The sequence below is a fragment of the Emticicia sp. C21 genome, assembly GCF_003418935.1.
Taxonomy (GTDB): domain Bacteria; phylum Bacteroidota; class Bacteroidia; order Cytophagales; family Spirosomataceae; genus Emticicia.
In genome coordinates this window covers 1-57,671 of the sequence record NZ_QVMT01000002.1, presented here as the reverse complement: position 1 = coordinate 57,671, position 57,671 = coordinate 1, and the positions used below count along the sequence as shown (strand labels likewise).

Genomic DNA, 57,671 nt, shown 5'->3' with positions numbered 1-57,671 from the left:
CATTCAAGTATAGCTATAAAAAAACCGAATCTTTCTACTCGCTTATCTTATTAGCGCAAGCCGCTTTGATGGGCGTTTTTATGGCAAAAGATATTTTCTTATTCTATTTCTTCTACGAAGTTGCCCTAATTCCTGTGTATTTCTTAGCAGCTATCTGGGGAGGAGTAAATGCACCAAGAATTACTTTCAAAATGTTTGTTTATACCATGTTTGGAAGTTTGTTCATGTTAGTGGCCGTTGTATATTTATACATCAAAGCATCTACGGCTAATATTCAGGAGCTATATACTGCGGCTAAATTCCTTTCGCCTACCAGTCAGAATTTACTATTCTGGGCTTTCTTTATAGCCTTTGCTATCAAAATGCCTGTATTACCATTCCATACCTGGCAACCGGATACTTATAGCGAGTCGCCAACTGCCGCTACGATGTTATTATCTGGTTTATTGTCGAAAATGGGGGTTTATGGATTAATCCGAATCTTATTACCATTGGCTCCGATAGGTTTGTCAAACTATGGCATGATAGCGATGGTTCTCTCAATAATCGGTTTGATTTATGGTTCTGTAATCGCTATTCAACAGAATAATATCAAACGTCTGATTGCTTATTCTTCATTTGCTCATATGGGCTTAATGGCAGCAGGGGTACTATCTGGCACATTAAGTGGTATCCAGGGTGCTTTATTACAAATGGTAGCGCATGGTATCAATGCAGTAGGTTTATTTTTCATTGTAAAAATTATGTACGACCGCACCAATACAAGAGATTTAAACTCTCTGGGCGGTATTACCCAAAATACTCCGGCACTTAGTATTTATTTCATGATTATCATGTTGGGCAGCGTAGCCTTGCCTTTAACCAATGGTTTTGTAGGAGAGTTTTTATTGCTGAAAGGCGTATTTGATAAAAATGCGTGGCTAGGTGGCATAGCTGGATTAACCATTATCCTGGGTGCTGTATATATGCTACGCATGATGCAACGCTCTATGTTTGGCGAACGTAATGCCGTTACATCTGAATTCAGCGATGTGAAAGGTACAGAAATTGCCGTTTTATTACCTATCGCTGCCGTAGTTTTATTGATGGGTATTTTCCCTAATGTGTTTTTGAAAATTACTGAACCTGCGGTTAATAGTTTATTACAACTGATTCATCCTTAATTTACAGTTCGTTCCCGACAGTAGCGAACTGATAATGCTCAATAGATATTATGTATCCAATACTCGTACTTTCTATTACCGGAATTATTACTCTTTTCTTAGGTTTTCTTAAATCTAAGAAAGTTTTACTTCCTGCTACCTTATTTTTTGTAACACTTGCCTTTTTTGCCAATCTGTACGACTGGAACAAACCGGGCTTGTACTTCAACAATATGTTGCAGGTCAATAACTTTACTATCCTGTTATCAGCTGTTATTCTGCTTTCTGCGTTTTTGATTATTGCATTAACAAAGGGTTTTATTGACGATGAACATGCACAACCAGCAGAGTATTTTGCGATCCTGCAGTTTTCGTTGGTAGGAGCAATTATGATGACAGGGTTCCAGAACCTGATTATGCTTTTTATCGGTGTTGAGATTCTTTCTGTTTCGATGTATGTACTGACCGGCAGTGATAAACGTAATCTGAGAGGAAATGAAGCCGCTCTTAAATATTTCTTAATGGGGTCATTTGCTACAGGTATTATGTTGTTTGGTATTGCTATGTTATATGGTGCCAATTACTCTTTCAATATTGATGCAGCCCGTACTGTAGTAACGCAAATGGTATCAACACAACACTCTTCAGTGTATTTATATGTGGGTGTTACTTTCTTATTAATTGGCTTATTGTTTAAAGTATCTGCGGCGCCATTCCACTTCTGGACTCCAGACGTATATGAGGGTGCTCCGACAATCTTTACAACTTTCATGTCAACTATTGTAAAGACAGCTGGATTTGCCGCTATTTATCGCATATTAGAAGTATCATTCTCACCTATTTATAGTTTCTGGTGGGTAATGGTAATTATCATGACAGTATTAAGCTTAATTATCAGCAATGTTACGGCAGTATCGCAAGGAAGCTTCAAACGTATGTTGGCGTTTTCGAGTGTATCGCATGCCGGATATATGTTGATGGCAGTAGTGGGTTTAAGCAATAAATCAGATGATTCAATCGTATTTTATTCATTGGCCTATTCTTTGGCTACCATCAGCGCCTTTGGTGTATTGATGGCAGTATCGAAAGAAAAACTGGTCGATGGAAGACCAGACGAAAGTATAGCAGTATTAAACGGTCTATCTAAAAGAAATCCTTTTCTAGCTTTCATTTTAGCAATATCAATGCTTTCATTAGCAGGTATTCCTTTAACAGCAGGTTTCTGGGGTAAATTTTATGTATTTTCAGATGCTGCTTTCAGAGGACATATCTGGTTATTGGTAGTAGCTATTTTGATGTCGGCAGTAGGTATCTATTATTATTTCAAACCGATTATTGCTGCTTACATGAGAGAAAGCGAGGGCGAAGCAATCAGTTTAACGCCTTTTTATAAGATAATTCTCGGAATCACTACTTTCGGTTCTATTCTGCTTGGACTTTTCCCTGACTTATTGCGTAGCCTGATGTGATAAAAAGTGTATTTATAAATCATACAATCTTGTTAAAAATATTAGAAAAAATAAAAAGTAAGGAATTAAGAAGCTTTATTTCTTTTTTTCTTACTGCTATATTAGGAGCCGGCACAAACTTTATCACACAAATCCCCTATAAATCTCTTTTTCTCTATTTGGGCTTTGCAGATAAGCCCGCATTTAATCTAAGCGTTTCAGCTGGTTATCTCACGGCAACTGTAGTGAGTTTTATTCCTGCTAAAGTTTTTGCTTTTTCTGCCAAAGAATCGGGTAATACCCGCCGCGAATCTGTTAAGTTTTTAATCATTGCCTTAGTAGCCTGGGGCATACAGGTAGGAATCTCCTCTCTTACTTTCGACCACGTGGCAAACAAATACTTCTCTCAATACTCTCTCTTTGTACGCGAAAAAGGTTCTCACGTTGTAGGAATGGGGTTTAGCTTCCTGGCTAATTACTTTGGACATAAGTTTCTTACTTTCAGAAGTACGGGCATTTATGATAAAATAAAGACCCGTAATCCTCGCTAAAATTGGACATAATCAAGATATTATTGTTTTCTTAAGACATATTTAAGGTGATTTTAAAAAAAATTTAAGAAACACTTGCTTCATATCTTAAAATAAACTTAAATTTGCAGTGCGTTTCAAACCTTAAAAACATCATAAAGAAATGAAAAAAGTATTTGCAATCTTATTCGTAGCTGGTATGGCTTCTCTAGCCGCTTGTACATCTAAAACTGAAGGTTCTGCTGATTCTACAACTGTAGATACAACTGCTACTTCAGTTATGGCTCCAGCTGATACAACTGTAACAACTGATACTACAGCTGTTGCTGATACTACTAAGAAATAATTCTTAATCAGGTATTATAAGAGTCTTATTCGTTAATAACGGATAAGGCTTTTTTATTTTATGACCTTTATTTATCACCAATACAAAAAAAGGTATCAGCGTTTAATCATCTGATACCTTAATTTTTATTTAAACTATACGAATAGTATTTTAGAAATTATCGCTCCATCTGTAGGCTTCAATTAGCTTCTTCTCTCCCTCCAGGCCTTTGTAGGCATTTCCATGTTCCATACCTAAGATAAATTCCTGATTTTTTGCCTTGGACTTATCATGAATATGTTTGAATAGGCTTCTGTAATTGACCTCTCCAGTAGTTGGTTCATTACGGCCCGGCTCATCCCCTATCTGGAAATAAGCGATTTCGTCCCAACACCAGTCCATATTTTGTGTTATACGGCCTTCGTTGCGTTGCATATGCCACATATCAAACAGAATCTTGCACGATGGGCTGTTAACAGCCTTACAAATCATAAAAGTCTGGTCTGAATTGCGTAAGAATAAATCCGGTGTATCGCTTAATGGCTCTAATACCATTGTCAGGTTATGTGGCTCTAATATATCACAGGCACGGCGTAGCGCATCTATTACATTGGCGGTCTGGATACCAATCGGTAATCTTCTTTCATAGAAACCCGGCACTACTGTTGCCCATCTGGCATTCACACGTTTGGCTACCTCTACAGAAGTACGACAGGTTTTAAGAAAATTCTCTAGAAACTCTTTCTTTCCGGTTGCTAATGAGGTTTTCCAGTTGTCTCCACCGTCAATCACAAACACCCCCATTTTCATATTCAATTTAGTCAGAGTCTCACCAATCTTTTTCTGCTCATCTACCGGGCGCCCTAGCATGCCATTATCTTCTAATGCCATAAAACCATTATCGGCCATGAATTTTAACTGGTCTACAAGGTCTTTTCCGGCAGAGTTTTCAAACATACCAAAGTGAGGCGCATATAAGAGTTTGAACTTATTGGCTGCAGTGGCTTTAGGCGTACCTGTTTGTGTTTCTGATGCCAAAGCAGCACCTACAGGTAAAGCAGAAGCACCGGCTACCATAGCACTCTTTGAAAGAAAGTTTCTACGATTCATTTATAATAAATTAAGGGGTTGATTGATGGCAACAAATTACGAAAATATTGTCAATGAAGCGTCACTTATGCACAAAATCTGGACTTCTTAATACAAGAAATCCAGATTTTCGGTTTTAATTTCTTCTGTTTCAAGCTCCAGAAATTCTTCCCAGAAAGGGTTTTCAGGAAGTGGAGCTTTAACTAGAATAGGCTCTTTCTTAACCGGATGAATAAAATACAAACGGCGGGCATGAAGATTAATATTACCCTCAGGATTAAGTCTTGGATAGCCATATTTCACATCACCTCTGATAGGACAACCCATACTAGCCAACTGCACCCTTATTTGATGAGGACGGCCGGTGACAGGGTTTACTTCCAGTAAATGGTAGTGATTGATTTCGCCGATATAGCGGTAATTTAATTCGGCTTTTTGTGAGCCTTTTACTTCTGTGTCAAAGGCTTTAACCGTGTTCTTCTCTTCGTTTTTAACTAGCCAGTGGGTTAGTTTACCACTTTTCTTCTCAGGCTTTTTACCTACTACTGCCCAATAGGTTTTCTGAACGTCTCTTCTACGGAAAAGTTCATTCATCCGTTCAAGTGCTTTTGAAGTACGGGCAAAAACAACTATACCGCTCACGGGACGGTCGAGGCGATGCACTGTTCCTAAAAATACATCGCCCGGTTTATTATATTTTACTTTGATGTAGTCTTTTACGTAGTCTGATAAAGTCTTATCTCCTGTAGCATCGCCTTGTACTAAAACTCCTGCTGCTTTATTGACAATAATGATGTGATTGTCTTCGTAAAGAACATAAAAAGGCTGTTTCATATCTTTATAATTTACTGCAAAGATACTCAACTTTTCTGGGTTTAACTATAAAACTGTGAGAGATAGCCTTCTAAAGCTCCAATTAAGCTACTGCAAGCGTATTCTGACGCACGGCTTCCAGTCTTCTGCGAGAGATAAGAATCTCTGTACCATCTTTCAAAACCACAGTCTTATGGTCGAAATTAAGATTGGCAATGAAGTTGACATTCACAATGCAAGATCTGTTTACTCTGATAAATGAATGAGGCAGAATAGTGTCATACATTTTCAGGGTATAAGACATCACTTTTTGTTTTCCGCCGTTCAGAATAAAGGTGGTATAATTAATATTTGCTTCTAACCTGACAATGTTTTCTGAGGCTTTGAAAAGAAGCTTGGTGTGTGTTCTGTGAGGTTTTCTGATTTTAGTTTCCATGTCTGTAGTTGTTAATATTATGACACAAAATTGACTGATAATCAGGAGTTTCTAAAATATATGCGGCTGAATACGCGAAAACGGTTACTGAAAGGTAGGAAATTAAAACTGAATGGTTTCAGGGCACCAGAAAGTTAGTTTCCACTACATATTCTGTATAGTCATTCGGGTTCACTTTTACCACAATGCTGTCTTTCAGATAAGGTGTCGGATTAAACCAGATATTGTCGCTATGGAAGATATACACCTTATTATCAACAGGCGATTTATAAGTGCTACGGATAATATAAGGGCATTCGTTATTAACACTCACACTATAGTTCTTATATACATCATCTACATGAGCCGTAACGGTAATCCCCCACTCACGCAGATATTTCTTTTGATTGAGCGAAAGTAATTCTTTACCTAAACCGATATACCCTATCAACCCAAACACTACAAAAAATGAACCCAGAAGAATGGCCACAAACCAGGCATCCATTCCACCAGTGGTTGATTTATCAGGATTATCAGGTGAATAATAAATAGGCACTTTTTCGCCATAATTCAATGCGTCTGTCCAGCTTTGTTTTTCCAGCCAATAAATGTGTGGATTCTGCCGCTTATCAAAATACACGAGCTTATAACGGGTATGTCCTTTATTATCTGTAAAGCTACCCTCAACTATTGCTGTTGTCTTTACGCCCTCATGCAGAAGTTTATGCGCGTTTTTATAATTGATATAAGCCACTATACCCATAATAGTTGCCACAAGCGAGAAGATTCCGAAGAATACGAGATAGAAATTATTTTTGATCATTTGAGTGCTAAGAAAAAGAGTTTAACTAAACTGGCTACAAATAGTACTGCTATAGTAAAACTTATACCCATAATATATAATGCGCCTACCCCAGGCCCACCAACTGTATGAGAAGCGGCACAATAAGCAAATACAAAATGACTACCTATAATTGAAGCAACAATAATTCGTAAGAGAAGATAGCCCTTAGGAGCCACAGGAATATAGTATATACTCATGCAAGCTGCTACCATAAGCAAAGGCAACCAATAAGCCATACTTTCCAGGGTGTCGTTGTATTTGCCCTGAATGCTTATATTATACTTCCCGAAATATTTTATTCCTACAGCGGATATGAACCAGATAAATTCCGGCCCAAGCAAGTATCTTAACGATTTCATAAAAGCTTATTTAGTTTTATAATGATAAAGTTTTTCAACACTTATTTCATTCATTATATCCTGTTCAGTGGTTTTTACTAAATAACCATCCTTATCAAATTCATTTCTGTATTTCAGATAACTCATCGTATCACCCTGAACGCTTCTGCTTAGCGATTGAATCATTACATTTTTACTTACTTTACCTAGTTGTTTATTGGTAAAAAACTCATCAACACTTGTAAAGACATTCAATGCAATTTTATTCTCTTTGGTAGTATCGTACTGATATGAAACCTCCATATCTAGCTTATCTCCGATTAAGTACCGGGTACGAACCAGATTCTCAGCCTGATAGATATGCTCGGTGATATTGTCTTTATTGGTAACGAAATTCTTCGTAAGAACCTTTACCAGAAAGCCTTGAGCATTGTAGGTATAAGTAGTTTCATAGATTTTCCCAATGGCGCTTTCTGTATAAGTTGAGGCCACTATTCTCCCATTTTTATCCAAAGCATACGCCTGTTCTGAGATTACCGCGCCTTTATCGTTTACCCACTTTCTTTTAATAAGGTCTTTTGTAAAGGTATAGAAAGCCGTATCGGAGATACTATTAAACTTTATCAGATTTCCCGTAGCATCATACACGAAATTCTTTTGCGCTAGTTCGTCTTCTGGGTAGGTGATTTTCGTCAGTGGCTTAAGAATTTCGGATGTTGTTTCTTGTGCTTCAACTTTTTTATCAGCAGAAACCTTTTCGTTTTTTATGCAGGCTTTTAAGACTATGCTTAGTAATAAAATGGCAATTTTAGTTTTCATGGTTGTTTTTACATTTTTCTGTTAAAAAAGTATTTCTATGAACCTTTGTTTTAGTCTTCAATAAAGTGATTCTGATACTTGCCTTCGCTTAAGGCTTTATTAAATGCATCTCCTATTTCATGAATCATCGGTATATAGGCTTCTGATTCTGGCGCATATATATTTTTCATAAATATTAGTTGTCTGTCATCTTTTCTATACCAAACAGCCAGTTTCAACCCGTTTACCATTATATTCAGTTCGTCAGTACTATATTCATCTCCCGGCTTAATGGTATCTGCTGATAGATTATAGCGCTTTAGTATAAAATCTATCAATGTTTTTTGAATCTCAGGTTTTGCGTAATTAATCTCATATACTTTGCCCTCATCTTCATAGGCTCCCTGCCAATATGGTTGCTTTGTCAGCTTTTTTAGTTGAAGGGTATATACCCCATTTTGCTCAATCCACTCAAAATAAGTTTCAAACCAGGTTCTATTAATATAGAATTGGTTTTTCAGACGCGTATTGATTTTGCTGAATGGCACAGTATAGCCCTTATCCCTTTCATAATTATATACCACTATGGCATTCTCATATTTTGGTTCATCATTGGTATTATAGGTAGCGAAGTCTCCTGTAAAAGCTATCCATTTTTTATCTGGCGAAAAAGCTATGGCTCCGGCATCATTATAAAAACTGTAATTATCAACCAGATTATTATTCTTGTTCATCACATACTTCTTCAAAGTGGGTATGTGTAATACCGTATGCTGATTCACCAGCAAGTAATCTCCACCTTTTAAACTGTCTACTTTGCCATCTCCGTCCTGGTCATTAGCCATAAAAACTTTGAATGACTTAGCAGGTTGACCTTTGTCAGGGTCTAAAAACTGCAGGCTTGCAAAATCGTAGCCTTGTTCATCTAATGGTTTTACTACAACACTACCATTCTCTTCTCTGATTAAATAAAGGCTTTGGCTACCAGCAATCAGGGTTGGTGTAGGCGCGTCAGCCAGAATATATACCCGCCATATATGCGAATAACCTGTATTGTTTTGTAAGTTTTTGGAGAATTGCACCTGGTTTCCTTTATATAAAACTGAATATTTGATACTCACATTGGTTACCATTCCATAATTCATATTATAGCTTCTTGTCGAAAATTTTTCCATCTGAATGGTAAACGGGCCATGTGCCACATTTTTAATGGTGGAAGAAACTCTGGTACGAAATGAGTTAAATATAATGATACTTGCTATAGCAAGAATAGTAATAATTATGACCGAGATTTTCATGTGCTTGTTTGTGTTTGATATGAGTTGAAATGGTATAAAAAAAGCCCTACCAATATGGAAGAGCTTTTGTTCTAACCCCTAAACTCATGAGAAAAACCCTACTAATTAATAACTTAATGAATGTTGATCACGCTTCACTTCTTTGGTAATAATTCTATCGCCACTTGTTAGTTCAACGTAGTATGTACCTGCTGGCGCTGTAGACAAATCAAGGCGGACATTTATAGAGGTTAGCTTTCTGCCTATTACCTCTTCGTGAAGAGTTCTACCCTCGGCGTCCATCAATTTTACTTTTGCTTTTTGCCCTCTGTCTTTCAAGATATTCAGGCTCAGCTTCAAAGAATTTACGTGCTCGTACTCATACATAGCAATATTTAGATTACTGCTTCTGTACTCAATTTTTTTATCGTCTGCATAAGCTTGCAAACTGAATAGAATAATAGCGATGATTAATAATTGCTTTTTCATTTAATGATTTTAGTTTTCTATGACTATGCTGTTGTTTGTCCGTTTTGACGATACAAAGTTGTAGCAATACCGATTCGAAAAAAAATATAAGAAGTTGAAGTGCAGTAAAATACTATTGGATTGTAGAAAAAATGGTTTTAATGGTTTTGCCAGCTATCTTTTAAATTATGAATGAATACACAGTTTATGGGTTTTCCAAGCGATTGGTGGACTGAAAAGCTATTTTTTCATAACTGTATACACTAATAAAAAGTAAAAGTGAGGTATGCTAAACCTCACTTTATTAAATCTTGACCCTTTTAGCCAAAAGAATACTTTTATAAGATTTTACCTTATTTTATCAATTTAACTACTTCTTCTGCTACCCATTGAGCAGAGACAGCAAAAGCTCCAGTTACTATTCTATTTGTAGCATCAACAATATGAGTATAGTTTTTATCAGGTCTGTTTTCAGGCGTGCACACAATTAGGTTTGCTCCTCTTCGTGCTAAAACTACTTCCATATCAAAGGGTAATAATTTACCATAGTTCGATATATTCATAAATCTTAGTTCTGCCCAATGTGGAAAACAGGTGATTCTTTTATTCTGCACAAGGTATTGGCAATTACTAAGTTGCACGTTTACTAACGATGCTATTCCATGCCCTGCTGTACCAACTATCCCCCCTTTTTCATAGATTTTTGAAGTTATGAGTGCAATACGTTCATCATACATAACATCAAAGTATTGTCCATGTCCGCCTGGATAAAAAACCGCCGAATAATCAGCCCACTTTACTTCAACAGGAGAAAGTGAATTATTTGTTTTTTTTATAAATAGTTCATTCTTCTGAATTTTTGCTAAATCTTCGGCTACTTTACCATTATCGTACAATGAGGTTTTGCCTCCTTTTGGTGTCAGAATATCAACTTCAAATCCTTTATCAATAAAGTATTGAAATGGATAAGCTATTTCCATTAAATAGGTTCCACTTTTATGGGTTCCTACTGAATCTATATTCGTTGCTACAATCAGGACTTTCTTTATCTGAGAAAAGCAAGTCAAAGAAATTAACACCATTATAAGTGCCAAATTGAGAGTCTTCATTTTTTTTAAAAAGTTTGTACATGTGTGCTTTACCATCATTTTAATTTTTTGTGAATATTTTTTCTGTAAGAAAGTAAAGTTTAACAGATATAGTATTCAGAAAAAAAATAAAGCAATGAAAGGCAGAAAGAGAGTACTAACTAGTAGCAAAATACATTTTAATGGTTTTTCCGTAAAAGATATAAGCTCTTATTGTACTCAAGCATATGTCAACCCATTTCTTATGTTATTCATGATATTGCTTTTAGAAATTAATTAGTAATTGTATATCTGCCTCTGATTGTTATATCTACTAATAGCAATCGTTTTTATGCCATTCAATTCTAAATAAAGACTACTCAATCTGAAATTTTTGTCGGGTTTATACAGTCTATCTACTTTTGACCAACAAGTCAATATAACGCCATAAAAACTAATTGATAATGAAACTGCTAATTGGCAGGAATTACAAAAAATACATTTATTATAAACAGTTATACTTACATGAAAACAAATCAGATTTCACTCGTCAAAGAAAGTTTTAGTTTAGTTGCTAAAATCCCTGCTGAAACCGTTGGTAGCCTTTTTTATAATCGTCTATTCGAAATAGCGCCCGAATTAAAGCCTATGTTTAGAAATGCCGATATTCCTGAGCAATCACGTAAACTGGTCTCGATGCTCTCTTATATCATCAGCAAATTAGATAAGCCAGATACTATTCTTGATGATGTTGCTAAACTTTCGCAACGTCATGTAAAATACGGTGTAGAAGATTATCATTATGAAAAAGTTGGCGAAGCTCTCTTATGGACTCTGGAACAAGGCTTAGGCAAAAACTGGACAGAGGAAACCAAAGAGGCCTGGATAGCCTGCTATACGCTTCTTTCGGGAGCCATGAAAGAAATGAGTCAGGAAGTAAACGCTTAATAGATACTTTAAAGTAGAGGTACTTTTACCTTAAATACTTTATCTGTTTCGATAATCTCAACGGGCTCGGAAGTTAAATAATAATAGAGTTTTTTCAGACTTTCGAGCCCTTGCTTATTAGAGGTTTCAACATAGGCTTTTTTCTGGATATTATTTTCAACTATCAGGCATTCATCTTCTACATAGACAGAAATAACCAAAGGTTTTTCGTCCTCAATAGTATTATGCTTAATGGCATTTTCAAAGAGATTCTGTAACGTAACCGGCACAATACCATCGCTCAGATATTCTTTCGGAATATCCATATTAATCACTAAGCCGTCTTCAAAACGTGAATTCTGTAGATCGATATAGTTTTTCACGAAATTAATCTCATGCTCCAGAGTAACCGATTCTTTTTCCTTATTCTGTAAAATGTAACGGTATATCAGGGATAGTTTCTGCAAAAACTTAGAGGCTTGCTTCGGCTCTGTCAGAATCAGGCTGTTAAGCGAGGTAAGGCTATTAAACAGAAAGTGTGGATTAAGGTGATTGATAAGGTTCTGGTATTGAATCTCGGTTTTGTCTTTTTCAAGTCTGGATGTCTGCGCTTGTAAGCGATGCACTTCATTTGACTGCTTAACTCTATATCTATACACGAAATAAACAATAGCAGCTATTAATAGTAATACTGTAGCCAGGAACCAATAAGTTTTATAAAAATGAGTAGCTATGTGAACCGGAAAATCACTACTCATAATTTCTACATTGCCTGCAACTGCTTTTACTCTGAAAGTATAATTTCCTCCGGGTATTCTTGTATAGTTAGCCACTGTCTTTGAACCTGCTTCAACCCATGTATCATCAAAGCCCTCTAACTGGTAATAATATCTGTATTGCTCCTGAGCAGGTGAAAGAACAGCATAACTGATACTGAAGTTGTTGTCGTCTACACCTAAATTAATACTCTTTAATTGATTGCTTAGTAAAAGAGTTGTATCTGCGAGCTGTACACTATTAATCAATAAAGTATTATTGCTACTGGTGTTGATTGAAATATTCTCAGGTATAAACTCAATTAATACATTTTTTTGTAACGCCAGAATATGTTGATTACTCAATGGAAACATATAACTTCTGTATTGATTGGTTTCTTCGTTATAAGGTATACGGAAATTCTGAAAATAGTTTTTTTCAGGGTTAAAAATTGAAAATTTATGAAAAGAGCCAACCCATATATTACCAAATTTATCGGGACAAACAGCCATACAGTGATCAAACATCAGCCCATCACTCTCACGCCAGTTTTGTATAGTGCCTTTTTCCATATCATATTTCACTAATCCGTATCCCATAGTAGGATACCAGAAATGATTGGCGGAATCAGCTCTGAACTGGAATAACCATTTTTCAAAGTCTTCTTTAAGAGCAGCTTCTCGCTTAATAAATTTGTGTTCTCTTTTCGAAAGCTTTGCAAATCCTCTCGGATATAAATTAGCCCATAAATCTCCATGTTTATCAAATTCCAAAAACATGCGGGTAGTATAGAAGTTCTTTGGCAAATAACTTAGTAAAAAAAACTCTTCCCATTTTTGGTTCGAAATATGATAAGCAAATACCATTGTAGTGCTTGTCCTTATCCACAAGACATCTTTATTTAATACCATTGTCATTACAAACACTGAATCGGCAACTATTTTGGCAGGTACTTTTAATTTCGCTAGTTGCTTAGTTTTCTTATTTAGCCAGAAGATTCCTCCGTGAGTAGCAGCATACACGGTTTCTTTTGTTTCGCAAATGGTATGAATGTATTTATGATTATTACTATATTCAGGAGGTAGCTGAAAAGTCTCATGTGTATTAGCATGAGGATTAAAATGTATCAGTTTACGTGTCCAGTTACCCAACCACCAGGTTTTATCGGCCGATTCTGCAAACGCACTAAAGCTTTCGGCAGGTTCTTTATTATCTACAATATCGTTTAAGTTATATATTTTATATAAGAGGTCATCAGGTTCAAGATAGGCTAGCCCTTGTGAAGTGCCAAATAGTAGCATGCCATCACTATTATGGTATAAATCTTTAAATTGAACATTTGTAAACTCTCGTTTTCTTGCAGGATTATAGTCAACTTCTTTAATTTCTTTTGTTTTGGAATCTATAAAAAACAAATCGTGATCCTGAAAACTTATCCAATAGTTATGGTCTTTGTCAACAAATATGTGGTTTACTTTCAAACTTTTTTTTCCTGGCCAATTATATTCTGCTACTACCTTTTTATTTAATAAGTTTACTACTACTATTTTTAGACGTATCTCGTCAGCAAAAATTAAATGGTTATTATTAATTGTAAGCGTATTTATTACATTAGTATTCAGGAATGAAAATTTTGCCGGATTATTTGTAGAGTTATAAAACTTTTTGGTATTGATATCAATATAATTCACTCCTCTAACCGTAGCAATCCATATCATGTTTTCTTGTGGATATTCTTTTATACTGTAGATATCGTCGTCACTGATTGAATTGACAGGGCCGGAATTCCTGAATAAGCTGGTTATTTTTTGTGTTTTTTTTGCAAGATGATATAACCCCATATCACCTGCAAACCAGATATCCCCCTTTTTATCACAAATAATAAAATAACAACGGGCAAATTTCTGTCCGTTTAACTCTTTATAACTCTGAAATTTATTAGTTTTTTTATTGTAATAACATATTCCATCATCGGTTGTAGCCCATATATTTCCGTCTTTATCCTCACATAAACCATGAACTGCATTGTTAGCTAAAGTAGTGGAACCCTTATAATCAGCCTTAAAAACAGTAAAATGACTGCCATCATATCGGTTAAGTCCATCTATTGTGGCTATCCATAAAAAACCATCCCGATCTCTCAACATACTCACAATGTGGTTATTTGAGAGCCCATCTTCTTCTTTCAGAAAAGAAAACTCATAGTTCAGCTTTTCTTGCCCAATTAACAGATGACAAAAGCCTAACCAAAGTAATAGGACAAAAAGGCTTTTTTTGAGCAGATACTTTGTTATTTTTCCAGCCATTTTTTGAAGGTTGGGGCTTTGTGGCGGCTAATGTCTATTTCGGTATTCTGATGTGGGTTTTTAAGTTTTACAATCAGCTTGGAGTTTTCTACACTTCTCACGCTCTGAATCACATCAATACAGACAATATATTGCCGATTAACTCTATAAAACTTTGTGGGATCAATCAGTTCTTCCAGTTCGTCCATTGAGCTCATATCGAGTGTATACTTCTCGTTGGTTTTGGTTACGAGATAGATAATTGCTTCATAGTAAAAGAAGGCAATATCGTTCACTTTTACAGGTATCCATGAGTTTCGGTGATTGGCTAAAAAGTGCTCTTTATATATAGGCTTACTCATATTGCCAACCTGCAACATTTCTACCAGGCTATTTAAATCAAGGGGCGTTTTAGCTTTGGTTTTATTCAATTCTTTGGCCTTTCCGATAGCTTTTGCCAGTTCTTCCGGCTCAACAGGTTTCAACAGATAATCAATGCCATTTACCTTAAAGGCACGAATGGCGTATTCGTTATACGAAGTAGTAAATATAATCGGGCAGTTAAGCTGAAACTTATCAAAGATTTCGAAACTGACACCGTCGGCCAATTGAATATCAGCAAAAACCAAATCGGGTTCAGCATTTTCACCCAGCCATCTAAGGGCAGTTTTCACACTCGGAAGCACCTCCAGAATCTTTACATTCTCGTCTATCTCTGCTATTTTATAAGTTAATTCGCGGGCAACCAGTTTTTCGTCTTCTATGATGATGGCATTCATAATGAATGATTTTATAAGCGTTTATATCATTCACCTAAGTAAAATATTCTTCAGATAGTATCCAAAAATTTAGGAAAGAATGGTGTAATACTTCCAACGAATGGTAGTAAATTTCCAACGAATGGTAAGAGTTATTGTATGAACTTCTAAAAAGAAAATTCCATGGCTATACGGCGTGCCTCCTCGTCAGTTTTTATATAGTCTTCTAAGGTAGGCGTCTTCACAAAACTTACCCGATGCATACAATCTTCAATCAGATCAGACATTTCCAGGAAACCAATTTCATCGCGTAGAAAAGAAGCAACCGCTATTTCATTAGCAGCATTAACAATACATGCCATATTCCCCCCTTGGCTGAGTGCCTCAAATGCAAAACCTAAATTCCTGAAGGTTTGTACATCTGGTTTCTGGAAAGTCAATGACGGATATTTACTGAAATCAAATCTTGGAAAGTCAGATTTTAAACGGGCAGGATAACTTAAAGCAAACTGAATCGGCACACGCATATCTGGCAAACCCATCTGGGCTTTCATACTGCCATCTTCAAACTGCACCATTGAGTGGATGATACTTTGTGGGTGTACTACCACTTCTATCTGTTCGGGTGTAAGGCCAAATAGCCATTTGGCTTCTATTACCTCTAAACCCTTATTCATCAATGAAGCAGAATCTATTGTAATTTTGGCGCCCATACTCCAATTGGGGTGTTTCAATGCCTGCAGCTTGGTTACACTTTTCAGAAAGTCGCGGTCTTTACCTAAAAATGGTCCTCCTGACGCTGTCAGGATAATTTTCTCTATAGGATTATGAAATTCCCCTACCAGACACTGAAAAATAGCTGAATGTTCAGAATCTACCGGAAGAATATCTACTCTGTTTTTTTGTGCCAGATCGGTTACTAATTCACCAGCTACTACCAGAGTTTCTTTGTTAGCTAAGGCAATATGTTTACCTGCTTTTATAGCTGCAATGGTCGGAATCAAGCCTGCATATCCAACTAAAGCTGTTAGCACCATATTTACCGATTCCATCTGTACTACCGAAGAAAGTGATTTCTCTCCTGCATATACTTTAATATCCAATGGGTCGAGGGCAGAAAAAACTTTATCGTATAAGGCTTCGTTTGAAATAACTACTACGTTAGGACGGAATTTTGCTGCTTGATCAATCAACAAATCGGCATTATTCTGGGCTGTAAGTACTTCTACTGTAAAAATATCCGGATTTGCGGCCACTACCTCTAATGCCTGCGTACCTATTGAACCCGTTGAGCCTAAAATAGCTAAATTTCTTTTCATGTATTATCAGGAATATTTTAATTCGAGAATAAAATTCGTTGTACTTGCGTTAATGTTTTTTACAAAGCTTTCCTTTGTATCCAATCTGAACCACTCTTATTATTTCTAAGACAAAGTTCGGAAAATTTACTGAGAAAGTTTTTATTTTGCTAATCGTATTGAAACAAGCGCATATTTAAACAGTAGAGGCACCTGAGCAGTTTTAGATATACGTTTACAAATTTCATTGGGAGGTCAGGTTTATGCAAACGGCAGAAGATCAATTTCAATTCTTTGAGGGTGTCTTTTTTGAGACCCTAGGACGAGACGTTCAAGTGACAGAATATCGTTTGCTTCAAGGCGGAAGCATTAATGTAACAGTGCAGGTACATACCAATGAAGGAAAGTACTTTATTAAGTATAATACCAGAAACCAAGAGGGGATGTTTGAAACTGAAGCGAAAGGCCTGAACTTGCTACGGGAGGCAAATGTACTGCGGATTCCGGAAGTGTTGAATTGGGGAAGAAGAGACGGACAGGATTATCTGATTTTAGAAAATATTGAATACGCCAAGCCTAATTTTGATTATTGGGAAAAATTAGGTCAAAATCTGGCGAAGCTTCACCGACATACTAACGATTCGTTTGGTCTGCACTTCGATAACTATATCGGTTCTCTGCAACAATTTAATGAGCCTTACACTGACTGGCTGAGCTTTTTTATTGAAAAACGGCTTAATATTCAGGCTGGTCTGGCTTATTATAACGACTTAATCAGTAAAGATTTATACGATAAATTCCAGCACTTTTACAAGGTACTGCCAACGTTATTGCCTAGTGAAGCCCCTTCTTTAATACATGGAGATTTATGGTCAGGCAATGTCATTACTGATGATAAGGGTGATCCTTGTCTGATTGACCCTGCCGTCTATTATGGAAACCGCGAAATGGAGATGGCTTTTACTACTCTTTTTGGTGGTTTTGATAACCGATTCTATGAAGCTTACCACGAGAGTTTCCCATTACAACCCCGTTTCGATGAAAGGATAGCCATTTATAATATTTATCCGCTGATGGTGCATGTCAATATTTTTGGTACAAGCTACCTCCCTCCGGTATTGCGCACTTTGAATAAATATCTGAATTAGATTACCAATAAATTACATCCTCTTATATCCGAGTTATCGAATCGCCCGATAACGCTGAATTGCTGGTTATTTACCTGATATGCGCCTAAATCCTGCGTTTCAATAAAACTACATGAATCTATATTGGCCAGGTCTATCACATTAATACCTCCACGAATGGTCGTTTCTTTTACAATATCAGAGCGGAATTGTGATGAAATGATTTTAAAAGGGTCATTGATTTCTCTCAATAAGATTTTCATTGTATTAGGCAATTCAAATACCCCCTCACCTTTAGAGTAGCCTTGCGAAAGCAGTTCGGTCATGCCATATTCTGAGTGTACTTGTTGTATGGGCAAATGGCTTGTTAGTATTTCATGCACTTCTTCTCTCAATAACTCTTTGCGTCGGCCTTTCATCCCCCCTGTTTCCATAACTACGAGTCTATCTTTGAAGTTTTCAAGAAAAGTTAAATCATATCCACTTTCAACTAAATCCAGTAGTGCAAAAGTTACACCTATTAGCAAAACTTTTCGGGTTGATTGAGAGTTTTCTGAGAGTTGGTGTAACTTTTCAAGCAGTTCTGCCGTATTATTAAGGTAGAATCCTGACTCACGGGAGTAAGAGCGATAAATAAAACTCTGTACCATATACACCAACGACGAATTATTTCGTTCAAGATACGAAGGTAGTAGTGCCAATATGTGATAGTCGGTAATTGGGCCATAAAACTGCTCAAAAATTTTCTGACTGATGTGCTCGTAAAATGGCAAATCGCTCACATAATGCTTACTGGTATTTTGCTGGGTAGTGCCGCTACTTTCAAAAATCATTTGCGTAGGGGCATAGTCGGTAATAATTTTGTGATACTTGAAAAACTGGATGGGCAGGAAAGGAATTTTCTCTAAACGGTCAATTTTTTGAGGATTCACTCTCAAAAAACCTAAATATTCTTTGTAAACAGGATTATTAGATGCCTGGAAACGGAAGATTTCTAAAGCCAATTCTTCAAAAGTATGTGGATTTTGAGAATGATCACTGATTTGCAACACCGCCGATTTTAGTTCGTCACGAATATCCATGTAAAAAATTAATTAATAGTTTAGGAAGTAGCAACAAATAATTTGTGGTTTCGAACGCTAGACTATCTTTTTTATACTAAATTGCTTATAAAATTACAGATAAGAAATGAAAAAGGTTTCAGTATTGGTTGTTTTTAGTGTAGTGGCTTTAGTAACAGGTTGTTACAAAGAGGTATCTTTTGATGTAAAACCCTATATTGAGTTCAAAGATTTACGTAAAGAAATCAGATTAGACCAATTTTCAGGCTCAAAGAAAGACTCAGTTATACTCACTATCAAGTTTCAGGATGGTGATGGAGACCTGGGGCTAAATGAAGAAGAAAAAAAGGCAGCTGTAGCCCAACAAGATTTCAATTATGTGGTACGTATCTTCCGCCAGAAAAAAGGCGTTTTTCAGGAAGTGATTCCTGAAGTAACTTATTCCGGATTCTTCCCGCGTTTAAAGGTAGACAATAAAAAAGGCCCGATTGAAGGCACACTTGATTATTCGTTTGTATACTTCCAGGATTTCACCCCTAAAAAAGATTCTCTGAAATATCAGGTTATGATTAAGGATAGGTCAGGAAACGTCTCTAACACCATAGAATCAAAGGTAATTATTCTGAACGAATTTTAATCTCTGGAGAACGGCAAATATTTTATAATAAAGTATCTATTGAATAATACTTTATTGCTTTTGATTATACTTATCATTCATCAATAAATTTATACTTTTCCAAGACTTTCGTATATACTTTCTTTAAATAAGTTCTTCTGCAAAACACTCCATTTTTTGTACTATTCTTATTAACAATTTAATAATCATAGGAATATTATAGAAAAATGAGGATTTCTCATTGTATTTTTCTAATTTTGCAGTTTATTTTAAAAAGGTGTAGTTCGTTAGTCGTTTATCCGTGATGCGTTGGGGTAAAGATTGACGCATTACGATAACAGTTAGACTTCAATGCAAAACATTAGAAACATTGCCATTATTGCCCACGTTGACCATGGTAAAACAACGTTGGTTGACAAAATTATTCATGCTTCAAAAATCTTCAGAGAGAATCAGGAATTCGGTGATTTAATTCTTGACAACAACGATTTGGAACGTGAGCGCGGAATCACCATCGTGTCAAAAAACGTATCAGTACGTTATAATGATGTTAAAATCAATATTATAGATACTCCAGGCCACGCCGACTTCGGTGGCGAGGTAGAGCGTGTGTTAAAACTTGCGGATGGTGTTATCCTTTTAGTTGATGCTTTTGAGGGACCAATGCCTCAAACCCGTTTCGTATTAGGCAAAGCTTTACAATTAGGCTTAAAACCAATTGTAGTAGTAAATAAAGTAGACAAAGAAAACTGTCGTCCTGAAGAAGTTCATGAGCAGGTTTTCGATTTGATGTTCAACCTTGAAGCAACTGAAGACCAATTGGATTTCCCTTGTTTATACGGTTCATCAAAACAAGGCTGGATGAGCACTGACTGGAAAAAACCAACGACTGACATCATTCCATTGTTGGATGCTATCGTGGCAAATATCCCGGCGTCTCCGGTTGTGGATGGTACTGCACAAATGCAGATTACTTCTTTAGATTATTCATCTTTCGTAGGCCGTATCGCTATTGGTCGTGTTGCCAGAGGGGTTTTGAAAGAAGGTATGCAGGTAGCACTTCTCAAAGCTGATGGTAGTGCTAAAAAGATGCGTATCAAAGAATTACACGTATTCGAGGGTTTGGGTAAAGCAAGAGTTACAGAAGTAGGTTCTGGTGAAATTTGTGCCGTAACTGGTATTGAAGATTTCGAGATTGGTGATACTATCGCTGATGCTGAAAATCCGGAAGCATTACCACGTATTTCTATTGATGAGCCAACCATGAATATGTTGTTTACCATCAATAACTCTCCGTTCTTCGGTAAAGAAGGTAAATTCGTTACTTCGCGCCACTTACGTGACCGTTTGATGAAAGAAACTGAGAAAAACCTTGCTCTACGTGTAGAAACAGGCGAAACAGAAGATAAATTCGTGGTGTTCGGTCGTGGTATTCTTCACTTGTCTGTATTGATTGAAACGATGCGTCGTGAAGGATATGAGTTACAGGTAGGCCAACCACAGGTATTATACAAAGAAGGCGAAAACGGTGAAAGATTAGAGCCGGTTGAAACTTTAGTAGTAGACGTACCGGAAGAAACTGCAGGTAAAGTAATCGAATTAGTAACACAACGTAAAGGTGAGTTATTGATTATGGAACCAAAAGGCGATTTACAACACCTTGAGTTCAATATCCCATCTCGTGGTTTGATTGGTTTACGTTCAAATGTTTTGACAGCTACTTATGGTGAGGCTATCATGAATCACCGCTTCAAGGCATACGAGCCATTCAAAGGTGCTATTCCCGGCCGTATCAACGGTTCGTTGATTTCGATGGGCAATGGTCCTGCGACTCCTTATTCAATCGATAAATTGCAGGATAGAGGCGTATTCTTTATCGACCCGAACGAAGATATTTATATGGGCATGGTAGTAGGTGAGCACAACCGTCAGAACGACTTGGTGATTAACCTGCAAACAGCGAAGAAGTTAACCAATATGCGTGCTTCTGGTTCTGATGATAACGTTCGTATTGCTCCGAAAATCAACTTCTCTTTAGAAGATGCCATGGAGTATATCCAGAAAGATGAATACTTAGAAATCACGCCTAAGTCGATTCGTATGCGTAAAATTTACCTTGACGAAAACGAGCGTAAACGTTACGAAAGCAAAGGTGCTTTTGCGATGGCATAAGCTGATTGAAATAGAATATAGAAAAATCCCTGTTATTTGTTTAGCAGGGATTTTTTTGTAATTGAATTTAAAAAATTACTGCTATATTGTCTTATAACATTTCCTATTCTAATAAAGTAAATGGAAGAAAAAATTATTTCACTAGTTAATGTACTTGGGGAGCGAAAAGAATATCCGCAAGGTATGTTTGATAAAACAATTGTTTGTAGTAAAGAGATACTATCAAATTACTTTAAAGCAGATATACCTCAAGAATTAGTGATATTCTCTAAAGCATTTGGTGCTTTTAGTTTTAGGAATGGTATTGCAGCCAAAGGAATTAAAGATAATCGAATAGGACATACAAATGGTTGGGTTCCTGTTAATTATTTTGTTTCTATATCAGGTAATACAAATACAATACTACATCTGTATACTGATTATAAAGATCAATTATCAAGAAAATTCCTTCCCTTTTGTGAAGGCACAAGTGGTGATTTGATTGGAATTAGTTTAAAGAAGAAAGAGTTTGGGAAAATTTACTATTGGTTTCATGAAAGCAAAGTAGGGAAAGAATACATTTTAATGGCAAATAGTTTTTACGAATTTTTACAAACCTTGTTTATTGAAGAAAAAGTTGGTGAGGAAGTGGAGGAAAGAAATAACGAAATAGATGTAAACTCTTTAACTGATTTATCTCCTCAATTTATTGAATTACTAAGAGAATCAGGCATAATAAAATAAAAGATGCGAACTTGTGGGTTGAACTGGAAGTTCGCCCCACAAATAATTAATCCTCAAAGCCCGCCTCTCTCTTTTGCATCTTCGCCATAAAGGCTTCCTGCAAATCACTTGAAAGCAACATGGCCGCATTCCAGGTTGCCATATAATTCAGTCCATCGGCTACAGAATGATCCCTGGTGTGTAATAGAATATGTTTAGTGCCCCGAATAGATAAAGGAGATTTAGACGCAATTGTAGCAGCTAATTTGAATACTTCTTCCATCATTACACTTTTATCAGGAAAAACCCTGTTGACGATGCCGATTTTCTCTGCTTCTTTGCCATCCACGTTTCTGCCTGTATAAGCCATTTCGCGCACCAAGCCATCTCCTATCAATTTAGGTAGGCGTTGTAAGGTGCCTAAATCGGCCACCATGCCCATATCTATTTCCTTGATAGTAAAGTAGGCATCTTCTGTACAATAACGCATATCACAGGCACAAATCAGGTCTATACCTCCGCCAATACAACCACCGTGAATAGCTACTAAAACAGGCTTCGAGCAGTTTTCAATAGCGTTGATTGGGGCTTGTAAACGAAAAACATCTTTCCTGATTTTTTCTCTTCTTCTCCCCTCACAATTAATATCAGTCTGTGAAACTGACATCAGCAAACTCAAATCAATACCCGCACAGAAATGGTTACTTTCTCCGCCTTCCAGCACAATTACCCGTACTTCGGGATTTTCATCAAGATTCTCAAAAATCTCTTTGATTTCATCCCATGCTGACTGATTAAGTGCATTCGCTTTTTCAGGACGGTTCAGTATTACATGCGCAATATGGTTTTCAATCGACAATTTTAAGGTTTGTAAGAGCATGGCGTTTGATGGTTTGTTGAATAAAAAAGCCGGAGAGGTTTCTCTCCGGCCAATTTAACATTATTCTTGCAGAAATTGCTATTTCTTATCTCCACTTGTTTGCACTCCCGTCGGCTGATTTTTCTTTGCCTCCTGCATTGGGTTCGGGCCACCACCGAAACCTCTTTGCTTAAAGGCCTGGAAGCGAGTCGGCTGCGCAGGCTCTTTCGGGAAAGTATTATCAGAGGTATCAATATCTGGAATTTCATGATACGGATCTAGCTTAAACCTGGCTACTTTTTTGGTTGTTACCAAAGTCTTTTTCACCTCTTTATCGTTGACTCTCCATACTTCAACCGGGATTCTTACATCTTCAAAAGTACCATCCTCAAACTCCATTCTGATGATTACGGGCATTACCAGACCACCTTTGTTTTTCAGGCTCATCACATAGAAGTTTTTACCTTCTTCTATCATTTTGCGCTCATCGGCGGTCAAAGTAGACAGATATTGCTCATATTTCTTTTTATCAGCATCGGTTACGGCAAATTTATCATAAGAATTATAGAAATCTCTCATAGTCGAATCTGCCTCTACAACCGTTTGTTTAATATCTGTTTTGTTACGGATATTGCTCAATGTTTCTCTCTTGGCATCGGCTTCCGCTTTGGCCATTGCTTTTTGCTTAGCCGGGTCTTGCGAATCTATGCTATACCATTCTACATTGGCAATAGCCTGATCTGCAGGCTCTACACCATAGAACCAGCCTTTCCAGAACCAGTCTAAATCAACGCCTGAAGCATCTTCCATTGTACGGAAGAAATCGGCTGGTGTCGGGTGTTTGAATGCCCAACGGCGTGAGTATTCTTTGAACGCATAGTCAAATAGCTCACGACCCATGATAGTTTCACGCAGGATATTCAAACCCGTAGCAGGTTTTGAATAAGCATTCGGACCAAAAGTACCTGGAATAATATTATCAGAGCTACTCATGATCGGATTTTGCTTATCAGCTTCAATCTTCATATAGCCCGTAATGTATTGCGGTTCGATACCGTTAGCCGGGAAGTTTCTGTCCCACTCCAGACAGGTTAATCCCTCTAAGAAAGTGTTTAAACCCTCGTCCATCCATGACCACTGACGCTCGTCAGAGTTTACAATCATCGGGAAGAAGTTATGTCCTACTTCATGAATAATTACCAGAATTAAAAAGTTTTTAGTGCCTTCTGAATAAGTGCCGTCTGCTTCCGGGCGAGCACCGTTAAAACTCATCATTGGGTATTCCATACCTCCTACCGTGCCGTGTACTGAATAAGCAACCGGATAAGGATAAGCTACTGAACGTTTTGAATAGTTAACTAAAGTATGTGCTACCACACGGGTTGAATATTGTCCCCAAAGCGGATTCGCTTCTTTCGGATACAAAGACATTGCCCATACTTTTTTACCTTCCACATCTACCATCATAGCATCCCAGATGAATTTACGTGAGGTAGCAAAAGCGAAGTCGCGCACGTTTTTAGCTACATACACCCAGGTTTTCTTGCCTGTTGGCTTGCCTTTTTCTGCTGCTTCTGCTTCCGCTTGAGTAACAATTAAGACAGGTGTTTTAGCAGTTTTTGCCTGTTCTAAGCGTTTTTGCTGCGTGGCTGTCAGAACATCTTTCGGGTTTTGTAACTCACCTGTTGCACCTAGTACCATATCGTTTGGTACAGTTAAGGCCACTTTATAATCTCCAAAAGGCAATGTAAATTCACCCTGGCCTAAAAATTGTTTGTGTTGCCAGCCGTTTACATCGTCATAAACTGCCATACGAGGAAACCACTGTGCAATTTCATACAACACATTGCCATCTTTAGGAAAAAGCTCATAACCGCTTCTACCTCCTACCGATTTCAAATCGATAATATTGAACTTCCAGTCAACCTGAAATACGAACTGCATACCTTTTGCCAAAGGGGTAGGGAGGTCGATACGCATCATGGTTCCATTGATGGTATAGCGTAAATCTTTACCAGCAGCGTCCTTTACTGCTGAAATCTTATAGCCATAATCTTTATCATTTGCTCCGCTTAAATTACCCAGATTAGTAAAACTAGAACCGCTCGTAGGGTTAATGGCAGATTGGCGGGTAATGTTGCCATCTGAATTTTTTGAGAATACGTTCTGATCTAATTGTAACCATAAATAACGTAACTCTTCCGGCGCATTGTTAGTATAAGTGATTTTCTCTGTACCCGTGATACTCTGATCAGTATCATTTAATTCGGCTTTGATATCGTAATCAGCTTTTTGTTGCCAGTAATCTCTACCGGGAGCACCGGCTGCCGTTCGGAAGGTATTAGGCGTTGGTAAGCCCGTACCCATTTGTTCGAACTTGGTATTGGCATTATATTGGGTAGTGGGTGCTTGTTGCGCATTAAGCGACAAAGCTCCACAAACCACCAAACCAATAAAAATAGATAGTTTTTTCATGCTTTGATGAAGGTTAATTATACAGTTCGGATGAAAATATATGCGATTTAGGAAAAATTCGTTGACTAATAATCACGCAATTTAGGGGATATTCTCTTTAGAAAAACCATTTTTCAGTCATTAATTTAAAGGCTACCCCAGCTACGAAGCTAGAAAGAATCAGATTCCAGGTATGCTTTTTTACCTTAAAGACATTCATTATTAAGAAACCAAGACCCATAGCAATAGCGATAATAAATATCTGCCCAAATTCAAGCCCGATATTGAAAGCCAGCAGTTGAGGAATAATGTTTTCGTCTTTGCCCAATAAACTGCGTAAATAGTTAGAAAAACCCATACCGTGAATCAGTCCAAAACCTAATGCAAGCACATATCTGACAGGTGAGAAATCTTCTTTAGCTAATGCATTATCGCTACTTTTGTGAAAAAGATTAGTAATACAAGTAAAAATAATTGTAACAGGGATCAGAAATTCAATGAGTTCGGTGCTATACTCTATGATATTAAGGGCTGCTAAGGCTAAAGTAATGGAATGACCAATGGTAAAAGCCGTTACCAGAACCAATACTTTTTTCCAATCGGTTATGCGATAAATGGCACATAAAGCTACTACAAATAGAATATGGTCGTAGCCGTTGATGTCGGTTATGTGCTGATAACCTAATTTAAGAAAAATAAAAAATTCCGTCATTTTGCAGTGGTTAGAGTGTTGGATGTGTATATTAGTAACAAAAATACAAGTTTTGAAGACCCTGATTGTAAAGTATCTACTTAATTTTTACAATTATGCATATTCGCAAGAAAATCGGCTTTGCCTGGGGATATTCCTTTATTGTTTTTCTACTATCAGGCTACTACTTCATTAGTCATAACTGGACTTTCTTTGTATTTGTCTATGGCTATATACTGGTTCCTATTATGGATCAGGTGATTAGCCGGGATTCACAGAATGCCAGTACAGAAGAATACGAAAAATTGCTGAAAGACAAATACTTTGATGTATTGGTCTATTCTCACGTATATATACAATATTTCATTTTGCTGTGGGGCTGTTATATTCTGGTTTTTGATAACCTTACGTGGTGGCAGATAGTGGGTTTAATGCTCAGCCAAGGTGTTTATGCGTCTACTATTATCAATGTGGCTCATGAATTAGGGCATCGTACCAGTCCATGGGCACAGTTTCATGCCAAAGCTACTTTAATGACGGTTGGCTATATGCACTTTCTGATAGAGCATAATCGGGGGCATCATACTCATGTAGCTACCCCATTCGACCCGGCTACTGCCCGAAAGAATCAAAGTATTTTTTCTTTCTGGAAACAGACCCTTATCGGTAGCTTCAAAAGTGCATGGCATATCGAAAAGAAGCAGTTGGCAAAACAGAATCTATCTGTTTGGTCATGGCACAATGGTATGATTTGGGCAGTTGTACTACCTATTCTGTTTTGCGTAAGCATGACTTTATTATTCAGCTATTTATCAGGTAAGTTTGAATGGATTATACCTACGTTTACTATTGTTCAAAGTATTATAGCCGTGCTTTCTCTGGAATGTGTTAACTATATAGAACATTATGGAATTATGCGCAAAGAAATTGCGCCCGGTAAATATGAAAAAGTAAATCCTTTACATTCATGGAATGCCAATCATTATTATAGTAATCTGATGCTCTTCCATTTGCAGCGTCATTCAGATCATCATGCTTATGCGGCAAGACCGTATCAGGTATTAAGACATTTTGATGAAAGCCCTCAACTGCCTTATGGTTATACCCTAATGATATTAATTTCTTTAGTGCCACCATTATGGTTTAAGACAATGAATAAGCGATTAGAGGACTGGCAGGAGAGAGAATATAGTACCGAGCAGATACGAGAAGTAGTGAGTCGGTTTAGTTAGTCGATAAAAAAGAATAGCAGCCTTTCGGGCTGCTATTCTTTTTTATATCAATTAACGAATTAATCTTCGTTTTATCAGAAGAATTTTGCTCTGTTATCTTTGATATTAGCGTTATCACGAATAGCTTGGTTAGCTAAGTAAGAAGCACCAAAGCCACCACTACGTTGCAATACCTGTGTTTTGTATTGTGAGTAATCAGCAATGGCAGGAGCAGGAGTAATAGCAGTGGTTTCTACAATGAATACACCGTTTTCGCCTACAAAAGGTTTCGAACGTTTGCCAGCAGCCAAGCTGAAAATCTTACCTATAGCAATCGGGTCAACACCAGGTGTTGTTAATAATCCTGTTGCCAAGCTGATTTGGTTAGCTGCTTCAACAATAGCACCTGCACCGTATTTCTGAGCGATTTGCTCTAATGTTCCGGTAGCACCTGCCAGCTTCTTCGTGATTTGCTCAGCTTTGATTTCGTTACGAACTTTAGCTGTCAAAGCCTCTCTGAAATCATCTACCTTAGGATTATCTTTCTCTGATTTAGATTTGATAGCTGCTACAATAAAGTTATCACCAATTTCAAATACTCTATTTGAAACCGAACCTACTTTAGTATCATCGCTGAATGCCCACAACACAACTTCACGTGCATTCTGAATAGTATTAAATGCAGCTGCATCAGGGAATACTCTTTCAGCTTTCAACATGACCAGTTTAGGATCCTTTTTCACTGCTTCTTCAAACTCTTTATCTGAATCTACACTTGAACGTAAAGTTTCAGCTTTTTGATAAGCAGCATTACGGGTAGCTTCGCTAGCCTGTAATTCGCGGCTGATACTGGCCACTTTATATTTAAGATTTGATTTTGGCTCTGTAACCTTGATAATATGATATCCGAACTCTGTTTCTACCAAGTTTGGTACTAAACCGGTTCCGCTCATACCAAAAACCGCATCATTGAACGGTTTCACCATTCTACCTTGTTTGAAGAAACCTAAATCTCCACCTTGCTGAGCTGAACCATCCTGACTGTTTGTACGAGCTAAAGTAGCGAAATCAGCACCTTGTTTCAACTGATCTAATAGAGACTGTGCCTGTGTACGGGCAGCAGCCTTTACTGAATCAGGAGAACCTGCAGCAAAAGGAATCAGGATATGGCTTGCACGAACAGTGTAAGCTGTATCTATAGTAGTACCTTCAAATTTATGAATCGAGTACACGCTACCTTCTTTGAATGGCCCGATTACCGCACCAGGAATAGCTGTTGCCAAAGCTGTTTTTAAATCAGCACTTAATTCGCTTGCTGAACGCTCGTAAGGGTATCTTACTTCTGAGTTAGCAGAGGCATACGCTTGTGGGTCAGCAGCTGCGGCTAAACCTTTAGCGAAAGATTTAATATCTTCGTAAAGGGCTGCGCTATCTTCTTTCGTTGCGGCTACCTGATATACTACGTAGTCAAATGAGCGGCTATCGTAGCCTACATATTCTTTGCTATGTTTGCTCAGGTAATCAGACAATTGGCTGTCTGTTACTTTGATAGTTGTATCATTAACACTAAAATACGGTACGTACAAATATTTAGCATCTGCTTTCGTTACTTGTCCTTCGTACTCTTTTTTGGCTTCGGCTGTAGTGACAAAAGTAGATGAGCTAAGCAATGCGTTGTATTTCTCTAACAAACGTTGTTGCATCGCGCTTTCTTTAATCTGGTCCCAGGCCATTTTTTGCGGTGCTGGCAATTGATTACCGGCAGCTGCATTGATGAATTCGATGTGACGATTACGATCGTACTGTCCTGTTTGAGGGTCAGTAAACTGTTGTTTAATCATCGGACTCAGGTTTTTAGTACCTTGAATCATTTCACGTAATTCATCAGGAGTTACTTTTAAGCCTAATTTTTCAAATTCTTCTTTGTAAGCAATATCAAAAATCATTTGCTCCCAAACCTGATTGCGGAGTTGTTGCACTTCTTGCTCTTGTAATGCTCTTCCTGCCTGTTGTTCGTAATTGGTACGTGCTACATCTAATTTTGCCTGAAATGCCTGTGCATCAATGCTTGTGCCGGCTATTTCACCAATTTTATTTTTGTTACCGCCAAAAAGGCCTCCATTTCCACTACTGCCGTAGAATAAATCTCCTCCAACGATAAATAGAATAAGGGCAACTGCGATAACTGCAACTGCGATCCCCGAACGCTCCCGAATTTTGTTAATTAAAGCCATTAGTTTTTATTTTATACTGAATTTTAGTCCGTGTTTTTAGGTGATAATCGGTTAAAGGTAAAACCTGTAAAAAAACGAACCGCAAAAATACATAGATTCATACATATTATCAAAGAAATACAATTAGGATTATCTGTTTTTTAACAAGTTTTATACCACATAAATGATAATTTTATAGAAAACCCTTTAATTCGCGCCGAAACAGGCCATTTTGGCTAGATATAGAGTCATAATATTTTTTTATAAAATATTTATTTTCAATCGTTTGAAGCTACTAGAGATATTGTTTCAAGAAACATTTATAAGAATGATTTATACTAATAAATCACTATAAAACAATATTAGGCGCAATAATAGATATGTAGAATTATCTATTATTGCGCCTAACTAAATTAACTCTTATAAAATCTGAAGCTATTCCTTATTTAATTGTTTCATTTGAGGGAATTTCTCATACATTTGAGTTCTTGTTGTATTAGTAATAAAAAACCACAAAACTAATGATGCGAATATCATTATAACTAAACGGAGTAATCTGCCTTTATTATTATAATTAAATAAAAAGAAGAGAATCGTGGCTATTAGAGAAACAATAATTAAATAAGTAATCTCCCACTTATCAGGAATCAGAGCTCTCATTGGAAACAAAAAAGATAAAAGAATTACATCTTTATATTTCTTAAATAAAGTATATTTTTCTAAAAAAGACAATAATTTTTGATGTATGGAATGCATTTTATTATGAATTAAATTGATTAACAACCATTGAAACAAACTTCAGCTGTTTCAAAAGCATAATGTGTCTCAATACTATAGTTTGCATAAGCAACTATACCACAAGCAATATCCATAGGCGAAGCCATTAGCATACATGACCAGGTTGCAACCAATAATATCGCACTTTGTTTATCTAACGCAAGATTAAGATTTGCTCCACAATCAAAGAAGCAATCTTTATGAACATTACTTTTTCTAGCTAAATCTCTTGATTTTATTTCTTCCTTAACAGCCTCATCTAATATTTTTTGTGCAGCTTGAATTGGCAATAACCTAACTTCTTGTTGAGAGTTAACAAATGCCTGAAATAAAGAAATCATTTGTTTTGCATTTTCAATTTGATTTTCAGATTCAATATAAATTTCTTTATATAGCTCAACAGCTTCGTTGTAGTTATTAGCTGTAGAAAGCTGTTGTTTAATCTGTTTAAAATCAACTCCTTCGATAAATAATGGAACTCTTTTTTTATTCTTTACATTCTCCCAGCTAATCCTATCTTTAAGTACAAAATTTACCAAAGAAGTAAATTCTTCTGATTTCCTGATTTTTTGAATAAGAACTTCTTCTATTTTCCTTTTTTCTACTGGATCTAATCCATCTATACTTCTAACTTTTTGGAGAAGTTTTTCTTCTGACATATCCTGTTTTAAGGCGACAGGATTATTAATTTCCGATTCTCTACAGGAATATAGAACAAAAATTGATACCAAAATAATAGACAAAATTAATGTTTTTTTCATGTCAAGCAAGTTGTTTTTATGTGTAAGACTACTTAAATATAAACCTATCATATAATAAAAGCTAATTTTAATTTGCATACTTATTAAACGGCACTTTGCTTAAAAGTATTAATGAAAACTATAAATGCAATCTTAGGTAAGGAATTCCTAAAATTGGAATAGTTAAAAACTTACCTTTTTAATCTTACTAATGAAAAATCTATTATATACTTTTAATAAATTCTTCCAAGTAATTTTTTCATAAAATAGGAAAGATTAGATTAAAAACTTCTTATAATTTGCTAAGCTACGTGATACCAGACAAATAATTGCTAATTTTGTGCGTTTTTTGAAGAAACCTCATTCTATTTATGAAATATCGTATTCTTGGATTTTTCTGTTTCATTTCTTCTTGTTTTTATGCCTGTCAAAATTCAGAATCAACCACCGAAGCGGCTGATGTAGATGTATCTAATATAAAAGTTAGCGTGAATGTTGAGCGACTGGAAGTGCCTTTGATGCAATTGAAGAATAAAGAGGAAATCAGAAGTTTTTTAGAAAAACACCGCACTTTTGTTGAAACCTTTTACCAAACTCCTGCCAACGATACTTCACTTATCAGCAGGCTTGATTACCTGATTCATTACCCGGAGATTCAGGAATTATACAAGCAAACACAAGAGAAATTTGGCGATCTGGACGATTTGAAAAAAGAGTTTGAAGTTGCCTTTAAACATATCAAATACCATTATCCCGATTTTAAAGAACCTAAAATCATTACCACCTTTGCGGCACTTGATAATGAACTGGTGGTAAGTGATAGCCTGATAATTATCCCTTTAGAATCGTTCATTGGCCCGAAAGCCAGGTATCGTCCGCAGCATCCTAATTATATGTTAAAGCGATATGATAAACCTTATATCGTGCCTACGGTTGTTACACTTTTATCAAGAAAATATAACAAGATTGATATAAACGACCGCACTTTGCTAGCCGATATGGTTTTCTATGGCAAAAGCTTTGAGTTTACCAGAGCCGTGATTCCGAATGTGGCAGACTCCCTAATAGTTGCGTATGCCGATACTAATCTTACAAAAAGCTGGCACAATCAGGGGCAGGTATGGGCGCATTTCATTGATAACAAGCTATTGTATGAAACCAATGATAGAATTAAAGACAAGTATATCGGCGAACGGCCTTATGTAACAGAAATAGGCTCAGATTGTCCCGGACGAATTGGTCAATGGTTGGGTTGGCGAATAGTAAGCCGTTACCGAACCGAAAATCCTAAGATTACGTTAGTAGAATTAATGCAAAACGCCAATGCGCGTGAGATTTTTGAGCAATCAAAATACAAAGGGCAAACGGAAGATTAACTTTTCTGCCCAGTACCCGTTTAATTTTAAAATCCTCGTGTTTAGCTAGAGGATACTTACTATGGCAAAGAGAACCCGAAGTTTTGGAGAAGAAGCTTCAGAAAAAGACAAGAAAAAAGTTAGTGCAGAGGGCTTTAAAAAAGCCCTTAAAGTTTTCAGATTTACCTTACCTTATAAATGGACATTTGTGATAGGTTTCATTTTTTTGATTCTTTCACAAATCACCTCCATGAGTATCCCGCTACTGATGGGACAAATGGTAGGTGCCATTGTATCGCCTGATAAATCTACGCCGTTGGCTAATTCTAATCCCATAGGGAATATGAATGTGATGGGCGATAAACTACAGAATGTCTTTCAGTCGGCCCCTAATTTTACCTTGAATGAAGTAACTTTTCTCTTTGTTGCTTTATTGATTCTACAAGCAGCTTTCTCTTTTCTAAGGGTTTATACTTTTACCCGTGTATCAGAGCAATCGATGCGTGATTTGAGAAAAGAACTCTATACTAAAATCATCACTTTGCCTATTACTTTCTTTGAGAAAAGCCGTGTGGGTGAACTGATGAGCCGCATTACTTCTGATGTCACGCAACTGCAAGATGTATTATCCATTACCTTAGCCGAGTTATTCCGTCAGGTATTTACCTTGGTAGGTGGGGTTTTACTGATTACCCTTATATCTGGTAAGCTGACACTCTTCATGTTGTCTACTTTCCCATTCCTGGTAGTAGCCGCCATCATTTTCGGACGATTCATCAGAAAAAATTCTAAGAAAGTACAGGATGAACTTGCCAAAACCAATATTATCGTAGAAGAAACCCTTCAATCTGTGAACGTAGTGAAAGCCTTTACTAACGAACGTCTGGAGGTTGGTCGTTATACTAGTTCCATCCAACGTGTAGTCGATTATGCTTTAAAAGCCGCCACTTTCAGAGGTGGTTTTATTTCGTTTATTATTTTCGTATTGTTTGGTGGAGTGGTGGGTGTAGTTTGGTATGGCGGTAATTTAGTATTGAGTGGTGAATTAGATTTCAAAGACCTTTTCACGTTTATCATTTATACAGGATTTATTGGCGGTTCGGTTGGTGGTTTAGGTGATATGTATGCCCAGATTCAAAAAACCATTGGTGCTTCTGAGCGTGTGTTGGAAATTCTGGAGGAGAAATCAGAAGTAAACGTCCATCGTCCGTTTGAGTTTAAGAAAACACAAGGCAATGTATCTTTTGAAAACGTAGGTTTTGTATATCCATCAAGAGCTGATGTAACTGTATTGAAAGATATTTCTATTAATGTCAAGTCAGGTGAGAAAGTGGCTCTAGTGGGGCAAAGTGGCGCAGGCAAATCGACACTTGTACAGCTATTAATGAAACTCTATCCGCTTACCAACGGTAAGATTGTGATTGATGGAGTAGATATTTCGAAACAGGATGTAACCGAGTTAAGAAGCAATATTGCCATAGTACCACAAGAAGTAATGCTTTTTGGGGGTACTATCTACGAAAACATTGCTTACGGAAAGCCGGGAGCTACAGAAGTTGAAGTTTTTGAAGCTGCCCGTAAAGCTAATGCCTTTGATTTCATTACTTCTTTCCCTGAGAAATTCCAGACAATTGTAGGTGAAAGAGGTGTGAAATTATCGGGCGGACAAAGACAAAGGGTAGCTATTGCCCGTGCCATTCTGAAAGACCCATCGATTCTGATTCTGGATGAAGCTACCAGCGCTCTGGATTCTGAATCAGAAAAACTGGTGCAGGATGCACTTGATGAGTTAATGAAGAATCGTACAACCATTATTATTGCTCACCGTCTGGCAACTATCCGCAATGTAGATACGATTTATGTATTGAAAGACGGAGAAATTGCAGAATCGGGTTCGCATGAGGATTTGATTCTGAAAGAAGAAGGAATTTACGCAAATATGGTTAAATTACAGTTTGATAATGTAAATTTGCTGGTAGAATAACAAGTATTAGAAATCCTTTCTGATTCAAAAGCAGTTTTAGTCTGAGGTAAAAGGCATTTCATTGCTTTTCATGAATTTAAATGTAGAAATCATGAATTTCTCTAAAAGTACACTAAAAGAATACGACTTACGCCATACCGGCTGTCGGGAAGATATATTGCAGTCGTTCCAGTCTTATAGCCATGCGCTTTCGCATGGAGATCTGGAAAATCTGTTTGGGGAACGTTTCGATAGAGTAACGATTTATCGTACCCTAAAGACTTTTGTTGAAAAAGGCATTATCCATAAAGTGCTGGACGATGAAGGCGGCACTAAATATGCTCTTTGCCGCTCAAACGAATGTTCACACGATGAACATCACCATGACCATGTGCATTTCAAATGCCTGGTATGTGGCAATACAACCTGTATTGAGAGTGTACACATTCCGAAACTGAGTTTGCCTGAAGGCTATAAACTGACCGATATTAATATGCTGATGCAAGGTACTTGCCCTAATTGCAAAGCATAAAATTCTTGTTTGAGCAACCTGTTATTGTGAGTTTTTCTCGCGCTTTTCTTACCATCAATGTCTTATAAAACCAAGCTTATCATAGCGCTCGGACTTGTGTATGTAGTCTGGGGTTCTACTTTTTTAGGTATGAAGTACGCCATAGAGGTGCTTCCGCCTATGATGGTTTCGTGCTTACGCTTTCTTACGGGTGGAATCCTGCTATTCATATTTACCTTGTGGAAAGGCTATGGTATACCCAATTGGACCCAGATAAAAGGAGCAGCTTTGGTAGGCTTGATGCTCAGCGGGATTGGTAATATTACGGTAGCTTATGCCTTACGTTTTATGCCGTCAGGTCTGGTTGCATTACTAGTGGCTACTTTACCTGCCTGGATGATTATGCTTGATTTCTGGTTTTTCAGCAAAACCAAGCCTACGCTTATTGGCTTAATTGGCTTGATTGTAGGTTTATTCGGGATGGTTTATTTATTAGATATTACCAATCCGGCCAATACTGCTAATCGGGAAGTAGCTATTTTCCCTGCCCTATTGGTTTTTGCAGGTTCTGTTGCGTGGGCATACGGTTCTTTGAAATCTCCTTATTTATCATTACCGAAACCTATACAATCTACGGCCATACAAATGATTGCCGGAGGACTTTTTTCTCTAACGACGAGCCTGGTATTTGAAGACAATCATATTCAGGCTTTTCAGAGTATGACTTTTGAAACCTATGCAGCTGTCATTTACCTCATTGTAATAGGTTCTTATGTAGGCTATAGCGCCTATCTTTGGCTGATTAACAATGCACCACCGCAACTAACGGCTACTTATGCCTATATCAATCCGGTAGTAGCTTTCTTTTTGGGTTGGATTTTTAAAGGTGAGGTACTCACTACCCGGTCATTGATTGCTTCTGCCATTGTATTGATTGGCGTAGTATTAATGACTATAGGTCGAAGAAAAACGGCTTCGAAAACTGTTCCTATTGAGTAAAATGTGTAAGCAAACGTCGTCCGCACGATTTGAAAAATCGTAATACACAGGTCAGGCCGTAAACTTATCCAACTGCTTCACTAATACATCAAAATCTTTCGGATAAGGGGCTTCTATCTTTACTGCTTCGCCATTTAGTAAGCGGAAAGAAAGTGAATGGGCATGCAGCGCTACTCTTTTAATCAGTGGCAGTTCCTCTGTTCCTTTTTTCAGATTAAACTTCTTGCTTTTTAGTTGAGATAAGAAAATTTCATCTCCGCCATAAGTCGGGTCGCAGACAATCGGAGCTTTCAGGCATTGTAAGTGTACACGAATCTGGTGCATACGACCCGTAATCGGGATACATTCTACAAGCGTATGATAGCGATAGGCTTTTAGCGTAAAGAAAATCGTTTCAGCTATTTTCCCTTTCTCTCGGTCAATTCTCACCGCCGTACCATCTTTCAATTGCGCAATTGGTAAGAAAACTGAAACACTATCAAAATCATGCACACCATTTACTACTGCGTGATAACGCTTGGTTACCTCACGGTTTTCAAACTGCATGGCAAGATTTCTATACGCAGCCGGATTTTTAGCAATAGCCAATGCACCAGAAGTTTCTTTATCTAGTCGGTGACATAATTGTGCATCGTCAGAATAGGCTTTCGCTAAACGCAGAATACTCTGGTGCTTGTCTTGTGTACGTTCGTCAAGACTTGCTAAATACGGAGGTTTATTGATAACTATATAATCGTTGTTTTCAAAGATGATTAAGTCTTCAAAAACTACGTTTTTCGGTGTCGTTTTTATTTTCGGTGTTTCCTGAGATTCTTGAAATTCAAATTCGTATTCCATATCGCTGATCGGTCTGATAAAATATTCTGCAAATTTAGGTTTTAAATTTTAAAAACAGGCAAAACGATGATTTAGTGCAACTTGTCTAAAGATATAGTCTCCTTTTGCTCCACTTGTTTTTAACTCTATTAATTTAATATCTTTGCATAGATTAACATTATCTTTGCATAGTTTACCATTCTAGTTATCTGCTGTTATGTTTGTATATTTACAAATGAAGAATCCAATACAATAGATCTAACCACCGAAAAGAAAAAACTTAGCACTGAATTATACTAGCCATGAACTTTAAACTACTGTTTGCTTTTACAGGTATTCTTGTTTCTATATTTATTAGTAATATTGGATTTGCGCAAGCTCCTGTTGTTATTACATCCCAAACCAAAGCACCTATTCAGGCAACTACCTCTTTAGCCATTTTCAGAGATGCCTCAGCCAATATTCCTTTTACCGAGATACCTAAACAGAATTTTAAACCTTTAGGCAAAGACTATTTTATTTTTCCTTATACGAGTGATGTACATTGGGTCAGACTGAAAGTAGAGAATACAGACGCTGGCAATAAAAAATGGATATTACAATGGATCAATCCATTGGTAGAGAGGCTTGATTTTTATATTTCAGATAGTACGCAACAAAACTTCACTCACACCGAATATAAATTAATCACCAAAAAGGAAAAAAAGCTCTTAGAGTTTGAGCCAGAATTTCATTTTGAATTAAGCGCACATACCTCAAAGGTTATTTATATCAAAGTTAGTTCTCAACGTGGCATCTATGGTACTATTAGTATCCATTCACCGGAATCATTAGCTAGAAAGACTTTAAATGCTTATACGGAGCAAAGCTTTACTAACGGGCTTTTATTTTTCCGGTTTTTCCTGGTGGTGATATTAGCTATCTTTATTATTAAACTTCCTATTTTCAGGATTTACTCATTACATACAGTCTTTAAGACGTTCGTGTACTGGGGCTTAATGAATGTAATGGGTCCGCTTTTTACATCTAATTCTGATATAGCGAAAAAGATAGATTTTCTTTCTTATAATTCTATTACTATTACTACTGCCTTATTAGTTTTAGTAGCTTTTGCTACCGATAAACTTCCGAAATGGCATAAGTGGCTTACTTACTTTTTTCTTTATGCTACAGTTTTAGTAGATGTAATGGCGATACTCAACTATCAATGGTACTGGCTCAAAGCCGGGCTTTATTTAATTGTCTTTTCGTCGTTTTATTTTCTAGGGGTTTACGTCTATAGCCTTGTGAAAAAACTACCTACGCATCATTACTATTCTATTCCTTTTGTTTTAGGCATGATAAGCTATTTGCTTATTTGTGTACGTTTGCTAGGCTGGCTAGAATACAAACCACTATTTGCCCTGTCTTCTCTATTATTTATGGTTGAGAACTTTGTATTCGTTTTCTTCCTGGGTCAGATATTCAGAAGTGTTGAGCGAAACAAACTTCAGGCAGAGCAACAGCTTGGTTTTAATCTGGAACAGAATGCCCGCCTGAAAGAATTAGATAATCTGAAAACTACCTTTTTTGCCAATATCTCACACGAATTACGTACACCGCTTACGCTGATTTTAGGCCCCATTCAGGAATTGAGACAAAAATATCCTGCCGAGGGTCTATTGCCCATGATGCAACGTAATACGCAAAGATTGCTTACGCTTATCAATCAGTTATTAGATATTAGCAAACTGGAGGCAGGACAAATGAAAGTGGAAGTGAGCAGGCAAAATATCAGCCAATATTTCCGAACGCTTACCAGTTCATTTACGTCATTGGCTGAAAGTCAGAAAATCAGTTTCGAAACATCCATCGGAAACGATGAAATATGGGGATATATCGATAGAGATAAATTAGATAAAATCATTACCAACCTGCTTTCAAATGCCTTTAAATTCACAGCGAAAGAAGGAAAAGTAAGTGTTAATATGGAAAGCCCTAACGCTAAAAATATGATTATCACGATTAGCGATACGGGCATTGGTATTAAAAAAGATAAAGTAGATAAGATTTTTGATCGATTCTATCAGGTTGACAGTTCGCAGAATCGAAAATTTGAAGGAACAGGTATTGGTCTGGCTTTAGTAAAGGAATTAGTAGATGTTTTGAAAGGAACGATCAATGTGGAAAGTCAGGAGAACGTAGGAACCACATTTACAGTACAGATTCCTATCGATACTCAAACATGGAAAGACGCAATAGTAGAAGAATCCTTAGAAACTGATAATTATTCTGCTAACCTTGCTGAGAGCGCAATTGTAAACGGACATGCTAAATTGAGTGCTGAAAATGTAAACGGAGAGCAGGAGAATATCCTATTAATAGTCGACGATAATGATGATATAAGAACTTATATCAAGAGTATTTTTGAAAAAGAGTATCAGGTCATTGAAGCAATTAACGGGAAAGAAGGTATTAGCAAAGCGACAGAAAAAATCCCGAATCTGATCATCAGCGATTTGATGATGCCTGAAATGGATGGTTTCGAGTTTTGCAAAGCCTTAAAATCTGACGAAAAGACAAGTCATATCCCGATTATTATGCTCACGGCCAAAGCTGATATAGGCAGCAGAATGGAGGGGTTAGAATTGGGCGCAGATGATTACCTGACAAAACCTTTCCATAAAGACGAAATGCTGGTAAGGGTACGCAATCTGATTTCGATACGTGAAAAACTAAAGAAAAAGTATGGGAAAGAAATTGTCGAGCTAAAGCCCGATGAGATAAAGGTTACATCTATTGACGAAGCATTTATCGTAAAAGCCAAAGCCATTATTGAAAGAAATCTTTCAGACAGCCAATTTGATTTAACACGTTTTGCTGATGAAATGACGATGAGTACTGTCCAGCTACGCCGAAAGATTAAAGCTCTAACCAACCAGACGACTGTGGAATTTATCCGTAAATACCGTTTACAGCGGGCAGCTAACTTGTTGAAACAAAAAGCCGGAAATGTATCTGATGTTGCCTATCAGGTAGGTTTCGAGAGCCTTCCCTATTTTACAAAAGTATTCCAGGAAGAGTTTGAAATTACTCCATCAGAATACGCTAATCGCCAATAAGAAAGGGGTTGAGCAATAAATTTTCTTAATGTTCAAAATGAGTTAAAGAATGTTCATTTTGCGCTAACGCTACGTATAATAGCAAAGCTACTTTTGAGGTATTATTCCCCACCTTAATACCATCGAAAGTCTCAACATGAAAAAAACTTTACTGTTATTGTTATTGGGTCTTTTTTGCACCCAATACTTATTTGCTCAAACTAAAACCTGGGCTGGTACAACCACTGACTGGCATAGTGATGCCAACTGGAATCCTGTAGGAGTACCCACTGCTTCTGATGAGGTAATTATCAATACGGCAACCATCGACCCTATTATCAGTAGCAGCGTCTCTGCCAAAAGTATCAACATTTCTGTTTCAGGAGCATTACTTACAGTTAATAGTGGCGCAACACTTACCATTTCTAGTATCGTTGGCCCAGTCTTACAAATCAGCAATGGTGGACTTACTAATAATGGAACACTTCTAGTCACTAATACAAATCCTACTGAAGTTTCTCAGGAAGCGGCTATTCTCCTGACTTTTAGTGCTATTATCAATAATACTGGTACTATTACTATAAATGGTGGAGCGAATTATGGTATCAGAATGGCAGCAGCTACCATTAATAATCAGAGTGGGGGCATAATTACTTCCAACGGAAAAGAAGTGATTCGCTTCGGAGATTCCGGTGCTATATTAAATAATAATGCTGGAGCAACTTTCAATGGAACCAGCCCTGCCACAGCTATTACGCTTATTCCCGGGAAATTGAATAATAATGGGCTGGTAAATATTACAGGGAGCTTAGAATTGTATAATTCGAATAGCAGACTGAGAAATCTCGGTTGCGGAATTATCAAAATGACTGGTGATTATTATACACAATCAAATGCAACTACCGAAAATGACGGGCTTCTGCAGATAGATGGCTCTTTATATAATTCAGGTTCTACTTCTAATGATGGCGTAATACGGGCCAATGCCTATCCTACTCTTACCAATCTCAACATTCTGGTTAATAATAACGCTGCCAATAATGCTATTTTTACCGGTTCTTCTTTCAAATTATCAGCTATTCAAGGAATTTTCAGAGATGCTGCAGCAACTATCTCAGCAGGTACTTATACGTCAAATAATAATACCTTTATTCCGGGCAATTTTCCTGGCGGTTCTTATATACTGTACGCCAAAATCAGTTACGAAAGTTGTACTTTTATCGTTCCTTTTAGTTATATAAGAACCCCTACCCGCCGATATGTAAAAACTATTGGAACGGGCACAGGTGATGGTTTTTCATGGGCTAATGCTTCTGGTGATATTCAGGCTATGATTAATGCCTCATCTGCTAATGATAGTGTATGGGTTTCAGCAGGTATATATAAGCCAATAGCCGATGCTTCCGGAAATGTCAATCCTTCAAATAGTAGAAATAAAATCTGGTACATGAAATCTGGCGTGAAGCTCTTTGGTGGTTTTGCAGGCACTGAAACCTCATTTGCTCAAAGAGACTTTAAAACCAATAAGACCATTTTTTCGGGCGATGTTGACAATAATGATACGAATACTGATGGTAATTCTATTGCTGAAACCTACACCGATATTCAAGGCAATAATGTTTACCATATTCTTGCCATTATTAATTGTGATAAAAACACAGGTGTTGACGGGATTACCTTCACAGCCGGTAAAAGTACCGGAAGCTCCGTCTCTCAAACAGTTAACGGTTTCCCTCTTTCATCCGTTTATGGTGCTGCCTTGAGTATTAATGCGTCTTTTCCAACCATTAAAAACTGTATTTTTATAGGAAATGATGGCTTGTTCGGTACTACTTATCATAATAATACTAATGGTATAGATACTGTCAGGATCAACAATAGTTATTATTTAAATAATAGAGGAGAGCAAACAGGTGGTATGTTTATTCATAGAGGGCATACTTTTGTTGATAATGTAGTTTTATTTAATAATGCTGCTTTTCTTAGCAATAATTACCGTGATGGTGGTGCCATTAGTGTTTCGTCTAATATGCAGGCTGGTAAAACTATTAAATTCACAAACTTGACGGTTGTAAATAATAATAGTTTAACTCCAAAAAAAACCATTACAGCAGATGGTAATGGTAATATAAGTTTTATTAATAGCATTATATGGAATGAAACCCCTGTTGCAGGTGGTAATATATTCAATGCGCTTGATGACGGAACGCTCACTAGTAGCTATTCTATCCTACAAAACTCAGGAGCAGGCGGCTCATGGAGTGGGAATTATGGTATTGATGGTGGGAATAATTATGATGGAGACCCACTATTTACCAATATTTCAGATATTGATGGCGCAGATAATAAATTCTTCAGCACTGATGATGGGCTATCTTTAACTGGTTGCTCGCCGGGGGTTAATACAGGTACTAATACCAATACTTTTACCACTGATATTACTAACTCACCCCGCCCTTATAATAATGGTGTTGCAGATATGGGAGCTTACGAACGTCAATCGGTCCCTACACTTACTACTAATCCAACTAATGTTACTGTAAATAAAACTGTGGTTTGTCCGGGCAATACGGTCATCCTATCGGCTCAATGTAGTGTTGGAACTGTTACCTGGTATAATCAGGCAACAGGAGGAACAGCCATTGGAACAGGCAATAGCTTGAATCAATCACCTACATCTACTATAGTTTATTATAGCGCTTGCGAAGCCAGTAATTGTAAAAGCGAAAGAGTAGCTACTACTGAAATAATTGTAACAACAGTTTCATCAAATATCAGCCTTACTGCTTCTATTTCCGGCACAGCTATTTACGCCTCATCTACTACTATTACGGCAACTAACAAAGTGTTGGCTACTGCCAATGCGCAATACCTAGCCAATAATAGTATCTCATTAAATGCAGGTTTTGAAATAAGTACAGGGGCGGTTTTTGTAGCGAAAGCTACACCTATTGCAGCTTGTAATTAGAATTTTCTCCTTTTAAAGACGCCTGTCTATTTGGTCTATGACTGAATAGACAGGCGTCTTTGTTTATCTAACCAGTTGATTTTCTGATATTCATATTAAATCTCTTCTAAAGAAAATACGGCAAATGCCTTATTGATAAGGTATGGAAAAGATAAGAATTTTGAGATGAATTTTAAACTTACTACTCTTTATGAAAAAAAATGTTTACGCTTTACTAACACTACTATCTGCTCTACTATTATTTACTGCATGCGAAGGCCCGGCAGGTGAAAACGGAGCTATTGGTCCGCAAGGTGCTAAAGGGAACACCGGCCCCAAAGGTAATATCGGCGAAATTAATGTGATGGCTTTGGGATGGTCACCTGTAACGAAAGCAGATCATTTAAGCCGATATGATGCAGAAGGTCTATATACCGCAACTGGTTTCACTGGTGGCGGACTTGATAATTTAACTCAAAAAGAGATAAACGACGGTGTAATATTAATGTATATGCGCCCGGTAAGTGACCGTACTAAAGTTATTTCAGTTCCGACAGTAATTGACTATGGACACGTTTCGGAAAATCTTCAATTGAGCTATTATTTTATAGCCGGCCCCAAAAGAGCAGATTTATTTATAGAATTATCAAAACCTGCCGATGTGACTAAATTATTCCGCGATGAAGAGTACCGCTTTATAATCATTCCAAATACAGGGGGTGCACGCTTGAATAATGTAGATTTAACCAATTATGAACAGGTAAAGCAAGCGCTGAATCTAAAAGACTAAATCTGACGGTATATCTAAAATCAGTTGTATAGAACATTTAAAATAGAAATCAATGAAAAAAAATATTAATCGGCTATGCTGTCTATTGATAGTATTAGTATTAATAAATGGCTGTAAAAAAGGACCAGATGGAGAAATTGGTCCGGCAGGGCCACAGGGGGTGGTCGGAGATAAAGGTCCGGACGGAGACTTAGGAAAAGTAAAAGTGATAGCTACAGAGTGGTATACCGTTAAAGAAGCCGATTTTATCAAGGCTTATGACCCAAAAACATTTACCAGTAAAATCACATTTAGCGGAAATAAAATTAATCAACTGACCGAAAATATTCTGAAAGACGGTATTGTATTAGTTTATAACAAGGTAACAGGAGACGACGAAAACATCTATTTACTTCCCTTTACTTTGCAATACTATTATGCCTGGGGGGAAATTATGCAGCGTAATTATCTCTTTGAAGCTTCTGCAAAAAAAATGGAGTGTAGTATAAAATTTGCAAAGCACGTAGATGTGAATGAGATTTTTATTGATGAAGATTTCCGTTTTGTATTTATTGCGGGAGCAAGTGGCGCTCGTCTGAAAGATATAGATTTTAAGAATTATGAAGCCGTGAAAAAAGCTTTTAATCTTGAAGATTAAAAGTGTTCTCACCAAACTGCTGTGAAATGGTAATGGGGTAACTAGACGATTGAACCCGGCTATTTTACCCCTTACTAATTTCCTGACCAGCTACCGGTAATCTAAAGGAGAATCGTGTACCTTTATCAATCTTACTGGTAACACTAATTTTTGAATGGTGTGCGTTGAGGATATGCTTTACAATAGCCAATCCCAAGCCTGTGCCACCTGTTTCACGCGAGCGACTTTTATCAATTCTGTAGAAACGTTCAAAGATACGTGAAAGGTGTTCCGGCGAAATACCCGGCCCATCGTCTTCTATCGAAATCTGGAAGTACTTTTTCTCTTCTTCTATTTCTACAATTATCTTTCCGTTTTCTTTACCATATTTAATGGCATTATCAACCAGATTGGTAATTACCTGAGAGATACGCTGTTTATCAGCTGTTACCCAGGCTGCTTGTAGATCTTTCGGTTTGATTTTTAATGTTACTCCTCTGGTTTTAGCTTTTGACTCTAATTGCTCAAATATTTCTTCGGTAATATGTTTCAGGTCGATTTTCTCGAAATGCATTTTCAAGTCGCCTTTTTCCACCTGTGAGAGGGTAACCAGATCTCTTACCAAAGCATCCAGACCATCAAGGCTTTTGGCGGCTTTATTTAAAAAGCGTTCGAGAATCACAGGGTCTTCCATCGCTCCATCCAATAACGTATGAATAAAGCCCTGAGCGGCAAAGATTGGGGTTTTCAATTCGTGCGATACATCTGCAAGGAACTCTCTTCTAAATACCTCCATCTTCTTCAACTCGTCAATCTCCTGCTGTTTACGGGCTACATAATTCGAGATTTCAGAGTTCAATTTTTTGATGGGGTTTACACTTCTGATCAGAGTTCTGCGCGAAATATCAAAATCACGGATTTTGAGTTTCTGAATAGTCTTATAAATCTGGTCTACTTCACGAAAGACCAGAATATCAATGGTATAGAAGACAAAAAAGAAAGAGGCAAAAAAAGAAGCTACACCTACCACAAACAACATAGCCGCACTCACATTAGGTACAAAACTTAAGAATACAATAGAAACAGTCGTAATTAATACGGCAAGAAAAAATGCAATAATTCGGGGGCTAAACGACATTCTGAGTGAATGGTTAAAATGAAAAAATTATCAATCCCTCATTTGCGGAAATAATTTCTGCAAAATTACTGATAATTCTTTCTTAATACAGATAATTACTCATCTGTAAACATATATCCTACGCCTTTCAGGGTTTTGATATAATTTTCGCCTACTTTTTCGCGTACTTTACGGATGTGTACATCTATCGTACGTTCAACAACGAAAATATCAACCCCCCAGATTTTCTGAAGAATTTCATCGCGGCTAAATACTTTGTTAGGATACTGTGCTAAGAAGAAAAGTAATTCAAATTCCTTTTTGGGTAATACAATGGTTGAGCCATCCTGCTTTGTAACAGTATAATTCTGGCGATTAATATTCAGACCTGCTACTTCTAATGTATCACTTGTATCTGTTTTTTGTGCCTCACGGCGGAAGAACGCATTGATACGACTCATTAATGCACGAGGCTTGATTGGCTTGGTCAGATAATCATCGGCACCCACTTCAAATGCGGCAATTTCAGAATATTCTTCAGAGCGGGCGGTCAGATACAGAATGTAGATATTCTTCATTTCAGGCATAGCACGTAGCGTCCGCCCTACTTCGATACCATCCATATATGGCATCATTATATCAAGGATAACTAAATCAGGCAGAAATTCACGAGCAACTTCAATAGCTTTTTTTCCATCCGGGGCACTAGCGACCTTATACCCCTCTTTTTCAAGGTTGTAGCTTAACAATTCAACTATATCGGCTTCATCGTCAACTACTAAAACACGGTGAGCAGAACTCATATTTGGCGTTTTCAATTAGTGTACTGCAAAGTTATGGTTAAAAAATCGTTAGGTATGTTAAGTCAATGTTAAATCTTAGCAAAGGGCATAGTAAATCCTTATTTTATAGCATTTTTACCCAAAAATGTCATACTCTGCTCAATAGGAAAGCTATACGTAACCTGTTTATAATCAGTGTCTTCTCACTTTTTAACTGTTTTTGCCCATTTGTAAGATTTTTAGAAAATACTTAAAAGTTTCCTTGCTAATCAAATCAAAAACCCCTACTTTTGCAGTCCGATTTTCAAAAGGTGTGCAAATACTTCTTGAAACGGCAGAAATCAGTCTTAGTCTTGATGCCTATTCACACGGTGTCGCTTCCCCTGGCAAAAGGCGAAATTTCTGAACCAAAATCAACGGAAATGATTGATACTGAGGCGGGAATGTGAGCCCCTAATCAAGACTCAAGCAAATCTTTTTGTAAAATTCCTTAAAATCTGAAAGACAATGGCGAAAGACATCGCAGGATATGTGAAACTTCAGGTAAAAGGCGGTCAAGCCAACCCTTCGCCACCAATTGGTCCGGCATTGGGTTCTAAAGGTTTGAACATCATGGAATTTTGTAAACAATTCAACGCTCGTACCCAGGATAAAGTGGGTATGATCTTGCCAGTTGTAATTACTTATTACACTGACAAATCGTTTGAATTTGCCATCAAAACTCCACCCGCTGCTATCATGCTGTTAGAAGCATCTAAGGTAAAAACAGGTTCAGACCAACCCAATCGTAAGAAAGTTGGTTCGGTAACTTGGGATCAGGTAAAAACTATTGCCGAAACCAAAATGCCAGACTTGAATTGCTTTACTGTTGAATCAGCAATGAAGATGATTGCCGGTACTGCCAAAAACATGGGCATTACTATCTCAGGCAACGCACCGTTTTAAAAAACAACGAATGATTGTTACTCATTCATTATTATTCATGGGAGTTATGCCCGGCATAACGCTATAACCAAACAAAGCAAATGGCAAAATTGACCAAAAAAAGAAAGGAAGCAATGTCGAAGTATGACGCTTCAAAAGCTTATTCTCTAAAAGATGCAGCTGATGTTTTGAAGCAAATTGCATACACTAAATTCGACTCTTCGGTAGATGTTCACGTTCGTTTAGGTGTTGACCCTCGTAAGGCTGACCAAATGGTACGTGGTGTGGTAGCTCTACCACACGGAACCGGTAAAACTGTTCGCGTTTTAGTATTGTGTACTCCTGATAAAGAAGCTGATGCAAAAGCTGCTGGCGCTGATTATGTAGGTTTGGACGAATACATCCAAAAAATCGAACAAGGTTGGACCGACATCGACGTAATCATCACGATGCCAACTGTAATGGCTAAACTTGGTAAGTTAGGTAAAATCCTCGGACCACGCGGATTGATGCCAAACCCTAAGTCTGGTACTGTAACGCTCGACGTAGCAACAGCAGTAAAAGAAGTGAAAGCTGGTAAAATCGACTTCAAAGTTGACAAAACCGGTATCATTCACGCTTCCATCGGTAAGGTTTCTTTCTCGCCTGAGAAATTAGCAGAAAATGCTACAGAATTGATTCAAACTTTGTTGAAATTGAAACCATCTTCAGCTAAAGGTACATATGTGAAAAGCATATCACTGGCAAGCACAATGGGGCCTGGTATTCAAATCGACAGAACAACCATTAATGGATTGTAATCATGACAAAAGAAGAAAAAGGAGCAATAATTGACGAGCTTGCAGAGAAATTTGCAGCTACCCCTTACTTCTATATCACCGATGCGGGCGGACTGAACGTTGCTAAAACCAATGAATTACGTCGTTTGTGTTTCGAGCGTGGTATCGAGTATCGTGTAGTGAAAAACACACTAATCAGCAAGGCTCTTGAAAGATTAGATACCGATTATTCGTCATTTGACGGAACTGTTCTTAAAGGTTTTTCAGGTGTGATGTTCCACGATGAGTCGGGCAAAGTAGCTGCAAAATTGATTAAAGACTTCCTGAAAGCAAATAAAAACAGCATCACATTAAAAGGTGCTTCAGTTGATTCAGCTTTGTTCATCGGCCACGACCAATTGGATACGTTGTTGAACTTGAAATCAAAGCAGGAATTGATTGGCGAAGTTATCGGTTTGTTGCAATCACCTGCCAAAAATGTTATTTCTGGCTTGCAAAGCGGTGGCAACAAATTGGCTGGTATTCTCAAGACTTTGTCGGAGAAAGAAGCAGCTTAATTCGTTTACCAATTGTAGCTTTCAATGGCTATATGCAGTAAACAATCATCAGCCAGGTTGGCTGATATTAAATTCAAAATTATTTATCAAAAACAAGTATTAACTTTTAAATTCTATACAAAAATGGCAGATTTGAAAGCATTTGCAGAGCAATTAGTAAATTTGACTGTAAAAGAAGTAAACGAATTAGCACAAATATTAAAAGACGAGTATGGTATCGAACCAGCAGCTGCTGCACCTGTAGTAATGCAAGGTGGTGGCGGCGGTGGCGAAGCTGCTGAAGCTCCAGCTGAAAAAACATCTTTCGACGTAATCCTGAAAGGTGCTGGTCCTAACAAACTTCAAGTTGTGAAGTTAGTGAAAGATCTTACTGGTCTTGGCTTGAAAGAAGCTAAAGATTTAGTAGACTCAGCTCCGAAACCATTGAAAGAAGGTGTTGCTAAAGATGAAGCTGAAGGTTTGAAAAAATCTTTAGAAGAAGCTGGTGCAGAAGTAGAAGTAAAATAATTTTACTGATACCATCTCAGAACAAAGCCCGAAAGCAACCTTTCGGGCTTTTGTTTTGAATGCCGCCCCCGGCTCCTAAAGGGGAGTTGCTTTTACTACGACTTTTTATTCAGGCAGCTTTCCTTTTACATTTTATATTTTTCTGTTTTCATTTTTCGATTAAAAACCTTTAGCCACTCCTAGTTCCTATATCAACTGCGAGCTGAAAGCTCGCGCCACAATTTTTTTCCTTTCTCCATTCTGCCTATTCCTTTCTCCCTACCAAAAAACCTTCTTATCTGCATTAACATTTCAAATATTATTTTGTACTTTTCTGACGGATTTGTATAGACAAGTGTATACTCAAACAAAACTATTTTAATCCTCTATTTACCTATGAAAAACTCAAATCAAAAAAGAAACGAATCTTCACGGCGTAATTTTCTTAAAAATGCAACCCTGGCTTCGGCAGGTTTCATGATTGTTCCTCGTCATGTATTAGGAAAGGGTTTTGTGGCTCCTAGCGATAAACTTAATATAGCGGCTGTGGGTTGTGGTGGCAAAGCCAATGTAAATATTCCTCTGGCTTACAATAATGGTTCTGACAATATCGCAGCTCTTTGTGATGTAGACGATAGAGAGTCGAATAAATTCCGCAAACAATTCCCTAAAGCGCCTTATTATAAGGATTACCGCCAGATGTTGGAGAAAGAAGCCAAAAATATTGATGCGGTAATTGTTACTACCCCCGACCACATGCACTATCCGATAGCCATGTCGGCTATGCAATTGAATAAACACGTGTATTTAGAAAAACCGTTGACACATGATATATGGGAAGCACGCCAGTTGACAGAAGCAGCCAAAAAATATAAATTAGTAACCCAGATGGGTAATCAGGGAAGTAGTGGTAAAGGAACACGTATTACCGAAGCTATTATCCAGAATGGAACAATTGGCGATGTACATACGGTAGAAGTATGGACCAACCGCCCGGTGTGGCCGCAAGGTGTACAATCACCGAAAGATAAAGGTATGAATCAGCCTATTCCACCTGAGGTTAACTGGGATTTGTGGCTTGGAACAGCTCCTATGCGTGATTATCACGAAGCCTATATGCCATTCCGCTGGCGTGGGTATTGGGATTTTGGTACAGGTGCCTTAGGCGATATGGGGTGCCACTTTATTGACGTACCTTTCCGTGCCTTGAAACTGGGTTACCCTACTTCGGTAGAATGTTCGGTAGGGCAAGTATATGCCGACTTCTTTAAAGAAGCACATTTTGATGATGTCTGTCCGCCATCGTCAGCTATTCACTTGAAATTCCCGAATCCTAAAGGTAAACAATTTAAAGAATTAAGCTTAAACTGGTATGATGGTGGTATTCGTCCACAATTACCGGATGGTTGCGATTATGATAAAGTATTTGCCAATATTGATGGTGGGGTTATGTTTATTGGCTCTAAGGGAATTTTAGCAACCGAACTTTTCGGTAACAATCCTAAGTTATTCCCTGAAACTAAATTTCAGAATGTAAAATTGCCTGCACCTAAACGTCCATTAGTTGAAGGTGATACCGAAGGACATCAGCAACAATGGGTAAAGGCCTGTAAAACTGGGTTTGGCACTTATACCAGTTCATCTTTCGATCAATCTGGCCCGTTAACTGAAACAGTTTTAATGGGTAATCTGGCAGTTCGTTCGTTCTTACTCCGTGATTCTAAAAATAACTTCATCGGCCGTAAGAAACTCTTGTGGGATGGTCCTAATATGAAAATCACTAATTTCGACCCTGCGAATGCTTTCGTCAAAAGAGAGTACCGCGCCGGAGGTTGGATATAATCAATATTTAAAACAATAAGAAAGGGCTTCGTTTCGAAGCCTTTTTTGTTATTAGTTTATATTTCAGCATTTTACCTTTCATTTAACCTATAAATGCCATTGGCATGAATTTTTATGCCATTAATTTATAGTCAATCACAATTCATTAACCAACCAATAGATACCATGAACAGGCTAATAAAACTCCTGGTCGTAATTGCATTGATTTTACCAATAGCATGTACAAGCCCTAACAACACTTATTCTACTATAGATTCTTCTGCTATACCTAAAGACACGGCAGAAAACTTTAAAGTAGCTAATAAAGGTGTAAATATTGCCTATGATGATTCCAAAAAAGGTGATACTACCCTGGTATTTATTCATGGTTGGGGTATTAATAGAACCTATTGGAAGAATCAGGATACTGCTTTTGCCAAACATTATAGAGTAGTGGCTATGGACTTACCCGGTTTTGGTGAATCAGGAAAAAACAGAAAATCATGGACTGTAGAAGATTATGCTAATGATGTATCGGCTGTGTTGAATGGATTAGATTTGAAAAATGTCATTCTTGTCGGGCATTCGATGAGTGGAGCAATTGCTTTAGAAACCGCCTTAGATAATCAGCCGCGTGTGATTGGTCTGATAGGTATCGATAATTTTAATAGCTATGGGGCGAAAGAAACACCTCAAACACAAAAAGAAATAGAAGAGTTTTTTAAGAAGGCCAAAGGTAATTATAAGAAAACTGTTTCGGCTTATATAAATCAGGCTTTGTTTGCGCCATCTACACCTAAATCAATCCGTAAAAGAGTAACAGACGATATTGTCAATTCTGACTCTACCATTGCATTGGATTGCATGGAACAAAGTTTCCCTTATCCGACAGATGCAAAACTGAAAACTTTAAAAATGCCTTTATATTTGATAAACAGTTCGGCTAATCCTACTGATACTTTGGCATTCAGAAGGAATGGTATTGCTTATCGCTTTTTTAATGTAGGTAAAACGGGGCATTATCCAATGATTGAAAAACCTGAGAAGTTTAATGCGCTTTTGACAGAGGCTATTAAGGAGATAGAATTAGCTAAGAAGTAGGATCTGATTGAATAAATAAACACTCTTTATTCTAATCTGCTATTCTCAAGTTTGTTATCCCGTAGGGATGATATATCGGTAGAAAAGTGTTATTTATAATACCGAAGTCCCGTAGGGACGATATATTAATATACCGTCCCTACGGGACTCGGACACTAATTATGCTGTATATTTCTACCGATATATCATCCCTACGGGATATGATTTGCCTTATTCTAAATTAAAAAAAGCTTATTCCTTGAAACCTATTTACATATAAATCATATCACCCTCGCATCAAAAGCTCCAGTCAAAATCTTTCCGTTTCTCTTTACCTGTAACCATATCCGGTAATTACCCGCGCTTGGGAATACATATGGGAAACTCACGCTTCCGTCATGGTGTCCGGTAGTTTGGTGTACCATTCCTCCCATTAATGCCCTATCTCTTTCTGCCTCGGGTAGTGCCTGCAATTGAAGTAGCACATTATCAACACTATCTCTGAATCGCTTGGCATTATCCAGTCTCGGGCTTGGATTAGTCTTTTCACCTATACGCTTTTCCATCACCTGTTGGGCAGTGGCTGAAAAAGTACCATTCGGGTGCAAATGTATATAAACAGAGCCATCTTCTTTCAATATAGCCGCATGTCCCATCATACCCAGGTAAGTCTGTAATTCGGCAGGTTTCCCATCTGGACTCATCACTGAGAATTTCAGGTCATAAACTTGCCCTGCTTTTAATGTCTGATTAGGTTTCTCTTCCCATATAATACTTGAACCATCAGGCAAAGCTGTTTTTACACCCGGTGTACCGCAAATACTTATACCTGCATCTTGTGTAACAGAAGCCTTGTTATTAATAGGGTTAGTTACTACATAAGTATCGTCAGAATCGCCTGTTTGTTTTTCAAAACTCTCTGCTGAAATTTTTAAAGCCGGAATATCCACTGTATCGGCAATTGTATATTGTAAACCATGAAAACGCAGGATATCGGCGTATACGAGGTATTTCCCTGCAGGCAGATTCGGCAATGGCGCTTCAAAAGTAATCGTATCTTTTCTGACCGGGTGTAAGTGTGCAAACGCATCTAGTGTACCCTGGCGCACCAGAAATAAGTGCATCAATTTCCCATGGTCAGGAATTACATAGCTTGTCCAACGACGTTCTAACGAATTAGAATCTATCTTGAAATTCAATACTCTTTGGGCATTTTCTATTTTTATGGTAGAGGTCGCCGTATAAGGCCGGAACATATATTGCTCTCTGTAATCTTTCGATATAGAGCCCCACCAGTTATTGCCTATAAATAGCAGAAGTCCGCAAAAGCTTAGGCCCACAGTCGAGCCAACTACCTTGCGGCGATTTGTCTTTTTATCTCCTTCAATACCCGGTTTCAATAAACTATCGCTCGTACTTGCGCCAATAATAGTTGTCATGATGCCTACTAAAAGTAGCGCCAAGCCTGCTAAAATCCAACCTAGTGATTTAGGCAAGTCACGCTTGGCTGTTGCAATTGCGGCAATAGGGATGAGAGTTTCTCCTTTACCTCGTTTGCCATTAATCACTATTTTAACACTGGCTGCTCCGCTTTCCATCAGCCATATTTTACCTTCAAATCTGCCAGATTCTCCGGCTACAGGTAAAGCTTCATCTTCTTTAGGAGAACCCTCATCACCTGTCCAGTAATAAATCGGACTTAGCTTTACACTTTCGATATCTGTTCCATCTACCGAAACCGAGACTTTAGCCACTCCCGGAATCACATCGGGTGGCTCTACATATACTTGTACTTGATAATTTCCGGCTTTGCCTTCCTGCACAATGCCCGCACTACCTATATGGGCGCTTACAACACCTACAAAATTGATATTTACTAGTAGAAATAGTATTAACTTTTTAAATTTCATTGCTTTTCCATTGATCTGTTCAAAAATCTCTTAAACTGTTAACGTTGTACTTTTTGCATCCATTTGCCCCAGGCCAGACCGATACGAGTAGATACGAGACTTAGCAATAAGGCTATTCCTAAGCCAGTTACCCAATCGCCTATTCCCTTGGTAATATTCCAGTCGGCAAACTTATAGCGGTACTCCCACGTAGGTTCATTTTCATAAGACCATGACGCGCTCCCCCAAAACCAGCCGCGCGCGAGAGGAGATTCTAATATAAAATTCCCGAAAGGATAATGAACAGCAAAGAAAATAAGGAAATAGGCAAAGCCTAAAATCAAGCTTAACCACCAATCGTTTTTAGTTGAGAATTTTGCCCTTAACCAATCTAATCCTAATGCAGGAAAAACCAGTAATACCGGAAAGCCTAAAGTCTGATAGGTAGTGATTTTGTTATATACAGGGCCTAACAAGGGTTCAGCAGGCAATAATCGTAAAGTAGCATTTACGGCCCAATGAAATACCATAAAAGTAATGGCAATATAAGTGCCGCCCCATTTCATACCCGACCCACGAGCAGTAGCCAATAAGAAAAGGGGAAAAGCAGCAGAAGCAATTTTATAAAAATCAACATGATGCATGCCCCAACGGTCGAGGAACTCCGAAAGAGTCGTCATTACACTAGTAATCAGAAAACCTGCTGCCAATACAAACATCCATTGCAGACGCTTGGTGCGAATCGCATTCTGCTGCTCAGATAAATAAGCCATTTTCTCTTTTCGGTTGAGCATAGCCGATACTGATACCATAGCTCCAACCTGCACACCCATTAATCCTAAAAGAAGTACGGTATGTGGTGGTGAGAAAATCTGTACGTCAAGGCCATAAGTATTATGCCACCAGTCATCAAAAGGGGCAGAGGTAATGGCAGCAAGACCACCCCAGATACAGAAGAGTCCACCAAGAGAACTATAAAAGATTCCCCAGAAATGAACCATCTTTCTTTTTTCTAGGAGGCTTCCCCAGAAAGAAGTTTTCAATACTTGATAGCCTGAAAAGATTCCTGCGGTGGCGGCACCCACATATACTACCACATGAGGCGCTGAAAAAAGTCCATCACGCCCAATGCTCATATGCCAGGCAATATCCCATAAAATGCCCAGGATAACTAACATAGAAGCGATAACACTTACATAAACATAGAGCGGAATACCTAATAAGAGTTGCTGAATAGATGAGTACGTTTTTTTGTCAGTAAACGAATGATTAACTGTTGATTCCATTGAATAAGAGGTGTTTTTAGAGAAAGACAAGCACGATTGATAATTCCCCTAAGTTACTCAAAAAAATAAATAAAATTTGTCGGAATATTAAAAAACAAGAAGATATAGACATACAAAGTGCAAACTATGCTGTATGTTTTGCTTAAAAAGAAAATGAAGGAATTAAACTAACTAAACAGTCTGCTTAGCTCTTTTAGGATATCGTCTGAGGCCTCTTATTAATGAGCGGGTAAAAAATTGATTAGTAGGGTATTTCCGGTGTGAGGTTATATTGTTGAAGATAAGCGCGACTACCAACAATATCAAAGAGCCAGTTAATACCGGAGAAATAACATATAGAAAACCTAATGCTTTGATTTTTTCTGACCCTGCCACTGCAATCAGTGCCGTTGCACCACCGGGTGGATGTAAGGTTTTAGTAATCTGCATCATGACAATTGAAAGAGAAACCGCCAAGGGAGCGGTAATCCAGATTATATCAGGTAATAATTTATAGATGGTAACACCGATAAAAGCAGAAATAACAGGCCCACCGATTAGATTACGGGGCTGTGCCAACGGGCTTTGAATAGCTCCGTAAACCAGTACACTTGAAGCACCAAAAGAACCTATCAGAAATATATTCTCAAATTGTGTAAGGATTTTGCTTTGAAAGAAAGCGATTAAACCGATACCTATAAAAGCGCCTGTAAACGACCAGAAATGTTCTTTAAAATCGACTAAGGTTTCTTTATAGATAACATAGCGCGACACCCTAAGCCCGCGCTTGATTCTATTTTTTATCATGTATTGTTGTACGTCCGTATTCTGGCGCAAAGATAGGGCATTTCTATTATGCATGCACCTTTAATTCAAACATTTTCTATGGATTTAGTAGTTTAAGCAAAAATCGTTTATGAGAAATGCTTCTCCCATTCACAAAAGGGAGAAGCGCTATTCAAACCAATACATATTTCAAAGAAACCAGTCCTGTTTCGTAGACTTTGGTATCTATCAATTTCAGATGTGTACGGTCTTTCAATCCCTGAAAGAGTGGTTTCCCTTCTCCTAATAAGATTGGATGAACAGACAGCCAGAGTTCGTCTACTAGTCCTAAATTCATCAGAGATGCTGTGAGGCTTCCACCTCCAAAAAGCCAGATGTCTTTTCCTTCTTCCTGTTTTATTTTCTCTACTTCGGCTTTAATATCGCCTGAAATTATTGTTGTCCCGTCTTTTACCCGCTTTAAAGTATTAGAAAAAACGTATTCTTTCATTTTCGGTAACCCAAAGCCTCCTCCGTCTTCTAATCCATACGACATTTCATAGCTTTTTCTTCCGATAAAAACCGAATCGACATTTTTGTAAAACTCATTCAGCCCATAATCCTGGTCAGTAAAACACCAGTCATATTCGCCATTGGGACCTTCAATGAAACTGTCGAGGCTTACAGCCAAACCTAAGATTACTTTTCTCATAAAATTGTTTTTTTTCTACAAAATTGAGGGATACCTGATTAAGAAAATTGTAAAAAACGGACACCGGAGAAAATTTTAGAGATTTTTTTTTGGATACTCAACATATCACAAGATTGTCAGCATCTAATACTGCGCTTGGCGTGAGTCCGGCAAATGTTTTATAATCGTGAATAAAGTGCGCCTGGTCATAATAGCCGCTCTCATAAGCTATATCTGTTAAACTCATCACTGGATATTTCTTTAAGAATACCAGGGAATCAATAAAGCGATTAATATGTATAAACTCTTTTGTAGAAAGCCCTAAGCAATGGTTGAATTTACGGCTGAGGTGCCGTTGACTTATACCCACTTTATCGGCCAGTTCAGCTACTGAAAATGGTCTGTTATTCTTATTGATTTGCTGCACACAATAGTGTATGGTTTTATCAATCTTATTTTTGTTCAATTGCCTAAGCAAATATTTTTGAAGAATGGCTACCTTTTGCTCTTTGCTATAGGCATTGTCTACTTCCTCTTCCATTGCCTTTGCTTCTATTGACCATAGGCAATGCAGATCGGTAAGGCTATCAGTTATTTCGCTCATTGGTAAGTGAAAAAACAGATACGCTGTACTCGGATAAAAGCAAATGGAAATAAAGCCTGTTTTGCTTGTTATCTGCACATCCATAAAATTACTCATGCGAGAAATCACATAACTCTGGCAATTGCTAAATACTTTTTTGCCTGTAATAGTTGATACGGAATCCTGACTGTTGCTAAAATTAAAAAATAATTCAACACAGGCATCGGGAAGTACTCTAAAAGGAGAAAGATTTGTACTTCTATCGCTTTCCATCGAACAGATGGACTTTATATATGGCTGAAGTTCGGGAAGAATAGAGTAAAGTGCTAACTTCATAGCTTTAGTTTTTTAACCTTTAAAGCATTTATGAAAATACTCCTAAGCATTCTGATAGAATACATAGGAGTATAAGCAAATCTATGAAATGTTTTTCATTTTACAGTTTGGAAGATTACCTTACCAGTTCAATCCAACCTTTAATGGTAGTAGGTACCTCATCCTTTTTGTCTAATCGCTGTAGCGAAACCTTCACCAGATAGTAATAAGTTCCCGAGGGCATCTCACTCCCCGAACTACTCCTGCCATCCCAACTCAATATATTACTGCTCCCACTCTGATACACCTTCAATCCATATCTGTTGTAGATCTCAATGT

General features: G+C 37.5%; 51 protein-coding genes (1 of these 51 running past the window's edge). 24 read left to right on the top strand and 27 right to left on the bottom strand.

Going from position 1 to position 57,671, the window contains the following annotated elements:
- The 4 genes from D0T08_RS05195 to D0T08_RS05180 form a co-directional block, all read left to right on the top strand.
- Positions 1-1,163: the 3' portion of a NuoM family protein gene (locus tag D0T08_RS05195; protein WP_116981552.1), read on the top strand. The gene continues 286 nt to the left of window position 1, outside the view; the window shows 1,163 of its 1,449 coding nt (coding positions 287-1,449); its start codon lies off the left edge, out of view; the stop codon is at positions 1,161-1,163.
- Positions 1,164-1,213: 50 nt separating this feature from the next.
- Positions 1,214-2,611, top strand: coding sequence for an NADH-quinone oxidoreductase subunit N (locus tag D0T08_RS05190; RefSeq protein WP_116981551.1), 1,398 nt, complete (start codon positions 1,214-1,216; stop codon positions 2,609-2,611).
- A 29-nt stretch (positions 2,612-2,640) separates the two neighbouring features.
- Complete coding sequence (locus tag D0T08_RS05185) at positions 2,641-3,141, top strand: GtrA family protein (RefSeq protein ID WP_310586253.1); 501 nt, start codon at positions 2,641-2,643, stop codon at positions 3,139-3,141.
- A 178-nt stretch (positions 3,142-3,319) separates the two neighbouring features.
- Entirely contained in the window at positions 3,320-3,466 is a 147-nt protein-coding gene (locus D0T08_RS05180) for a hypothetical protein (protein WP_229238903.1), read from the top strand.
- 150 nt (positions 3,467-3,616) lie between these two features.
- Here the strand turns inward: D0T08_RS05180 and D0T08_RS05175 are convergent, their stop codons facing one another.
- The 9 genes from D0T08_RS05175 to D0T08_RS05135 form a co-directional block, all read right to left on the bottom strand.
- A complete protein-coding gene (locus tag D0T08_RS05175; RefSeq protein WP_116981549.1) occupies positions 3,617-4,555 on the bottom strand; it encodes a hydroxypyruvate isomerase family protein in 939 nt (312 codons plus the stop codon).
- A gap of 87 nt (positions 4,556-4,642) precedes the next feature.
- Complete coding sequence (locus tag D0T08_RS05170; RefSeq protein ID WP_116981548.1) at positions 4,643-5,368, bottom strand: RluA family pseudouridine synthase; 726 nt, start codon at positions 5,366-5,368, stop codon at positions 4,643-4,645.
- Positions 5,369-5,450: 82 nt separating this feature from the next.
- Positions 5,451-5,783, bottom strand: coding sequence for a LytTR family DNA-binding domain-containing protein (locus D0T08_RS05165; protein ID WP_116981547.1), 333 nt, complete (start codon positions 5,781-5,783; stop codon positions 5,451-5,453).
- A gap of 118 nt (positions 5,784-5,901) precedes the next feature.
- Entirely contained in the window at positions 5,902-6,585 is a 684-nt protein-coding gene (locus tag D0T08_RS05160; protein WP_116981546.1) for a DUF3592 domain-containing protein, read from the bottom strand.
- Positions 6,582-6,965, bottom strand: a complete 384-nt coding sequence (locus D0T08_RS05155) for a hypothetical protein (protein WP_116981545.1) — start codon at positions 6,963-6,965, stop codon at positions 6,582-6,584. The genes D0T08_RS05160 and D0T08_RS05155 overlap by 4 nt, the downstream gene beginning before the upstream one ends.
- Positions 6,966-6,971: 6 nt before the next feature.
- Positions 6,972-7,763, bottom strand: coding sequence for a DUF4595 domain-containing protein (locus tag D0T08_RS05150; RefSeq protein ID WP_116981544.1), 792 nt, complete (start codon positions 7,761-7,763; stop codon positions 6,972-6,974).
- Between the two features lie 50 nt (positions 7,764-7,813).
- Positions 7,814-9,040 carry a hypothetical protein gene (locus tag D0T08_RS05145; protein ID WP_116981543.1) on the bottom strand — a complete coding sequence of 409 codons (1,227 nt, stop codon included), beginning with the start codon at positions 9,038-9,040 and terminating at the stop codon, positions 7,814-7,816.
- 105 nt (positions 9,041-9,145) lie between these two features.
- Positions 9,146-9,508, bottom strand: a complete 363-nt coding sequence (locus D0T08_RS05140; protein ID WP_116981542.1) for a T9SS type A sorting domain-containing protein — start codon at positions 9,506-9,508, stop codon at positions 9,146-9,148.
- 332 nt (positions 9,509-9,840) lie between these two features.
- Positions 9,841-10,596, bottom strand: coding sequence for a type 1 glutamine amidotransferase domain-containing protein (locus D0T08_RS05135; RefSeq protein WP_158561197.1), 756 nt, complete (start codon positions 10,594-10,596; stop codon positions 9,841-9,843).
- Positions 10,597-11,079: 483 nt separating this feature from the next.
- Here D0T08_RS05135 and D0T08_RS05130 point away from each other — a divergent pair, with 483 nt between their 5' ends.
- Entirely contained in the window at positions 11,080-11,502 is a 423-nt protein-coding gene (locus D0T08_RS05130; RefSeq protein WP_116981540.1) for a globin family protein, read from the top strand.
- An 8-nt stretch (positions 11,503-11,510) separates the two neighbouring features.
- On the opposite strand, the gene D0T08_RS05125 is transcribed toward D0T08_RS05130, so the two are convergent.
- The 3 genes from D0T08_RS05125 to D0T08_RS05115 form a co-directional block, all read right to left on the bottom strand.
- Positions 11,511-14,543, bottom strand: a complete 3,033-nt coding sequence (locus tag D0T08_RS05125) for a two-component regulator propeller domain-containing protein (RefSeq protein ID WP_116981539.1) — start codon at positions 14,541-14,543, stop codon at positions 11,511-11,513.
- Positions 14,528-15,301, bottom strand: coding sequence for a LytTR family DNA-binding domain-containing protein (locus D0T08_RS05120; RefSeq protein ID WP_116981538.1), 774 nt, complete (start codon positions 15,299-15,301; stop codon positions 14,528-14,530). Before D0T08_RS05120 ends, D0T08_RS05125 begins: the two co-directional genes overlap by 16 nt.
- Positions 15,302-15,447: 146 nt before the next feature.
- Positions 15,448-16,599: a 1-deoxy-D-xylulose-5-phosphate reductoisomerase gene (locus tag D0T08_RS05115; RefSeq protein WP_116981537.1), complete on the bottom strand. Its 1,152-nt coding sequence runs from the start codon at positions 16,597-16,599 to the stop codon at positions 15,448-15,450.
- 242 nt (positions 16,600-16,841) lie between these two features.
- Here D0T08_RS05115 and D0T08_RS05110 point away from each other — a divergent pair, with 242 nt between their 5' ends.
- The gene (locus tag D0T08_RS05110; protein WP_116981536.1) at positions 16,842-17,726 is read left to right on the top strand and encodes a fructosamine kinase family protein; all 885 of its coding nucleotides are present in this window, start codon (positions 16,842-16,844) and stop codon (positions 17,724-17,726) included.
- On the opposite strand, the gene D0T08_RS05105 is transcribed toward D0T08_RS05110, so the two are convergent.
- Complete coding sequence (locus D0T08_RS05105; protein ID WP_116981535.1) at positions 17,723-18,787, bottom strand: acyl transferase; 1,065 nt, start codon at positions 18,785-18,787, stop codon at positions 17,723-17,725. The two genes, D0T08_RS05110 and D0T08_RS05105, sit on opposite strands and share 4 nt — an antisense overlap.
- Before the next feature lie 106 nt (positions 18,788-18,893).
- On the opposite strand from D0T08_RS05105, the gene D0T08_RS05100 reads away from it, so the two are divergent.
- The 3 genes from D0T08_RS05100 to D0T08_RS05090 all read left to right on the top strand — a co-directional run bounded on the left by D0T08_RS05100 (position 18,894) and on the right by D0T08_RS05090 (position 22,277).
- The gene (locus D0T08_RS05100) at positions 18,894-19,403 is read left to right on the top strand and encodes a hypothetical protein (RefSeq protein WP_116981534.1); all 510 of its coding nucleotides are present in this window, start codon (positions 18,894-18,896) and stop codon (positions 19,401-19,403) included.
- Between the two features lie 330 nt (positions 19,404-19,733).
- Positions 19,734-21,554 (top strand): translational GTPase TypA, encoded by a 1,821-nt coding sequence (gene typA, locus D0T08_RS05095; RefSeq protein WP_116981533.1) that lies wholly within the window; start codon positions 19,734-19,736, stop codon positions 21,552-21,554.
- A 120-nt stretch (positions 21,555-21,674) separates the two neighbouring features.
- Complete coding sequence (locus tag D0T08_RS05090) at positions 21,675-22,277, top strand: SMI1/KNR4 family protein (RefSeq protein ID WP_116981532.1); 603 nt, start codon at positions 21,675-21,677, stop codon at positions 22,275-22,277.
- A gap of 46 nt (positions 22,278-22,323) precedes the next feature.
- Here D0T08_RS05090 and D0T08_RS05085 read toward each other — a convergent pair whose 3' ends face one another.
- From D0T08_RS05085 to D0T08_RS05075, 3 genes are all read right to left on the bottom strand, one after another.
- Complete coding sequence (locus tag D0T08_RS05085) at positions 22,324-23,136, bottom strand: crotonase/enoyl-CoA hydratase family protein (RefSeq protein WP_116981531.1); 813 nt, start codon at positions 23,134-23,136, stop codon at positions 22,324-22,326.
- 78 nt (positions 23,137-23,214) lie between these two features.
- Entirely contained in the window at positions 23,215-25,590 is a 2,376-nt protein-coding gene (locus D0T08_RS05080) for a M1 family metallopeptidase (RefSeq protein ID WP_116981530.1), read from the bottom strand.
- Between the two features lie 97 nt (positions 25,591-25,687).
- Entirely contained in the window at positions 25,688-26,281 is a 594-nt protein-coding gene (locus tag D0T08_RS05075) for a HupE/UreJ family protein (protein WP_116981529.1), read from the bottom strand.
- Positions 26,282-26,376: 95 nt separating this feature from the next.
- On the opposite strand from D0T08_RS05075, the gene D0T08_RS05070 reads away from it, so the two are divergent.
- Positions 26,377-27,492, top strand: coding sequence for an alkane 1-monooxygenase (locus tag D0T08_RS05070; RefSeq protein ID WP_116981528.1), 1,116 nt, complete (start codon positions 26,377-26,379; stop codon positions 27,490-27,492).
- Between the two features lie 74 nt (positions 27,493-27,566).
- On the opposite strand, the gene D0T08_RS05065 is transcribed toward D0T08_RS05070, so the two are convergent.
- The gene (locus D0T08_RS05065) at positions 27,567-29,705 is read right to left on the bottom strand and encodes a peptidylprolyl isomerase (protein WP_116981527.1); all 2,139 of its coding nucleotides are present in this window, start codon (positions 29,703-29,705) and stop codon (positions 27,567-27,569) included.
- 755 nt (positions 29,706-30,460) lie between these two features.
- On the bottom strand, positions 30,461-31,222 hold the full coding sequence (locus D0T08_RS05055; RefSeq protein WP_147322711.1) for a hypothetical protein: 762 nt from the start codon (positions 31,220-31,222) through the stop codon (positions 30,461-30,463).
- 350 nt (positions 31,223-31,572) lie between these two features.
- Between D0T08_RS05055 and D0T08_RS05050 the strand changes: the two genes are divergently transcribed.
- The 4 genes from D0T08_RS05050 (at position 31,573) to D0T08_RS05035 (ending at position 36,029) form a co-directional block, all read left to right on the top strand.
- The gene (locus D0T08_RS05050) at positions 31,573-32,577 is read left to right on the top strand and encodes a gliding motility protein (protein ID WP_116981524.1); all 1,005 of its coding nucleotides are present in this window, start codon (positions 31,573-31,575) and stop codon (positions 32,575-32,577) included.
- A gap of 61 nt (positions 32,578-32,638) precedes the next feature.
- Entirely contained in the window at positions 32,639-34,540 is a 1,902-nt protein-coding gene (locus D0T08_RS05045) for an ABC transporter ATP-binding protein (RefSeq protein WP_116981523.1), read from the top strand.
- Between the two features lie 91 nt (positions 34,541-34,631).
- Positions 34,632-35,051, top strand: coding sequence for a Fur family transcriptional regulator (locus tag D0T08_RS05040; protein ID WP_116982008.1), 420 nt, complete (start codon positions 34,632-34,634; stop codon positions 35,049-35,051).
- Between the two features lie 57 nt (positions 35,052-35,108).
- Positions 35,109-36,029 (top strand): EamA family transporter, encoded by a 921-nt coding sequence (locus D0T08_RS05035; RefSeq protein ID WP_116981522.1) that lies wholly within the window; start codon positions 35,109-35,111, stop codon positions 36,027-36,029.
- A 51-nt stretch (positions 36,030-36,080) separates the two neighbouring features.
- Here the strand turns inward: D0T08_RS05035 and D0T08_RS05030 are convergent, their stop codons facing one another.
- Complete coding sequence (locus D0T08_RS05030; RefSeq protein ID WP_116981521.1) at positions 36,081-36,866, bottom strand: RluA family pseudouridine synthase; 786 nt, start codon at positions 36,864-36,866, stop codon at positions 36,081-36,083.
- A 281-nt stretch (positions 36,867-37,147) separates the two neighbouring features.
- On the opposite strand from D0T08_RS05030, the gene D0T08_RS05025 reads away from it, so the two are divergent.
- The 4 genes from D0T08_RS05025 (at position 37,148) to D0T08_RS05010 (ending at position 44,299) form a co-directional block, all read left to right on the top strand.
- Positions 37,148-39,946 (top strand): ATP-binding protein, encoded by a 2,799-nt coding sequence (locus tag D0T08_RS05025; RefSeq protein WP_116981520.1) that lies wholly within the window; start codon positions 37,148-37,150, stop codon positions 39,944-39,946.
- 136 nt (positions 39,947-40,082) lie between these two features.
- Positions 40,083-42,893: an S-layer family protein gene (locus D0T08_RS05020; protein ID WP_116981519.1), complete on the top strand. Its 2,811-nt coding sequence runs from the start codon at positions 40,083-40,085 to the stop codon at positions 42,891-42,893.
- Between the two features lie 190 nt (positions 42,894-43,083).
- Positions 43,084-43,662: a collagen-like protein gene (locus D0T08_RS05015; protein ID WP_116981518.1), complete on the top strand. Its 579-nt coding sequence runs from the start codon at positions 43,084-43,086 to the stop codon at positions 43,660-43,662.
- A 52-nt stretch (positions 43,663-43,714) separates the two neighbouring features.
- Positions 43,715-44,299 carry a collagen-like protein gene (locus D0T08_RS05010; RefSeq protein ID WP_116981517.1) on the top strand — a complete coding sequence of 195 codons (585 nt, stop codon included), beginning with the start codon at positions 43,715-43,717 and terminating at the stop codon, positions 44,297-44,299.
- 64 nt (positions 44,300-44,363) lie between these two features.
- Here the strand turns inward: D0T08_RS05010 and D0T08_RS05005 are convergent, their stop codons facing one another.
- Both D0T08_RS05005 and D0T08_RS05000 read right to left on the bottom strand, forming a co-directional pair.
- The gene (locus D0T08_RS05005; RefSeq protein ID WP_116981516.1) at positions 44,364-45,416 is read right to left on the bottom strand and encodes a cell wall metabolism sensor histidine kinase WalK; all 1,053 of its coding nucleotides are present in this window, start codon (positions 45,414-45,416) and stop codon (positions 44,364-44,366) included.
- Between the two features lie 95 nt (positions 45,417-45,511).
- Positions 45,512-46,198 (bottom strand): response regulator transcription factor, encoded by a 687-nt coding sequence (locus tag D0T08_RS05000; RefSeq protein ID WP_116981515.1) that lies wholly within the window; start codon positions 46,196-46,198, stop codon positions 45,512-45,514.
- Between the two features lie 486 nt (positions 46,199-46,684).
- Here D0T08_RS05000 and rplK point away from each other — a divergent pair, with 486 nt between their 5' ends.
- The 6 genes from rplK to D0T08_RS04970 all read left to right on the top strand — a co-directional run bounded on the left by rplK (position 46,685) and on the right by D0T08_RS04970 (position 51,845).
- Complete coding sequence (gene rplK, locus D0T08_RS04995; RefSeq protein WP_116981514.1) at positions 46,685-47,122, top strand: 50S ribosomal protein L11; 438 nt, start codon at positions 46,685-46,687, stop codon at positions 47,120-47,122.
- Between the two features lie 80 nt (positions 47,123-47,202).
- Positions 47,203-47,901, top strand: a complete 699-nt coding sequence (gene rplA / locus D0T08_RS04990; RefSeq protein WP_116981513.1) for a 50S ribosomal protein L1 — start codon at positions 47,203-47,205, stop codon at positions 47,899-47,901.
- Between the two features lie 2 nt (positions 47,902-47,903).
- Positions 47,904-48,437, top strand: coding sequence for a 50S ribosomal protein L10 (gene rplJ / locus D0T08_RS04985; protein ID WP_116981512.1), 534 nt, complete (start codon positions 47,904-47,906; stop codon positions 48,435-48,437).
- A 123-nt stretch (positions 48,438-48,560) separates the two neighbouring features.
- Positions 48,561-48,944 (top strand): 50S ribosomal protein L7/L12, encoded by a 384-nt coding sequence (gene rplL, locus D0T08_RS04980; RefSeq protein WP_116982007.1) that lies wholly within the window; start codon positions 48,561-48,563, stop codon positions 48,942-48,944.
- Between the two features lie 375 nt (positions 48,945-49,319).
- Positions 49,320-50,765 carry a Gfo/Idh/MocA family protein gene (locus tag D0T08_RS04975; RefSeq protein ID WP_116981511.1) on the top strand — a complete coding sequence of 482 codons (1,446 nt, stop codon included), beginning with the start codon at positions 49,320-49,322 and terminating at the stop codon, positions 50,763-50,765.
- Between the two features lie 165 nt (positions 50,766-50,930).
- Positions 50,931-51,845: an alpha/beta fold hydrolase gene (locus D0T08_RS04970; RefSeq protein WP_158561196.1), complete on the top strand. Its 915-nt coding sequence runs from the start codon at positions 50,931-50,933 to the stop codon at positions 51,843-51,845.
- 260 nt (positions 51,846-52,105) lie between these two features.
- On the opposite strand, the gene D0T08_RS04965 is transcribed toward D0T08_RS04970, so the two are convergent.
- From D0T08_RS04965 to D0T08_RS04940, 6 genes are all read right to left on the bottom strand, one after another.
- Entirely contained in the window at positions 52,106-53,734 is a 1,629-nt protein-coding gene (locus D0T08_RS04965) for a hypothetical protein (protein WP_116981509.1), read from the bottom strand.
- A gap of 38 nt (positions 53,735-53,772) precedes the next feature.
- Entirely contained in the window at positions 53,773-54,999 is a 1,227-nt protein-coding gene (locus D0T08_RS04960) for a hypothetical protein (RefSeq protein WP_116981508.1), read from the bottom strand.
- Positions 55,000-55,170: 171 nt separating this feature from the next.
- The gene (locus D0T08_RS04955; RefSeq protein WP_116981507.1) at positions 55,171-55,785 is read right to left on the bottom strand and encodes an HPP family protein; all 615 of its coding nucleotides are present in this window, start codon (positions 55,783-55,785) and stop codon (positions 55,171-55,173) included.
- Positions 55,786-55,936: 151 nt separating this feature from the next.
- Positions 55,937-56,455: a dihydrofolate reductase family protein gene (locus tag D0T08_RS04950; RefSeq protein WP_116981506.1), complete on the bottom strand. Its 519-nt coding sequence runs from the start codon at positions 56,453-56,455 to the stop codon at positions 55,937-55,939.
- Positions 56,456-56,552: 97 nt separating this feature from the next.
- Positions 56,553-57,353 (bottom strand): helix-turn-helix domain-containing protein, encoded by an 801-nt coding sequence (locus D0T08_RS04945; RefSeq protein ID WP_116981505.1) that lies wholly within the window; start codon positions 57,351-57,353, stop codon positions 56,553-56,555.
- A gap of 115 nt (positions 57,354-57,468) precedes the next feature.
- A partial coding sequence (locus D0T08_RS04940; protein ID WP_147322710.1) for a gliding motility-associated C-terminal domain-containing protein occupies positions 57,469-57,671 on the bottom strand: 203 nt, incomplete at its 5' end.

Bases quoted from the DNA above. Each gene is read 5' to 3' on its own strand.
- D0T08_RS05190 (WP_116981551.1), top strand. From the start codon at position 1,214: ATGTATCCAATACTCGTACTTTCTATTACCGGAATTATTACTCTTTTC.
- D0T08_RS05180 (WP_229238903.1), top strand. From the start codon at position 3,320: ATGGCTTCTCTAGCCGCTTGTACATCTAAAACTGAAGGTTCTGCTGAT.
- D0T08_RS05175 (WP_116981549.1), bottom strand. From the start codon at position 4,555: ATGAATCGTAGAAACTTTCTTTCAAAGAGTGCTATGGTAGCCGGTGCT.
- D0T08_RS05170 (WP_116981548.1), bottom strand. From the start codon at position 5,368: ATGAAACAGCCTTTTTATGTTCTTTACGAAGACAATCACATCATTATT.
- D0T08_RS05165 (WP_116981547.1), bottom strand. From the start codon at position 5,783: ATGGAAACTAAAATCAGAAAACCTCACAGAACACACACCAAGCTTCTT.
- D0T08_RS05160 (WP_116981546.1), bottom strand. From the start codon at position 6,585: ATGATCAAAAATAATTTCTATCTCGTATTCTTCGGAATCTTCTCGCTT.
- D0T08_RS05155 (WP_116981545.1), bottom strand. From the start codon at position 6,965: ATGAAATCGTTAAGATACTTGCTTGGGCCGGAATTTATCTGGTTCATA.
- D0T08_RS05150 (WP_116981544.1), bottom strand. From the start codon at position 7,763: ATGAAAACTAAAATTGCCATTTTATTACTAAGCATAGTCTTAAAAGCC.
- D0T08_RS05145 (WP_116981543.1), bottom strand. From the start codon at position 9,040: ATGAAAATCTCGGTCATAATTATTACTATTCTTGCTATAGCAAGTATC.
- D0T08_RS05140 (WP_116981542.1), bottom strand. From the start codon at position 9,508: ATGAAAAAGCAATTATTAATCATCGCTATTATTCTATTCAGTTTGCAA.
- D0T08_RS05135 (WP_158561197.1), bottom strand. From the start codon at position 10,596: ATGAAGACTCTCAATTTGGCACTTATAATGGTGTTAATTTCTTTGACT.
- D0T08_RS05130 (WP_116981540.1), top strand. From the start codon at position 11,080: ATGAAAACAAATCAGATTTCACTCGTCAAAGAAAGTTTTAGTTTAGTT.
- D0T08_RS05125 (WP_116981539.1), bottom strand. From the start codon at position 14,543: ATGGCTGGAAAAATAACAAAGTATCTGCTCAAAAAAAGCCTTTTTGTC.
- D0T08_RS05120 (WP_116981538.1), bottom strand. From the start codon at position 15,301: ATGAATGCCATCATCATAGAAGACGAAAAACTGGTTGCCCGCGAATTA.
- D0T08_RS05115 (WP_116981537.1), bottom strand. From the start codon at position 16,599: ATGAAAAGAAATTTAGCTATTTTAGGCTCAACGGGTTCAATAGGTACG.
- D0T08_RS05110 (WP_116981536.1), top strand. From the start codon at position 16,842: ATGCAAACGGCAGAAGATCAATTTCAATTCTTTGAGGGTGTCTTTTTT.
- D0T08_RS05105 (WP_116981535.1), bottom strand. From the start codon at position 18,787: ATGGATATTCGTGACGAACTAAAATCGGCGGTGTTGCAAATCAGTGAT.
- D0T08_RS05100 (WP_116981534.1), top strand. From the start codon at position 18,894: ATGAAAAAGGTTTCAGTATTGGTTGTTTTTAGTGTAGTGGCTTTAGTA.
- typA (WP_116981533.1), top strand. From the start codon at position 19,734: ATGCAAAACATTAGAAACATTGCCATTATTGCCCACGTTGACCATGGT.
- D0T08_RS05090 (WP_116981532.1), top strand. From the start codon at position 21,675: ATGGAAGAAAAAATTATTTCACTAGTTAATGTACTTGGGGAGCGAAAA.
- D0T08_RS05085 (WP_116981531.1), bottom strand. From the start codon at position 23,136: ATGCTCTTACAAACCTTAAAATTGTCGATTGAAAACCATATTGCGCAT.
- D0T08_RS05080 (WP_116981530.1), bottom strand. From the start codon at position 25,590: ATGAAAAAACTATCTATTTTTATTGGTTTGGTGGTTTGTGGAGCTTTG.
- D0T08_RS05075 (WP_116981529.1), bottom strand. From the start codon at position 26,281: ATGACGGAATTTTTTATTTTTCTTAAATTAGGTTATCAGCACATAACC.
- D0T08_RS05070 (WP_116981528.1), top strand. From the start codon at position 26,377: ATGCATATTCGCAAGAAAATCGGCTTTGCCTGGGGATATTCCTTTATT.
- D0T08_RS05065 (WP_116981527.1), bottom strand. From the start codon at position 29,705: ATGGCTTTAATTAACAAAATTCGGGAGCGTTCGGGGATCGCAGTTGCA.
- D0T08_RS05055 (WP_147322711.1), bottom strand. From the start codon at position 31,222: ATGAAAAAAACATTAATTTTGTCTATTATTTTGGTATCAATTTTTGTT.
- D0T08_RS05050 (WP_116981524.1), top strand. From the start codon at position 31,573: ATGAAATATCGTATTCTTGGATTTTTCTGTTTCATTTCTTCTTGTTTT.
- D0T08_RS05045 (WP_116981523.1), top strand. From the start codon at position 32,639: ATGGCAAAGAGAACCCGAAGTTTTGGAGAAGAAGCTTCAGAAAAAGAC.
- D0T08_RS05040 (WP_116982008.1), top strand. From the start codon at position 34,632: ATGAATTTCTCTAAAAGTACACTAAAAGAATACGACTTACGCCATACC.
- D0T08_RS05035 (WP_116981522.1), top strand. From the start codon at position 35,109: ATGTCTTATAAAACCAAGCTTATCATAGCGCTCGGACTTGTGTATGTA.
- D0T08_RS05030 (WP_116981521.1), bottom strand. From the start codon at position 36,866: ATGGAATACGAATTTGAATTTCAAGAATCTCAGGAAACACCGAAAATA.
- D0T08_RS05025 (WP_116981520.1), top strand. From the start codon at position 37,148: ATGAACTTTAAACTACTGTTTGCTTTTACAGGTATTCTTGTTTCTATA.
- D0T08_RS05020 (WP_116981519.1), top strand. From the start codon at position 40,083: ATGAAAAAAACTTTACTGTTATTGTTATTGGGTCTTTTTTGCACCCAA.
- D0T08_RS05015 (WP_116981518.1), top strand. From the start codon at position 43,084: ATGAAAAAAAATGTTTACGCTTTACTAACACTACTATCTGCTCTACTA.
- D0T08_RS05010 (WP_116981517.1), top strand. From the start codon at position 43,715: ATGAAAAAAAATATTAATCGGCTATGCTGTCTATTGATAGTATTAGTA.
- D0T08_RS05005 (WP_116981516.1), bottom strand. From the start codon at position 45,416: ATGTCGTTTAGCCCCCGAATTATTGCATTTTTTCTTGCCGTATTAATT.
- D0T08_RS05000 (WP_116981515.1), bottom strand. From the start codon at position 46,198: ATGAGTTCTGCTCACCGTGTTTTAGTAGTTGACGATGAAGCCGATATA.
- rplK (WP_116981514.1), top strand. From the start codon at position 46,685: ATGGCGAAAGACATCGCAGGATATGTGAAACTTCAGGTAAAAGGCGGT.
- rplA (WP_116981513.1), top strand. From the start codon at position 47,203: ATGGCAAAATTGACCAAAAAAAGAAAGGAAGCAATGTCGAAGTATGAC.
- rplJ (WP_116981512.1), top strand. From the start codon at position 47,904: ATGACAAAAGAAGAAAAAGGAGCAATAATTGACGAGCTTGCAGAGAAA.
- rplL (WP_116982007.1), top strand. From the start codon at position 48,561: ATGGCAGATTTGAAAGCATTTGCAGAGCAATTAGTAAATTTGACTGTA.
- D0T08_RS04975 (WP_116981511.1), top strand. From the start codon at position 49,320: ATGAAAAACTCAAATCAAAAAAGAAACGAATCTTCACGGCGTAATTTT.
- D0T08_RS04970 (WP_158561196.1), top strand. From the start codon at position 50,931: ATGAACAGGCTAATAAAACTCCTGGTCGTAATTGCATTGATTTTACCA.
- D0T08_RS04965 (WP_116981509.1), bottom strand. From the start codon at position 53,734: ATGAAATTTAAAAAGTTAATACTATTTCTACTAGTAAATATCAATTTT.
- D0T08_RS04960 (WP_116981508.1), bottom strand. From the start codon at position 54,999: ATGGAATCAACAGTTAATCATTCGTTTACTGACAAAAAAACGTACTCA.
- D0T08_RS04955 (WP_116981507.1), bottom strand. From the start codon at position 55,785: ATGATAAAAAATAGAATCAAGCGCGGGCTTAGGGTGTCGCGCTATGTT.
- D0T08_RS04950 (WP_116981506.1), bottom strand. From the start codon at position 56,455: ATGAGAAAAGTAATCTTAGGTTTGGCTGTAAGCCTCGACAGTTTCATT.
- D0T08_RS04945 (WP_116981505.1), bottom strand. From the start codon at position 57,353: ATGAAGTTAGCACTTTACTCTATTCTTCCCGAACTTCAGCCATATATA.